This window comes from Streptomyces sp. Tek67B01, assembly GCF_055231995.1.
Window position 1 is genome coordinate 1,187,581 of record NZ_JBUYUY010000001.1, and the last position, 56,162, is coordinate 1,243,742.

Below are 56,162 nucleotides of genomic sequence, written 5' to 3' on the forward strand. Positions count from 1 at the left end.
GCCGGGTGTTGAGGATCTTGCCGATCGCGTCGGACGCGGTCGTCGCCGCCCGCTTGGGGTCCTGGCCGGTGAGGACCGCCGTCATGAACGGCTTGATCGGGTTCTTGGCCTCGACGTCGGCCCAGTGCGCGGAGTTCGGGGTGGCCCGGCCCTGGGCGGCGCCGGTGGCCATGGCGGCGGCTCCCGCGTCACCCTCGACGACATGGGCGAGGGTGGTCTTGTTGGGCACGTAGCTCATGGTGGTGGCGAGTTCGGTCTGCCACTTCTCGCTGACCAGGGCGGTGATCACGTCGACGGCCTGGGGGCGCCGCCCGGTCTTCTGCGGGATGATCAGGTCGGAGCCGCCAGTGAAGACGGCTCCGGGCTTCTCGGTGGTCTTGCCGGGGATGGGGAAGAAGCCGAGCTTCCCCTTGAGCGCCGGGTTGGCCGCCTCGATCTCCCGGGCCTGACCGGGCGGCGCGATGATCTGGGCGACCTGGCCCCGGGCGAAGACCTGGGACTGCGGGGGCGTTTCCTCGTCCGCGTCCTTGGGGCCGTCGCCGAGGCCTTGGAGCTGCTTGTAGAAGTCCATGGCGGACAGGGCCTTGTCCTCGTCGAGGGCGCCGGACCATTCGCCGCTGTTCTCCACGGCGAGGTCGCCGCCCTCGTCCCAGATGAACCCCGCGAGGACGTACCAGTTCTGGCCGGGCAGGTAGATGCCCTGCCGGCCGCCGTTGTCGGCCGTGTCCCCCTTGTCGAGCCTCTGGGTGGTCGCGAGCCATTCCTGACGGCTCTTGGGCGCGCTCTTGATGCCGGCGGCCGCGAAGAGGTCCTTGTTGTAGATGACCACGCGGTTGGCCGCGTACCAGGGGACCCCGTACTGGGCTCCGTCGACGCTGCCGGGGTCGGACAGGCCCCGCAGCCAGTCGTTGCTGCCCCAGGCGCGCAGCCCTTCCAGGGTCAGTTCGCTCAGGCCCCCGGTCTCCACGTACTGGGCGACCTGGGTGTTGCCGACCTCGATGACGTCGGCGCTCTCCTTGCTCTTGCCCTGGAGGACGGCGTTGACCTTGTCGACGACGCCCGTCCATTCCTGGATCTTGACGACGAGGTCGATGTCGGGGTGTTCCTTCTCGAAGTCGGCGGTGAACTTGCCGATGAACGTGTCCGAGGCGCTTCCCTTCATCAGCCACAGCGTCACCTTTTCGGGTCCGGCCCCCGATCCGGCCGATCCGGCGCAACCGGAGAGGGCGGTCGTGGCCGCGAGGGCGGTGCACAGGGCGAGGAAGCGCATCTTCACGGAAAGTCACCTTCTGGGGACGGATCTCAGATGGCTTGAAAATTGGCATGGACCAATGGGCTGGTCAAGACCTTCCGCCTCGGGACTCTTCCCGCAAAGTTCGCGGGAGTGGACTTACTGGGGCACCGTGGAACCAGGCAACAGCGACCACTGTCGGGAGACGCCCATGTCCCACCACACGTACCGGGTGACCGAAATCGTCGGCACCTCCCACGAGGGCATCGATCAGGCCATCCGCAACGGGATCTCGCGAGCGGGCGCGAAGCTGCGCAACCTGGACTGGTTCGAGGTGACGCAGGTGCGCGGGCACATCGAGAACGGCGAGGTCGCCCACTATCAGGTGGGCTTGAAGGTGGGTTTCCGGCTCGACGACGAGGACTGACGGGCCGGGTGCACGCCGTCCGTGGCTTGCCGGGCGCCCACGGACGGCGGTACACCCGGCCGGCGGTACGTCAGGGGCGCTCGCCGCGCCACGTCGGCGCGGCCGTGTCCGACGGTACGTCAGGTGCGGCCTTCGGTCTCCTGGGCGGTGGTGAGTTCCGGCGCGTCCGCCGCCCAGTCGGCGAGCACCACGCGGAAGCCGGCCTCCCGGGCGGCCTGGCAGACGAGTTCGTCGTCGTCCACGAGCATCCGCACCTCCCTGCCCCGGGCGATCCGGCCGAGCACCTCCAGCTTGGTCGCCCGGGCGGGGCGCCGGTCCCGATCGCCGCGCATCCACAACCGGCCCTCCGGCAGCCCGTGCCGCGCCAGCCACTCCACGGTGTCCGCCCGGCAACGCTCCGGCCGCCCGGTCAGGTAGACCACCTCGCAGTCGGCCGCGCTCTCCACCGCCAGGGCCACCCCGCGCGCGAGCGGCGGATCGGCCGGGGCGGCGCCGAAGAAACCGTCCCAGTCGCGCGGACGGCGCTCCAGGAAGTGCTGGCGGTGGTCGGTGTCGGACAGGGTGTTGTCGATGTCGAAGACGGCCAGGGGCCGGCGACCGGCGCTCTCACGGGACATGGGGGAAGCGTAGAGGGCCCCTCGCGGCTTCGGGAATCCCGACGGCCCCCCGGCGTTGAAGAGGTGTGTGATCCCGAGAATCTCGATACTCGACCGGTCCCGCACGCGCCTGGGGCACCCCGCCCCGCAGGCCCTGCGGGACACCGTGGAACTCGCCCGCGAGGCCGAGCGGCTCGGCTACCACCGCTTCTGGGTGTCCGAGCACCACAGCGTGCCGGGCGTGGCGGGCTCCGCGCCCACCGTGCTGGCCGCCGCCGTGGCCGCCGCCACCCGGCGGATACGCGTCGGCACCGGTGGGGTCATGCTGCCCAACCACCGGCCGATCGTCGTCGCGGAACAGTTCGGGGTGCTCGAGGCCCTGTTCCCCGGGCGCATCGACATGGGCCTGGGGCGTTCGGTCGGCTTCACCGACGGGATCCGCCGGGCCCTGGGCCGTGACACCGAGGACGCAGACCGGTTCGAGGAACAGCTCGCCGAGCTGCTGGGCTGGTTCGACGGCACCCAGCGGGCCCACCCCGAGGTGCACGCCCGCCCGGCGGAGGGGTCGCGGGTCCCGGCGTACGTACTGGCCACCGGCGAGGGCGCGCGGATCGCGGCCCGGGCCGGGCTGCCGGTGGTCGTGGGCGACCTGCGGGCCCGCGACCGGGTCGCGCGGGCCGTGGCGACGTACCGAGAGGAGTTCCGGCCCTCCCCTTGGGGCGCGCGGCCGTACGTGGTGGTCTCCGGGACGGTGGCGGTCGCGGCCACCGAGGAGGCCGCCCGGCGGATCCTGCTTCCGGAGGCGTGGTCCCTGGCGTACTCCCGCACCCGGGGGTCCTTCCCGCCTCTGCGCCCGGCCGAGGAGATCGAGGCCCTGGAGATGACCCCGAAGGAGCGCGAGCTGTACGAGGGCGCGCTCCAAGGCCACGTCCACGGCACCGAGGAGCAGGTCGCGGCGGAGCTGACCGAGGTCACCGGCGCGTTGGGCGCCGACGAGCTGATGGTGACGACGTCCACCTACGACCGCGCGGCCCTGCTGGACTCGCTCGCCGGGCTGGCCCGCGCCGCCGGCCTCGAAGGGGCGGAGGCGGGAACGGCGGGACCGGGCGCTCGCGACGACACCGCTTAAACTGGGGTGAATGCACCCGCACACCGCAGCCGAGACCGAAGCCCACGACCCGTACGTACGGGTGCGGGGGGCCCGGGAGCACAACCTGCGCGGCGTCGACGTGGACATCCCGCGCGACGCGCTCACCGTCTTCACCGGCGTCTCGGGCTCCGGCAAGAGTTCCCTCGCCTTCGGCACGCTCTACGCCGAGGCGCAGCGCCGGTACTTCGAGTCCGTGGCCCCGTACGCCCGGCGGCTGATCCACCAGATCGGCGCCCCGAAGGTGGACTCCGTCACGGGACTGCCGCCCGCGGTCTCCCTGGAACAGCGGCGTTCCTCGCCCGGTTCCCGGTCCTCGGTCGGGACGGTGACGATGCTGTCCAACTCGCTTCGGATGCTGTACTCCCGGGCCGGCGCCCATCCCCCCGGCGCCGAGCGGCTCGACTCCGACTCCTTCTCCCCCAACACCGCAGCCGGAGCCTGCCCCTCCTGTCACGGAATCGGCCGTGTCCACCGCACCAGCGAGGAACTCCTCGTGCCGGACCCGGACCTGTCGATCCGCCAGGGAGCCATCGCGGCCTGGCCCGGCGCCTGGCAGGGCAAGAACCTGCGCGACATCCTGGAGGCGCTCGGCCACGACGTGGACGCGCCCTGGCGGGACCTGCCGGCGAAGGACCGCGAATGGATGCTCTTCACCGAGGAACAGCCGGTGGTCACCGTGCATCCGGTGAGGGACGCCGACCGCATCCAACGCCCCTATCAGGGCACGTACATGAGCGCCCATCGTTATGTGATGCGGACCTTCGCCGACAGCAAGAGCGCCACGCTGCGCGCCCGCGCCGAGAAGTTCCTCACCGACTCGCCGTGCCCGCGCTGCGAGGGCCGCAGACTGCGGCCCGAGGCACTCGCGGTGACCTTCGCCGGGCGGACGATCGCCGAGCTGGCGTCGCTGGCGCTGACCGCCCTGGACGACGTACTGGCCTCCACGCCCGTGGAAGGTGAGGCGGCGCGGGTGCTCATCGAGGACCTGCGGGCGCGGATCGGACCGATCACCGAGCTGGGGCTCGGCTATCTGAGCCTGGACCGCCCCGCGCCGACCCTGTCGGCGGGCGAGTTGCAGCGGCTCCGGCTGGCGACGCAGCTGCGGTCGGGCCTCTTCGGGGTGGTGTACGTACTGGACGAACCGTCGGCTGGGCTGCACCCGGCCGACACCGAGGCGCTGCTCGGCGTACTGGACCGGCTCAAGGCGGCCGGGAACACGGTGTTCGTGGTGGAGCACGACTTGGAAGTGGTGCGGCACGCGGACTGGCTGGTGGACGTGGGGCCGCTGGCCGGGGAGCACGGCGGGCGGGTGCTGCACAGCGGGCCGCCGGCGGCGCTGGCCGCCGTGGCCCGGTCGGCGACCGCCCGCCACCTGTTCCGGATGGACGGGCCGGACCCGGCCCGCGCGGCGCGAACCGCGACGGGGGCGGTGCGGCTGAGCGGGGTCGAACGGCACAACCTGCGGGGCGTGGACGCGGAGTTCCCGCTGGGCGTGTTCACGGCCGTCACGGGTGTGTCCGGGTCCGGGAAGTCGACGTTGGTGGGTCAGGCGCTGGCCGGGGAGGTCCGGGAGCGGCTCGCGGACGATCGGTTCCCGGTGCGGCGGCTGGTGGAGGTGGACCAGAAGCCGATCGGTCGCACCCCGCGCTCCAACCTGGCCACCTACACGGGGTTGTTCGACGTGGTGCGCAGGCTCTTCACCGCGTCGCCGCAGGCGCGGGAGCGCGGCTGGAAGGCGGGACGGTTCTCCTTCAACGTGCCGGGCGGCCGCTGCGAGACCTGTCAGGGCGAGGGCTTCGTGTCGGTGGAGCTGCTGTTCCTGCCCAGCACGTACGCCCCCTGCCCGGAGTGCGGGGGCGCGCGGTACAACGCCGAGACCCTGGAGGTGCGGTACGAGGGGCTGACCATCGCGGAGGTGCTGGACCTGACCGTGGGCTCGGCGTCGGCCTTCTTCGCACGGGTACCGGCGGCGGCGCGCAGCCTGCGCGCACTGGAGGAGATCGGGCTGGGCTACCTGCGGTTGGGCCAGCCGGCGACGCAGTTGTCGGGTGGTGAGGCGCAGCGGATCAAGCTGGCGACGGAACTGCAGAGGCTGCGCCGCGACCACACGCTGTACCTGCTGGACGAGCCGACGACGGGCTTGCATCCGGCCGATGTACGGGTGCTGCTGCGGCAGTTGCACGGCCTGGTGGACGCCGGACATTCGGTGGTGGTCGTGGAGCACGACATGGAGGTCGTCGCGGGGGCGGACTGGGTGATCGACCTGGGGCCGGGCGGTGGGGCGGACGGCGGCCTCGTGGTCGCGGCCGGCACCCCCGCGGAGGTGGCCCGCACACCGGCCGGCGTCACGGCGCGCCATCTGGCGCGGGCCCTGGGACGCGCCGGCGAGTAGCCGGCGGGAGTGGCCGTCCCGACGAGGCTGCGGGCGCCGCTCACGGGGAGCCGTACACCTCGAACTCGTAGAGCGAGTAGCCGTACGTCGTACCGCGCCGGGTGCCGTACACGCGGACGTAGCGGCCCGAGCCGGTCAGGCCGGTCAGGTCCTGGACGGCGCCCGCGCCGGCGGTCGTGGAGTAGACGGTGCGCCAGGTGGTGGCGTCGTCGGAGAGCTGGACGCGGAAGGACTTCCCGTACGCCGCCTCCCAGCGCAGGACCACGCGGTCGACGCGACGGACGGCACCGAGGTCGACCTGGAGCCACTGGGGGTCGGCGTACGCGCTGGACCAGCGGGTGGCGCGATCGCCGTCGGTCGCGGAGGCCGCGGGGAAGTTCGCCGTCTCGGTACTGGAGGCGGTCGTCGGGCGGCCCAGGGCCAGGTTGCCCGGCTGGGCGGGGCCCGGCCAGGCGGGGTTGTGACCCACGGCGGCCACGATAGGGGTGAAGGCGGCGTACGTCGCCACCGGCTTCGGTGATCCCCAGGTCTGCTGGGCCAGTGCGCGCAGCGGGTACATGATGCCCGCCGCGATCTGGTCCTCGCTCTCGGCGGTGGGGTTGTCGCACCAGACGTGCAGCAGCGAGCCGGGGTTCCTCGCGGGGTCGGAGAGGCTGCCGCCGCCCTCGAAGCGGTCCGCGGTCCAGGTCTCGTACATCCACTTGGTGTCCGGTTTGGCGCCGCCGAGCACGTAATAGGTGGGCGTCCAGGACTCGTTGGCCACGGTGTGCCCGGCGGCGGCCAACTGCTGCGGGGTGAGGCCGTAGGTGTACCAGTACTCGACGACGATGGCTGCGTTCGGGCTGAGCGTTCCGTCGCCGGACTTGATTCCGTCGTTCCACATGCGGGTGGTCTTGCCGCCCGCGCGGACCTGGGCGTCGGCCCAGTTGACGAACCCGTAGTAGGTGTCCTTGGCGGTGGCGTTCGCGCCGTAATGGGCGTGGGCGTAATCGAGGAGTTGGGGGTACTTGGTGTAGTCGGTGACGTACTCGTCCGCGCCGATGTGCCAGTACGGCCCGGGGAACAGGGGCAGGTACTCGTCGAGCAGGTCCTTGAGCAGCGTGTACGAGGCGGGCAGGGAGAGGTCGATGAAGTCGGGGCTGAGGGTGCCGGAGCTGCTCTTGAGGCGGAGTTCGGGGTGCGCGGCCAACACCGCGTTCATGTGTCCGGGCGTGTCCATCTCCGGGACGATGGTGACGTGGTACCTGCGGCCGAGGGCGACCAGGTCGGCGATGTCCTGCTTGGTGTAGTGGTCGGTGGAGACGATCTCCGGGTGCGTGGCGCTTTCCAGCCGGAAGCCGAAGGTGTCGGAGAGGTGGAAGTGGAAGGTGTTGAGCTTGAGGTAGGCCAGTTCCTTGATGTGTTGCTTCAGCCAGTCGACGGTGAAGAACTTCCGTCCCTGGTCGACCATGAGCCCGCGCTCCGCCTTGGTGGGCCAGTCGACCGCGGTTCCGGCCGGCACCGACGCGGACCGGTGGAGGAGTTGCAGGATGCTGCGGGTGCCGTTGAAGACGCCGGTGGCGGTGGCGGCGGAGACGGTGAGGGAGGCCGCGACGGTCAGCCGGTAGCCCTCGGCGGGCAGTGCGGGGTCGCCGAGGGTGAACCCGATGTCGCCGGGGGCCGGTACCGCGGTGACCACGGCCACGCCGCGGCCGGCCGCCGCGCCCAGGTCTTCCGCGAAGGTGGCCGCCTCGTCGGAGAGCCGGTCCGCGTAGGCGGGGTCGACCGCGATGCGGGTGGCGGCGGTGAAGGTGTACGCGCCGGCGCCGGCCGTCCACTGCCGCAGGGCCGGCACCGTCTGCGGCGCCGCGGCGGCCGCTCTGGCGGCATGGGCGGCGTGGGCGGGGGCGCTGGGAACGGTCAGCGCGAAGACCGCGCAGGCGGCGGCGATCAGGAACCTGAGCAGACGCATGGCTGCCTCCAGCGGGCGGTGGCCGCAGAGCGGAAGGGTGCACCAGTGCAGCCCAATGCCGCGTACATGTCAATACGTGCTCGAAACCCGGCCGGATCGAGCACTCTCGCGCAATACGCGGGGCCCACGGGTGCCACGGGGGCGGGCCGACTCAGGCATCGCCCGGCAGCAGGTGCTGCGGTAGTTCGCGGAAGCTCCAACGGCCCCGGTCGCGGGTGAACATCCAAACCAGGTCGTGGCGGTCGGGCCAGGCGGCGGGGACCCCGAGGACCTGGTGGGCGCCGAGGGCGCGGATCAGGCGGGGGATGCCGGCGGGCTCCCAGCAGATGAGGACGGGCATCCGCGCGGCCAGTACCGCCCGCGCCAGGGCCGGTTCCGCTCCGACGGCGAATTCGGCGCGGACGGGCAGGCGCAGGGCCGTCGCCAGCGGCTCGACGGTCTGCTTGCAACGGGCGGCCGCCGACGGGCCGCCGGTCGCGAAGACCGCCGCGGGGCGGGGCAGTGGGGCCCGGGCCGCCGGGGGGAACAGCCGTGGGAGCTCCTCGGCTCGGCGCTCGCCCCGGCCGGCCAGCGAGCCGGGGTGTTCGTTGCCGTCGTCGTCCTCGCCTGTGTCCCCGGGGGGTGGCTGCTCCCCGTGTCGGACGATCATGACGAGGGCGTCCTCGGGAAGGGCCTTCGGGCCGGGGGCCGGGCGCGGGTGCCGCGTGGCGCAGCCCGCCACCGCGAGCGGTGCGAGGGCGGCGGCCAGCACGGCTCGGCGGCGCGGTCCGGACCCGGCGGGGGCTTGTGCCATGGGGTCACTGTCTCCCACGGCCCCGATCCGGTCCGGTCGCGGCGCGACGTACGGCCGCCACGAGCGCCCGGTCGGCGCATCGGGTCCCCTCGTTCGGCTCCCCCGCGCCCGCCCCCGTACGGGTGCGTTTTGATCGTCCGCTCCCGGCCTCCGGGTGGGGGCTACCCCTTGCGGACCGCCCGGAGCCACTCCTTGTTCATCGCGGCGATCGACGGCAGCGGGATGCCCTTGGGACAGGCCGTGGCGCATTCGCCGGTGAGGGTGCAGCCGCCGAAGCCTTCGTCGTCCATCCGGGCCACCATGTCCAGCACCCGCGTCTCCCGCTCGGGCGAACCCTGCGGCAGCACGTTCAGGTGGTTGACCTTGGCGGAGGTGAACAGCATCGCGGAGCCGTTGGGGCAGGCCGCCACGCAGGCGCCGCAGCCTATGCACTCGGCGTGCTCGAAGGCGTAGTCGGCGTCGGCCTTGGGCACGGCGTTGGCGTGCGCCTCCGGCGCGGAGCCGGTGGGTGCGGTGATGTAGCCGCCGGCCTGGATGATCCGGTCGAAGGCGCTCCGGTCGACGACGAGGTCCTTGACCACCGGGAAGGCCGAGGCCCGCCACGGTTCGATGTCGATGGTGTCGCCGTCGGCGAAGGCCCGCATGTGGAGCTGGCAGGTGGTGGTCCGCTCGGGGCCGTGGGCGTGGCCGTTGATGACGAGGCTGCAGGCGCCGCAGATGCCTTCGCGGCAGTCGTGGTCGAAGGCGACGGGGTCCTCACCGCGCAGGATGAGGTCCTCGTTGAGGGTGTCGAGCATCTCCAGGAAGGACATGTCCTTCGAGATGCCGTCGACCTCGTAGGAGGCCATGGCGCCGGGGGCGTCGGCGTTTCGCTGGCGCCAGACGCGCAGGGTGAGCTTCATGCGTAGCTCCGCTGGGTGGGGTGGACGTACTCGAAGACGAGGTCTTCCTTGTGCAGGACGGGCGCGATGCCCGTGCCCTGGTACTGCCAGGCCGCCGCGTAGCCGAACTCCTCGTCGCGGCGGGCCGCTTCGCCGTCCGGGGTCTGGGACTCCTCGCGGAAGTGTCCGCCGCAGGATTCGGCACGGTGCAGGGCGTCGAGGCACATCAGCTCCGCGAGCTCCAGGTAGTCGACGACGCGGTTGGCCTTCTCCAACGACTGGTTGAACTCCTGGCCGCTGCCGGGGACCTTGATCCGCCTCCAGAACTCGTCGCGGATCTCCGGGATGCGGGCGAGGGCCTTGCGCAGGCCGGCGTCGGAGCGCGCCATTCCGCAGTACTCCCACATGAGTTCACCGATCTCGCGGTGGAAGGAGTCGGGGGTGCGGTCGCCGTCCACGGCGAGCAGCTTCGCGAGGGTGTCGCGGGTCTCGCGGACGGCTGCCGCCGCCTCGGGGTGCGCGTCGTCCACGGTGTCGCGGTGGGGGTTGCGGGCGAGGTAGTCGTTGATGGTGGAGGGCAGTACGAAGTAGCCGTCGGCGAGGCCCTGCATGAGCGCGGAGGCACCGAGACGGTTGGCACCGTGGTCGGAGAAGTTCGCCTCGCCGATCGCGAACAGGCCCGGGACGGTGGTCTGGAGGTCGTAGTCGACCCAGAGTCCCCCCATCGTGTAGTGGACGGCCGGGTAGATCCGCATGGGGACCTCGTACGGGTTCTCGGCGGTGATCCGCTCGTACATGTCGAAGAGGTTGCCGTACTTCTCGGCGACCTTGTCCTTGCCCATGCGGCGGATGGCGTCCGCGAAGTCCAGGTAGACGCCCTGGCCGCCGGGGCCGACGCCGCGGCCCTCGTCGCAGACGTTCTTCGCGGCGCGCGAGGCGATGTCGCGGGGCACGAGGTTGCCGAAGGAGGGGTAGATCCGCTCCAGGTAGTAGTCCCGCTCCGCTTCGGGGATCTCGGCCGCGGGGCGGGTGTCGCCCTTGGCCTTGGGCACCCAGATACGGCCGTCGTTGCGCAGGGACTCGCTCATCAGCGTCAGCTTCGACTGGTGGTCGCCGGTGCGCGGGATGCAGGTGGGGTGGATCTGGGTGAAGCACGGGTTCGCGAAGTAGGCGCCGCGCCGGTGCGCCCGCCAGATGGCGGTCGCGTTGGAGTTCATGGCGTTGGTGGAGAGGTAGAAGACGTTGCCGTAGCCACCGCTCGCCAGCACGACGGCGTCGGCGTAGTACGTGCTGATCTTCCCGGTGATCAGGTCGCGGGCGACGATGCCTCGCGCCACTCCGTCGACCGTGATCAGGTCGAGCATCTCGGTGCGGGCGTGCATCTCGACGTTGCCGGCGGCGATCTGCCGGGACAACGCCTGGTAGGCGCCGAGGAGCAGTTGCTGACCCGTCTGGCCGCGGGCGTAGAAGGTGCGCGAGACCTGGACGCCGCCGAAGGAGCGGGTGTCGAGGAGACCGCCGTACTCGCGGGCGAAGGGGACGCCTTGGGCCACGCACTGGTCGATGATCTCGACGGAGATCTGGGCGAGGCGGTGGACGTTGGACTCGCGGGCGCGGAAGTCGCCGCCCTTGACGGTGTCGTAGAAGAGGCGGTGTACGGAGTCGCCGTCGTTGCGGTAGTTCTTGGCGGCGTTGATGCCGCCTTGGGCGGCGATGGAGTGGGCCCGGCGCGGGGAGTCGGAGTAGCAGAACTGGATGACGTGGTAGCCCTGTTCGGCGAGGGTGGCACCGGCCGCGCCGCCGGCCAGGCCGGTGCCGACGACGATGACGGTGTGCCTGCGGCGGTTGGCGGGGTTGACCAGCTTGGCCTCGAAGCGGCGGCGGTCCCAACGGTCGGCGATGGGGCCGGCGGGGGCCTTGGCGTCGGCGAGGGGCTCGCCGGTGGTGTAGGCGGCGTAGTCGCTGTTGTCGGTGCTGCTCATCTCAGCTCACCACTCCGGTCATGACGGCGACGGGCACGGACACGAAGCCCGCGAAGAGGACGAGGGCCAGGGCATTGGCCAGGAACCTGAGGGACCGCTCGCGCCGGGCGTTGCCGGCGCCGAGGGTCTGGGCGGCGCTGCAGAAGCCGTGACGTACGTGCAGGCCGAGAGCGGCCATGGCCACGATGTAGATCGTGTTGCCGTACCAGGTGGAGAAGGTGGCGAGGACGTTCTCGTAGGGGTGGCCGGCCCACGCCCGCTGGTTGACGGTGAGCGTGGTGAGGTCGAGCAGGTGCCAGACGATGAACAGGGCGAGGATGACGCCGCCCCAGCGCATCGTGCGGGTGGCGTAGCTCGCGCGGCGCCGCTTGTGGGCGTACGCGACGGGACGTGCCTTGATGTCGCGGCGGCTGAGCTGGTAGGCGCAGGCCCCGTGCGCGACGACGGCGGCGACGAGCACGACGCGGACGATCCACAGGGCCCACTCGTGGTGGAGGAAGGGGGCTCCGAGGGTGCGCAGCCAGTGCGCGTAGCCGTTGAACTCCTCCGACCCGAAGAAGATCTTCAGGTTGCCGAGCATGTGGACGACGAGGTAGCCGAGCATGATCAGGCCGGAGACGGCCATCACGGACTTCTTGCCGACGGTGGAGTCCCAGAGCGTGCGCGTGGTGGACGGCCGTCGATCCGTCCGCGGTGCCAATGCCATGGGACGACGGTAGGGACGAAGGTCCCGAAAGGTCCAAGACATGATGGAGCTGCACTCGATAGGCCGTGTCTATGAATGGCCGTATCCTGGGGTGATGCAGTTCCAGCAGCTCCTCTATTTCGTGGCGGTCGCCGAGACCCGGCACTTCACCCGGGCGGCGGAGCGGGTCCATGTCGCCCAGCCGTCGCTCTCCCAGCAGATCAAGGCCCTGGAGCGGGAGCTGGGGGCGGAACTGTTCAGCCGGGCGCGGGGCAACATCGCCCTCACGGACGCGGGAGAGGCGCTGCTGCCGCTGGCCCGGCGCATCCTGGCGGACGCGGACACGGCGCGGCTGGAGGTACAGGAGCTGGCGCAGCTGCGGCGCGGGCGAATCCGGCTGGGGGCCACGCCGAGCGTGTGCACGGGGTTGCTGCCGGACGTCCTGCGCGCCTTTCACGCCGCGCACCCGGGGATCGAGCTCCTGATCGAGGAGAGCGGTTCGCTGGACCTCGTACGGGAACTCGCGCGCGGTGTCCTGGACTTGGCCCTGATCGCACTGCCGCTTCCGCCGTCGGCGCCGGCGCTGACGACGGTGGAGCTGCTGACCGAGGACCTGGTGGTGGTCTCGGCCGCGGACCGGCCGGCGCCCGGTGGGGGCGGGCCGCTGACCATCGCGGCGTTGCGTGACGAGCCGATGGTGATGTTCCGGCACGGCTACGACCTGCGGGACCTGACGGTGGCGGCCTGCCGGTCGGCGGGCTTCGAGCCGGTGTTCACGGTGGAGGGCGGCGAGATGGACGCCGTCCTCGGCTTCGTCCGGGCGGGGCTCGGGATCGCGGTGGTCCCGGCGATGGTCGTCGGCCACGGCGGACCGGGCCTGCGCGCCACCCCGCTCACGGGCTCCCCCCTGCGCCGCACGATCGCCTTGGCCCACCGCACGGACGTCGCTCCCCCGCGCGCGGCCCGCGAACTCAAGCGCATGCTGCTGTCCTGACCTGGTGGGCACCACCGACCGACTCCCGGTTCGGGGCCGCAGGTCCGGGGCGCGGGTCCGGGGCCGCAGGTCCGGGGCCGCAGGTCCGGGGCCGCAGGTCCGGGGCCGCAGGTCCGGGGCGCGGGTCCGGTCAGGACCGGCGTATGGGGAGGCTGCGGTCGAGACCGTCCGCCAGCATCGCGAAGGCCTGTTCGGCCTCGGCGAGGGCGGTGGGGTAAGCCTCGTCGGCGCTCTGCCCGGCGGCGAGGCGGTGGTAGTTCTCCCGGCCCAGCTCACGGCGGGCGGTCACGAGGTGCTGCGCCGCCAGGCGAGCGGCGAGGGGGGCGACCCGCTCCTCCTGCAACACCGCCGCGAGCAGCTCCACCTCGCGGGCGGTGTAGTGCCCGATCCGGGACTCCAGGCTCCGGGTGGCGTACAGCAGGCCCTGGAAGGCGAGCACGTTCGGGTGGTCACACAGGCCCGTGATGGGGTCACGGTCGGCGAGCGCCGCCAGGAAGTGCGCCCGCAGGGCCCCGACCGGACCCGCTCCCGCCTCACGGTCGCGCACGATGCGGGCGGCCTCGTCCTGGTGGTCGGCGAACCGGTCGAGCACCAGGTCTTCCTTGGTGGGGAAGTAGCGGAACAGCGTGGGCTTGGAGACCTCCGCCGCGGCGGCGACATCGGCCACCGACACGGCGTCGAAGCCGTGCTCCAGGAACAGTTCCAGCGCCGTGGCCGCCAGGTGGTGGCGCGTGCGCAGCTTCTTGCTCTCGCGCAGACCCGAGGTGCGCGGTTCCGTCGTGTTGTTCATGCTCGGAGCCTACCACGAAATCCATGACCGAGTTATTTTCTTAACCGGGTTGCTTTTTCTGTCGAGAGGGGCTTTCCTTGGATCAACGACGAGGAGAGGACCTCCCGATGACCGACGTATTGATCGCGGGCTCCGGCCCCACCGGACTGACCCTGGCCTGCGCCCTGGCGCTGCGCGGCGCCGACGTGCGGGTCCTGGAGCAACGCCCCGCGCCGCACCGCGAGTCCCGGGGCAAGGGGCTCCGGCCGAGCAGCCTGGAAGTCTTCGAGACGCTCGGGGTGGCCGGGACCGTACGGGCCATGGGCAGCCAGGGCGTGACCCTGCGCAAGTACTTCGACGGGAAGCAGGTCGCGGACACCACCGTCGACGACGGCGGAGTACTGATCGGGCAGTGGCAGATCGAGCAGGTCCTGCGCGACCGGCTCGCCGAGCTGGGCGTCCGCGTCGAATACGACTCCCGGCTAGTCGCCGTCACCCAGGACTCCACCGGCGTACGGGCGGAGTTGGCGGACGGCGGCGAGGTGACCGCCGGCTACCTGGCCGGATGCGACGGCGGGCGCAGCACCACCCGCGGCCTCCTCGGCATCCCCTTCGAGGGCAATACGCGGGACGAGCCCGCGATGGTCCTCGGGGATGTGCGGGCGCCGGGGCTCAGCCGGGACTACTGGCACCAGTGGTTCACCTCGGAGGGAGGCGGGATACTCCTGTGCCCCATGCCCGGCACGGACAGCTTCCAGCTCCAGGCCGCGCCGGAGGCGGACGAGCGGGGCGGGCATGTGCCGCCCTCGCTGGAGAGCTTCCAGCGGATCTTCGACCGGTGCGCCCGGATGCCGGACATCCGGCTCGCCGACGCCACTTGGCTCTCCAGCTGGCGGATCAACGTGCGCGTTGCCGCCCGTATGCGTGAGGGGCGTGCGTTCCTCGCCGGGGACGCCGCGCACGTCCACCCGATAGCCGGCGGCCTGGGCATGAACACCGGCGTCCAGGACGCGGTCGCCCTCGCCATGACGCTCGCCGCCGCCCTCGGGGACCCGGCCCGCGAGGAGGAGGTGCTCGACGGGTACGAGGCGGAGCGGCTGCCGGTGGCCCTGGATGTCGTGGCCGACACGGCGCGGCGGTACGACCGGGTCGTGGACGGCGTCCGCACGCCCGGCCGGGGGACGGAGGTGGGCCTGGTCCGAGAGTGATCGCGGTCCTGCGCGAGAGTGCGGCCCGGCCGCCGACTCGGCACCGGACGGCACCGAACGCGAACCGGACCGGGACCGGGCCAGAACCGGACCGGGCCGGGACCGGGCGTCAGGAAGGCGTGGGGACGGCGTCGCAGAGGGACAGCGCGTGGATCCGGTCCGGGGAGCCGGGGCGGGCGTAGTACCAGCCCTGGGCGGTGTCGCAGCCGAGCTCGCGGAGCTGGGCCGCCTGGACACCGGTCTCCACGCCCTCGACGGTGACGGCGAGTTCGAGGCTGTGGGCCAGCGCGACGATGCCCTGCACGATCTTGACGTCGACGGGGTTGGCCGGCTGCTGCTGCATTCCCTGTGTGAAGGAGCGGTCCAGTTTGAGCACGCTGACCGGCAGGCGACGCAGGTTGGCGAGATTGGAGTAGCCCGTGCCGAAGTCGTCCAGGGCGATGTCCACACCCAGGGCCGCGAGCCGGCGCAGCGGTTCGAGCAGTTCGTCGTCGGCGCCGATCAGCGCCGACTCGGTGACCTCCAGGCACAGCGCGCCCGGGGCGAGCCCGGAGGTCTCCAGCACGCGGACGGTGTCGGCGACCAGCCCGGGGTGGTGCAGTTGCGTCGGCGAGAGGTTGACGTTGACGCGCAGCGCGGAGCCGCCGTGCCGTCGCTGCCAGGTGCAGGCCTGGCGCACGGACTCCTCGAGGACCCAGCGGCCGAGCGGGACGATCAGTCCCGTGCGCTCGGCGAGCGGGATGAAGCGGTCCGGGCCCAGCACCCCGTACTGCGGGTGCGACCAACGCACCAGCGCCTCCGCACCGTGCACGCTGCCGTCGTGCATGTGCACCAGAGGTTGGTACTCGATGAAGAACTCGCCTCGTTCCAGGGCCGCGGGCAGCGCGTTGGTCAGGCCGTGGCGGGTGATGGCGCGGGCGTCGGCCTCCTCGTCGGCGAACTCGAACCGGTTGCCGCCCGCCGCCTTGGCCCGGTACATCGTGATGTCGGCGCTGCGCAGCACCTCCGCCGGGGTCCGTTCGCCCGCCGGACCCTCGACGATGCCGATGCTGCCGCGGACCGTCAGCTCCCGGCCCTCCAGCCGGATCGGCGTGGACAGCGCGGAAAGGACCCGGACCGCCATCTCGGTGGCCTTCTCCTCGGTGTCGGAGCCGGTGGTCAGTGCCACGAACTCGTCACCGCCGAGCCGTGCGACGACCTCGCCCGGTCCCGTCGCGCAGCTCTGGAGCCGGTCGGCCACCTCGACCAGCAGCCGGTCGCCCGCGGAGTGGCCCAGGCTGTCGTTGACCGCCTTGAACCCGTCCAGGTCCAGGTAGCAGAGGCCGAAGCGGGGGCCGCCGGCCCCGCTCAGGGCCTTCTCCAGCCGTTCGAAGAACAGCGTGCGGTTGGGCAGGCCGGTCAGGGCGTCGTGGGTGGCCTCGTAGCGCAGCCGCAGGTTGAGCAGCCGGCGTTCGGTGGTGTCCTCCATCAGGGCCAGCTGGTACTGCGGGCGCCCTTCGGGGTCCCGCAGCAGCGACACCGTCAGGTTGGTCCACAGGACGGTCCCGTCGTTGCGGTAGTAGGGCTTCTCCACCCGGTAGTGCTCGCGTTCCCCGCGGACCAGTTCGCCGTACATCCGCCAGACGTGCGGTGTGTCGTCGGGGTGGCCCCACTCGCTGACGTTGCGGCTGCGGACGTGACCTTCGAGGCCGCCGAACATCTTGAGCAACGTGTCGTTGACCTCCAGGACGTTGCCTTCCAGGTCGGCGATGCCGATGCCGATGGCGGCACCCTCGAAGACGGCCCGGAAGCGTTCCTCGCTCGCGTGCAGGGCCTGTTGCGCGTCGGCGCGGGCGGTCAGCGCGGAGCGGGCGATGGCTTCCTGCTCCTTGAGCGTGCGCTCCCGCAGCGCGCGGGCGAAACCGGCCGCGATGCCGTGCTGGAGCCGCGCGCAGCGGGACCGGTACTCCTCCGTGCTCTCCGCCCCGACCCCGTCGGGACCGCAGTACAGCACCAGGTACGACTCGACGACCCCCAGGGTTCCCGCGAGGGCCTCGGGGTCGGTGCAGTGCACGGCGACGAGTTCGGCGCCCACCCGCTGGGCGGGCGAGGCGTCGAAGGGTCGGGCGTGCAGGGCCTCGGTGAGCGTGCGGGTCAGGGGGACCAGGTGCCGTTCGAACTCGGGACGGGTCAGCGAGGTCGCCGTGACGGGGAAGATGGCCCGGCCCCAGATGGTCGCGAAACGCGCGATCCGGTCCTCCAGCCCGCTGTGGTGCTCCCGCAGGTCCGCCCGGCCCGCGTGCGGGCCGGGCGGCGCGGCGCAGATCGAAGGGTCCTTCGGCGACGTCACCGCCCCGGCCTCCGGTGGACGGGCCGGGCTCGGGCTGACGGGCTGTGGGGTCGGGGCCGGGAGTCTCACGCCTTGCGTCCCACTCCGGCGAAGCCCGAGAAGGCGAACGGGTCCTCCGGCGTGTCCCCGTCCGTCGGGGAATCGGTGAGCTCCGGGCGCCAGTCGGGCATCGACACCAGGCCCGGTTCCAGCAGGTCGAACCCGTCGAAGAAGCGCGTGACCTCCTCGCGCGTACGCATCACGAGGGGGTTGTGGATGTCCCGGTAGACGCCGACGGCCCCGACCGCGACCTCCTCCGCGAGCGGGATGCCTTCGTAGGAGGCGTGGGTGAGGATCAGCATGCTGCCGGGGGCGAGCGCGTCGCGCAGTGTGGCGACGGACGCGTACGGGTCGTCGCTGTCCTCCAGGAAGTGCAGAACCGCGACGAGCAGCAGGGCGACCGGACGGCTCAGGTCCAGCAGTCGGGTGACCTCGGGGGCGGCCAGGATGTCCTGCGGTTTGCGCAGGTCGGCGGAGACGACATCGGTGCGGTCGTCGCCGGCGAGCACGGCCTGGCTGTGCGCGACGGCCACCGGATCGTGGTCGACGTAGACCACGCGCGCCTCGGGGGTGGCCTGGCGGGCGACCTCGTGGACGTTGCCGAAGGTCGGGATGCCGGAGCCGATGTCGAGGAACTGGGTGACGCCCTCGGAGACGGCGTGGCGCACGGCACGGCGCATGAAAGCCCGGTTGGCCTGCATGATCTTGGGCATGCCCGGCAGGAATTCCATGGCCCTGCGGGCCGCCTGGCGGTCGACTTCGAAGTTGTGCGAGCCGCCCAGGTAGTAATCGTAGATGCGGGACACGCTCGGCACCGATATGTCGATGCCTGGCGGGGCCCAGGCGGGGCGCTCCATCGGGGTCTCCAAGCCGTCGTCGTGTCGTGGTCCGGTGAGGTCGTTCGGGAAACCGGACTCCTGTCCGAGCCGAATGTACTGATCATTGGCCAACGGGGCGAGTAAAAGCGGAAATTGGCGATCCGTTCTTGGTCACATCACCTAACGCGAGCACGGGTGCCACCGCACCCCGTGACAGAAACCGACAAATACCTTTTGGGAATTGAGCGAACCGACCTGGAAGTCGGTCATAAGGTGGCTCAAACCACTACGGTCCGAACTCCGCCCGTTCAGGCGAACCAGGGCCGATCTTCGCGTGTCGGGATGCGAGCGGGCCCATGCTCCCCGGGTGAACAGAGCATGTGCCCGGCGCCTGCTGGCGGTACCGGTCCTGGTGTGGGCGGCGATGTCCGCCACGCCGGCCGTGGCCGATAGCCGCGCCTCCACGTCGATCTCCCCGGCCGACGGCACGGGCCCCTTCGGGGTGTCCACGGCCGCCCACGGCGTCCGGGCGGTGGCCGGCGGGGGTGGCGGACATCACGACGACGCCCACGAAGACGGTCATGGGAACGGCCGCGGAAACGGTCAAGCGGGCGGATGGGGCGACGGCCCCGGTCACGGCTGGGGCCATCACCACGGGCACCACTGCCCGCCACCGCCACCGCCCCCCTGTCCCCCGAAGCCCACCCCCACACCGACGCCGACGCCCACACCGACCCCCGCACCACCTCCCCCCTCCCCCAAGCCCCCTCCGCCCCCTCCGCCCAAGCCCACTCCACCCCCCGCACCCCCCAAGCCGGCAGCGCCGAGGCCCGCGCCACCGCCACCCGTGGCCACCCGGGCACCCGCACCGCCCCCGCCGGAACCCGCCCCGGCGCCGGAACCCACCCCCACCCCCACCCCGGTGACTCCCCCGCCCGCCCCCAAGCCGGTGGCCCGCCCCACCTACCACTCACCGTCCCGCAAGCCGGCCGAGCACCACATCTCGCCGGTCACCTTCACGCTCATGACCGCGGCGCCCGCGGTGCTCGCGATCGTCGCGCTGCGCCCCCGCTAGGTCCGGCCCCCGTCCCTTGTTAGGAGTCATCGTGTCGGAATGGCTCGTCCTGTCCCTGGCGATGGCCGCGGCCTGCGCCGTGGTACTGGGCATCGCCTTCTTCAACCAGCGCCGGATCGGCGAGGACGACGATCCCAACCAGACCCCCGACGTCATCGAGTACATGACGATGATGATCGGGGTGATCTACGCGATCGTCCTGGGCCTCGCGATCGCGGGCGTCTGGGAGGGCCGCGGGGCCGCCCAGGAGTACGTGCGCCAGGAGTCCCAGGCCCTGCACGAGATCAGCGTCCGCTCCGAGGTCTATCCGCCCGAGGTCCGCAAGACCATCCGCTCCGACGTCGACGCGTACGTGACGTACGTGGTGGACACGGAGTGGAAGGAGATGACCGACCACGGCAAGATCACCGACCGCGGCGGACAACTGCTGGAACGCGTCCGCCGGGACGTCACGGACTACGAACCGAAGACCGACCACGAGGGGCAGGCGTACCAGCCGCTGGTCGACCAGGTCGCGGCGGTGGACGACGCCCGCAGCGCCCGCGGCCAGAGCGCCCAGGCCACGATGCCCGGGGTGGTGTGGTTCGGCCTCGTCGTGGGGGCGCTGGTGACGGTCGGTCTGATCTTCACGCTCCAGATCCGGCGCTCGTTCCGCGAACTGCTGCTGGCCGGGCTGTTCAGCGCGCTGATCGCCTTCCTGCTGTTCCTGATCTGGGACTTCGACGCGCCCTTCGGAAGGGGCATCGCGGCCACCGCCGAGCCCTTCTTCGCCCAGTTCCCCCACCTCGGGCTCGGGGACTGAGGGCGGTCGGCCCGCCAACCCCCCGACAAACCGGGGACGGGGCTCCCGTCCCCGGTTCGGCCCATCGATATGACCCGTTCGCCCGTTCCTGATCGCGGGCCCCCGGGCCCGCGCCTAGCGTGACGGACATCGAGGCGCACGTCCCCCCACGTGCGGAAACCATTCCGCGGCTGCTCCTCGGGGATCCGGAGAGACACTCATGGGTGCGATACGCAGCTCCGCCACAGCCCTGCTGAGCGCCGGCGCCACGGGCGTCGTTCTCGCGCTCGGTCCGGCGGGCACCAGTGCCGCCGTCGCGGCCGAAGCCCAGCCCGCCACCTCGTTCGCCTTCGCCATCACCCCGTCGACGGTCGCCCCCGGCGGACAGGTGGTGCTCTCCGTCAGCGGGTGCAACGCCGCGTTCGCCACCTCGTCCTCCGGCGTCTTCGACACCGTGAGCATCGCGCGCGGCCAGACCGCCCGGGTCACCGTCGACCGCGACGCCCGGCCCGGGGCGCTGTACTCCGTCACCTTCACCTGCAACGGAGAGACCGGTTCGGCCGACCTGACCATCGCCGGCGCCACGAGCAGGCCCACCACGAGTTCCACGGTCGGCCCACCGCGCCGGCTCCCGTTGCCGCCCACCGCGCCCGCCCTGCCGGCCGTGCCCACCGCGCCCACCTCGCGCGGCGCCACCCTCGGCGTACGGGGCGGCCTGGGCGGCAGCGTCGCCGGGGCGGACCTCCTGGAACTGGGCATCGGCGCCGGTTTCGTACTGACCGCCGTGGGCGCCACGGGATACGTGCTGCGCCGCCGCTACACCCGCGGCCACTGACGGCGGCGGACACCTTGACGCGGCGGCAGCCGCCCCGCCCGGGTCCTGGCGGGAACCGCACGCGCCCCGAGCCCTCGTCAGGACTCGGGGCGACCGCGGTGCCGGGCGCACCGGGGAGGTCGGCCGGTCAGGCCCGGCTACCGATCGGGCGGCGACGGCGCATCACGTGGATGCCCGCGCCGAGTGCCGCCGTGGCGACGAGACCGGAACCGATGGCGGTCTCGGTGGTGGACGGGCCGAAGGAGCCACCGAGACCGCCCTGGGCGCCGTTGCCGTCCAGGATCGTGAAGCGGTGGGTGGCGACGAGACTGCTGTCGTTGCACCTGACGGACAGTGTCTGGTGGCCGGGAGAGGCGTGGTTGAAGATGCGGACGGTCGCGAATCCGATGGAGCCGGCCGACAGTCTCGTCTCGGGAAAGTTGCCGTGCGACCAGACCGTGCCGCCGTGGGTGCATCCGGCCGCGCTGACCTGCATCGTGGAGCCCTGGTGCACGGAGTACGGGTTGACCGTGACGTTGCTGGGCCCGGTGCCGCCGCCCAACGGCGGGCCGCCCGCCGGGTTCGCCGAGGCGAGGGGTGCGCCGAGGGCCACGGCGGCGCAGGCGGCCGCGGTCACGGTGAGTGCGCGCAAAACACGCATGGTGGAACCTCCAGCGGGAAGCGCCCCGGAGCGGTCGCCCGGGATGATCGACGAGAACGCCTCCCATCACGAACCCTCCGGGCGGCTCGCAACCAGCGCATTTCCGACTTTGGGCCGCCCGGTTGACCGACACGCCGAAGATCGCGGAACGTTTCTGACGGATCCGCAGGTCACGACCCGTCAGGCATTTATGTGACGATTACCTGGATGGGCGCACCCCTTCCGGCCGCACCACCCGTTCGCCCGCCCCCGATCGCCGTCCCGGCCGCGCACCCTTAGCGTGCGTGGAGAAGGGCGTACCGGGGAGGGACTGGAACGCGGGTCGGGACCCCCGCGTCGGGAAGGGAGAGCCATGACCGAGGACGAGGGTGAGCAGCGGCCGAGGAGGCGCTCCCCGTGGGGACCACTCGCACTGGTCCTGCTCACCGGCCTCGCCATGATGCGCAACGGTGTGAACCTGAACGACGGTCCGCCGCAGCCCGCCGCCGCCGCGGCCGTCGCCGTACGGCCCGACCAGGCGGCGGTGGCGCCACCGGCTCCGCCGCCGGACCTGGAGGTGCTGGAGCACTCGTCGGTGCAGCGCATCCGGATCCCCGCGATCAAGGTGGACGCGCCGGTGATGACGGTCGGGCTGGACGCGCAGGGCTTCATCGACGCGCCGCCGCCGCAGGACCCGAACCTGGCCGGGTGGTACCTCAACGGGATCTCCCCCGGCCAGCAGGGGTCGGCGGTCATCGTGGGCCACGTGGACAACGCGCAGGGCCCGGCGGTCTTCTACGGCCTGGGCTCCCTGGGCAAGGGCCAGCACATCGAGGTGGAGCGGTACGACGGGCGCACGGCGGTGTTCGAGGTGTACGGCGTGGAGGTGTTCTCCAAGGAGACCTTCCCCGGAGCCCGGGTGTACGGGGACACCGGTCACCCGGAACTCCGTGTGATCACCTGCGGCGGCGGCTACTCCAAGGGCCGGGGCTACGACGGCAACGTGGTCGTCTTCGCCCGGATGGTGGAGACCCGCTGACGCCCGACGAGGGCCGTGGCGGCACGTCGGGGCACGCCGACCGGAGCGCGGGCGCCACCGCGGCTGGGGCGGGGCCTCAGTGCGCCCGGGCGGTCGGCAGGGTGGGGAGCGTCATCCGGTAGCCCCTGGAGAGCAGTCGGGGCAGGTACGTACCGAGCGCCTCGACGCTCTGGGAACGGTTGCCGCCCGCGTCGTGGGACAGCACGATCACCCCTGGCGCGGCGCCTCCCAACACGCGGGAGACGATGGTGGAGGTCCCCGGTTCCGTCCAGTCGAGGCTGTCGACCGTCCAGGCGAGGGGCTCCATCCCCAGTTCGGCGCCGATCTCGAAGGCGGCCCGGTTCCAGGCTCCGTAGGGCGCCCGGAACCACTGGGGCGCGGTGCCGACCGCCGCCTCCACGACGTCGCTGGTGCGCCCGATCTCGCCGGCCAGGTCGGGGCGCGTGAGGGTGGGGATGAGCGGGTGGGTCCAGGTGTGGTTGCCGATGACATGGCCCTCGGCGGCCATCCGGCGCAGCAGGTCGCGGTTGTCGGTGGCCATCTCGCCGCAGACGAAGAACACGGCGCGGACCCCGTGCCGGGCGAGGGTGTCGAGGATGCCGGGGGTGTAGCGGGGGTCGGGGCCGTCGTCGAAGGTGAGGACCATCTGGCCCGCCCGGCTCGCCTCGGCGGGCAGTTCCAGGATGGGCCGGGTGCGGACGGCGGGCTTGACGGCGGGTGGCCGAGCGGGGGCCTCGGCCGTCATCGGCGTCAGCCGGTAGCTGTTGGGCGGGAGTCCGTTGGCCCGCAGGGCGGGGGCTCCCGCCGCCCCCCGACCGGTGGCGCCCGCGCCGCCGGGCCCGGGCGCCGGGCCGGAACCGGCCGGGCGCCCGGAGGGCGGGCCGCCCGCGGCCGGAGTGTCGCTTTCGCCGCGGGTGATCAGCGAGGCGGCCGCCGCGACTCCGAGGAAGACGGCGGTGCGCAGGAGCACGCGTCGCCCTACTGTCGGTTCGTCATTTTTCATTCTTACTGGGTATCAACGACTGCCGCGAAGAGACCGGGAGGCGCGAAGGCGCCCGGTGCCCGTCACCCGCCCGGGCCAGCCGGAGGACCGGTCGGCCGCGCCGTGGGTCCGGTCGGCCGCGTCGCGGGTCCGGTCGGCCGCGCCGTGGGTCCGGTCAGCCACGCCGTGGGTCCGGTCAGCCGCGCCGTACGAGCGGGAACGGGAGCGTCTCGCGGATCGTCAGACCGGTGAGGAACATGACGAGCCGGTCGACACCGATGCCGAGCCCACCGGTCGGCGGCATCGCGTACTCCAGCGCGTCCAGGAAGTCGTTGTCGAGTTCCATCGCCTCGAGGTCGCCGCCCGCCGCCAGCAGTGACTGCTCGGTCAGCCGGCGGCGCTGCTCGACGGGGTCGGTGAGCTCCGAGTAGGCGGTCCCGAGCTCGGTGCCGAAGGCGACCAGGTCCCAGCGTTCGGCCAGCCGCGGGTCCTCGCGGTGCTGCCGGGTCAGCGGGGAGACGTCGGTGGGGAAGTCCTTGTAGAAGGTGGGCAGCTTGGTCTTCTCCTCCACCAGCCGCTCGTACATCTCCAGCGCCACGTCGCCCCGGGTGTCGTCGGGCGAGTGGGGGACCCCGGCCCGGTCGCACAGGCGGCGCAGCGCCCGCTCGTCGGTGTCGGCGTCGACCTCCTCGCCCAGCGCCTCGCTGATGGCCCCGTACATCGTCTTGACCGGCCAGTACCCGGAGATGTCGTGGACGGCGAGTTTGCCGTCGGCCTCGGCGTGGTGGGCGACGGGCGAACCGAAGGCCGCGGTGGCGGCGCCCTGGATGAGTTCCCGGGTCAGATCGAGCATCACGTCGTAGTCCGCGAAGGCCTGGTAGGCCTCCAACATCGTGAACTCGGGGTTGTGCTTGTAGGAGACGCCTTCGTTGCGGAAGGTGCGGCCCATCTCGAAGACCTTCTCCATACCGCCGACGCACAGCCGCTTCAGGTACAGCTCGGGGGCGATGCGCAGGTACAGGTCGAGGTCGTAGGCGTTGATGTGGGTGCGGAAGGGCCGGGCGTTGGCCCCGCCGTGGATCTGCTGGAGCATCGGGGTCTCGACCTCCAGGTAGCCGCGTTCCAGCAGCCCCTGCCGCAGGGCCTGTACGGCGGTGGAGCGGGCCCGTACGACGTCGCGCGCCTCGGGGCTGGCGACGAGGTCGAGGTAGCGGCGCCGGACGCGGGCCTCGGGATCGGCCAGGCCCTTGCGCTTGTCGGGCAGGGGGCGCAGGCACTTGCCGGTGAGCTGCCAGGAGTGGACGACGACGGACAGCCGGCCGGACTTGCTGGTGGCGACCTCGCCGGTGGCCACGACGTGGTCGCCGAAGTCGACTTGTGACGTGAAGGACTCCAGTACGCCCGGGCCCGTCTCGTCGCGGGTGAGCATCAGCTGGGTGTCGCCGGTCCAGTCCCGCAGCACGGCGAAGACGACGCCCCCGAGGTCGCGTACGACCATCACCCGGCCGGCGAGGGTCACCTGTTGACCGGTACGGGCGCCGGGCGGGTGGCCGCGATGGGCCTCCTCCAGGCGGGCGACGGTGTGGGTGCGCTGTGGGATGCCGACCGGGTAGGGGTCGGTGCCGGACGCCCGGATGCGGTCCAGTTTGGCGTGCCGCACCCGGACCTGCTCGGGCAGCCGCTCGGTCGCCGCGCGCCCGCCGACCTCCCCGACGAGGTCCAGGCCGAGGGAGTCGATGGAGGGCAGGCCCTCGGTGGTGGCGGGCGCGGTCAGGCCCTTGGGGTGGGCGTTGCCCCACAGTTTGCGCATGCTCGGTACGGAGACGAAGCCCTCGGCGATTCCGGAGGCGAGGCTGACCCGGGCGAGGGAGCCGGCGTCCTGGTAGCAGAGGAACCGCGGGTACCACTCGGGGCCGTACTTGACGTTCGAGCGGTACAGCGCCTCCAGCTGCCACCAGCGGGAGAAGAACAGCAGCAACCTGCGCCACAGCCGCAGGACCGGCCCGGCGCCGATCCGGCCGCCCTCCTCGAAGGCGGAACGGAACACCGCGAAGTTGAGGGAGATCCGGCGCACCCCCAGCCCGGGCGCGGCGGCGCAGAGCTGGGCGACCATGAACTCCATGACGCCGTTGGGGGCGGCGCGGTCTCGCCGCATCAGGTCGAGGGAGATTCCGTCCTTGCCCCAGGGGACGAAGGACAGCAGGGCGATCAGCCGGCGCTCGGCGTCGAAGGCCTCGACGAGGAGGCAGTCACCGTCGGCGGGGTCGCCGAGCCGGTCCAGGGCCATGGAGAAGCCGCGTTCGGTCTCGGTGTCGCGCCAGGTGTCGGCCCGCTCGACGATGGTGTGCATCTCCTCCTCCGAGAGGGAGGAGTGGCGGCGGATGACCGTGGTGGCGCCGGTGCGCCGGACCCGGTTGACGGCCTGCCGGGTGACGCGCATGTCGCGGCCGTCGAGGTCGAACTGGGCGACGTGCAAGATCGCCTCGTCACCGAGCTGGAGGGCGCCGAGCCCGGAGCGGGCGTACGCGGTCGCGCCGTCCTCGGAGGCGCCCATGACGGCGGGCTGCCAGCCGTAGCGGCGGGCCACGGCCAGCCAGGCGTTGATGGCGGGGGTCCAGGCCGCGGGGTCGCCGACCGGGTCGCCGCTGGCCAGGCAGACGCCCGCCTCGACGCGGTAGGTGACGGCGGCCTTGCCGTTGGGGGCGAAGACGACGGCCTTGTCCCGCCGGGTCGCGAAGTAACCGAGCGAGTCGGAGCGCCCGTAGGCGCCGAGGAGTGCGCGGATGCGGGGTTCCTCGTCCCCGTGCAGGGCGGCGGTCAGCCGCTGGGACCGGAACAGGGCCGCGGCGGCGTTCAGCAGGGCGATCGCGCCGAAGAGGCCGAGTACGAAGGACAGCGGGCGGGGTGGACGGCCGTCGAACCGGCGGTCGGAGAAGAGGCCGCCGAAGACCTCTTTGGCGGCCCAGTCGAGCCACTGGCCCTTGGGCAGGGTCCCGGGGAACAGGGCGACCAGGCCCCACCCGGCGAGGACGGCGAGGAGCAGGCCCAGACCGAGGACGAGCAAGGCCCGCCAGAAGGCGCCGGGCCGGGAGGCGGCGTAGAACTCCCGGCGGCCGGCGATCAAGAGTGCGAGGGCGGCGGCCGCGATGGCCAGGGAGACGCCGCCGATCCAGTACTCGTCGTCCGCGATGAACAGCACGTCGACGAGGATCAGCAAGGCCAGATAGGTGACGACGATCCACCAGGCGACCTTCTTGCGGGCGCCGAGGGCGGCGGCGAGGAGGAAGAGGAAGACGGCGTAGGCGAGGTTCGCGCTGACGGGGATGACGAAGTCGTCGAGGAAGCGCACGATGTGGCGCAGCAGGCGGCGCAGCCCCGGGGAGAACGACAGGAGGGCGCACAGCAGTCCGAGCGCTGCGAAGAACGCTCCGAACGCGTCGGGGACCCGGTGCAGGAAACGGCTACGGGTCCCGCGGGTCTGCTCCGCGGTGGCACTCATGGTTCGCACTGTAGGGAGGGCCGGGCCGGTCCGCGCGCCGACGGGATACCGTCGGGGGGTGACGGAGCACGTGGGTACGGGATTCGAACGCGGTACGGACGGTCCGAAGGTGATCCTGGCCGGGGTCGACGGTTCGGATTCCTCGTTGCGGGCCGCGGCGTACGCGGCGGGGTTGGCGAGGCGGCAGAACGCGCTGCTGGCGCTGGTGTACGTACAGCCGTTGATGACGGCCGGGGCTTCGCTGGGGGCGCCGGTGGCGGACACGACGGGAGAGATCGCGGAGGGTCTCGTCGCGGAGATCCGTGCGGCCGCCGAGCGGCTGAAGGGCATCTTCGAGGTCCGCTGGCAGTTCCACACCTTCCGCGGCGACCCTTACGCGGGTCTGGTGAGCGCTGCGCAGGAGCTGAAGGCGGACGCGGTGGTGGTCGGGACGTCCGAGCGGGCCGGGCACCGCATCGTCGGCTCGGTGGCGGTCAGGCTGGTCAAGGCGGGCCGGTGGCCCGTCACGGTGGTGCCGTAACGGGCCGGAGGCCACAGCGGGCCGGGGCCGTAACGGGCCGGCGGGGCGGGCCGGGCGGGCGCTACCTGCCCATCGTGAGGCCGTCCTTCGCGGCGCCGCGGCTGAGGACGGCTTCGGCGATGGCGTCCCTCGCGGTTTCCCAGTCGTCGTGGTCGGGGTGCTTGGCGAGAGCGTCGGGGAGGTTGACGACCCTCCAAGGCGACTCGTCCGTCATCTGCGGGACGAATTCGGCCTTGGTGACGCGCCAGCGCTGTCCCGCGGCGGCCGGCGGGGCGAAGGTGAAGCGGCCGATGGACCCGTAGTTGCCGCGCGCGTCCCGCTCGCCGCTGTCGTTGAACATCTCGCCCGCCACCTGGTCGCCCATGCCGTACACGACCCAGGTCCCGTTGACCTTCTCGTAGGCCTGGGGGATGTGGGCGTGGGTACCGAGGACGAGATCGATGTCGGGGCGCCCGGCGGTCTGCGAGGCGGTCAGGGCCTTGCCCAACGACAGCTGGGTCTCGTCCGGCTCCGTCTGCCACTCGGTGCCCCAGTGCACGCTGACGAGGACCACGTCCGCGCCCGCTTTCCGGGCGGCCCGGGCGTCCGCGACGATCTTCTCCCGCTTCATCAGGTTGACGGCCCAGGGCTGTCCCTCGGGCATCGGGTAGCCGTTCGTGTCGTACGTGTACGCGAGGTGCGCGACCTTGGCGGAGCCGGCCCGGTAGGAGGTGACGGTGGCCGCCTCGGCCGCCGTGCGGGCGGAACCGGCGTGCTTGAGGCCGGCCTTGTCGAAGGCGTCGAGGGTGCGCCGCACCCCGTCGGCGCCGTCGTCCAGGGTGTGGTTGGAGGCGGTGGAGCAGCCGTCGTAGCCGGTCGCCTTCAGTGCGTCGGCGATCTCGGGCGGGGATTTGAAGGCCGGGTAGCCGGTGAAGGGGCCGCCCTCCTCGCCGTAGACGGTCTCCATGTGGCACAGGGCGAGGTCCGCCGCGGACACCACCGCTTTGACCCCGGCGAACATGGGCCGGAAGTCGTGGCCGTCACCCCCGGCGTCGGTGGCGCCCTGCCGGATGATCGAGGTGTGCGGCAGTACGTCGCCGCTCGCGACCAGCGTGAAGCCCTTGGCGCCCCCCGGGGCGGCGGGTGAGCCGCCGGTGGAGGTCCCGGTGCCGTGGCCGCCCGCCATACGCGCGGGAGCGGACTTCCCGGTGGCGGAGCAGGCGGCGGCCGTGGCGGACAGGAGGAGGGTCGACACGAGGGCGAGGGCCTGGCGGGTGCGCTGGGTCATCTGTACCGGCTCCGCTCGGAGGGACACCTGGGACACCCGGGACGTGCGGGCACCCAGACAGGGGGTGATTTGTACGACGATCCGATGAGCTGAATTCACAGAAGACGGCGCCGCGAGTCAAGGAACAGCGCCGCCCGGACCGCCTCGGTTCACCCCCATGGCCGTTCGCCGCGCCGTTCGACCGTTCACCGTGCGGCGCGGCCGCCCACCGGAAGACCGGGGTGCTTGGGCGCAACGGGGGCACCGGACGGTTCCCGGGCGGCCCCGTGCAGGTCAGGGTGAGTCCGTCGGACCGTACGGTCCGCGGCAGACCCCGGCGAACAGCGGAAGGAGCCACTCGTGCCGCCCTCCCCCACCCTCCTGCGAACGGACCCCGAGGTACTGGCCGAACTGCAGCGCGAGCACGGGCGGGCGCTGTTCGGTTTCCTGGTCGGCCTGACGGCGGGGGACGCGCAGCGGGCCGAAGACCTCGTGCAGGAGACCCTCGTACGGGTCTGGCAGCACCCGGAGGTGCTCGACAGCGGGCACGAATCCATGCGGCCGTGGCTGTTCACCGTCGCCCGCCGCCTCGCGATCGACGCCCGGCGGGCCCGCCTCTCACGACCCCAGGAGGTGGACCCGGACGGCCTGGAACAAGCGCCCTCGCCCGAGGACGCGGTGGCCGGCTCGGTGACCGCGATCGACGTCAGACGGGCCGTGGGCAGTCTGGGCCAAGAGCACCGCGAGGTGCTGATGCAGGTCTACTTCCGGGACCGCTCGGTGGCCGAGGCCGCCGCGGAACTCGGCATTCCGGCCGGAACCGTCAAGTCCCGTACGCACTACGCCCTGCGCGCCCTGCGCAAGGGCCTCCAGGGATACGGGCTCGGCGCCTGAGGTACCGTCACGGCGGAGCGAGGAGGGGCCGGGCGGGCCGCCGCGACCCGGCCCCAAAAAACGCCCCGAAGGGATACGGACCGGACACGAGCCGCGTCAAATCCGGTATCGGAACGGTCAAGTTGAGTAAACATCCTCCGCTCCGCGAGGCCCTCGGTGAAGGCTCGGTGCTGACGACGGCATGCTCGACACGCGGGAGAAGGTGGAACGGTGCGGCCCGAGGGTACGAACGGCACCAGTGACGGTGGCGGCGGTGGGCTGGCGGTGCCCATGGCGTGGCTCTACGCGGAGTACATCGCCGACGAACTGCTGCGCACGGGCCGGCTGATCCCCGTCAGCACGCTGGAGTTCCGGGCCGGCCGGGACACGCTCGCGTTGACCATCTACCTCTCGGACGCGGCCGGTGAGCTCTCCGGGATCCGGGTGGTCTCCCAGCTCGACGAGTGGCTGTCGCTGACGGCCTACGGACACCCCTGGCGCGACTGGGTGGAGACACGTTTCCTCCAGCTCGGCGAAGAGGCCCGGGAGGGCGGGCGCGACGAGGACCCGGACCTGGAGCTGGCGCGGGCCGCCTGGCGCTGGCTGGACCGCACGGAGCTGTTCGCGACGAACCTCGACCCGGGACGGCACGGGCACGCGGACACGCCGACAGGCCTGGACGAGAACGTCCGCGTCTGGACCCCGGCCTGGCAACTCGGGCTGCCGCTGGGGCACTTGGCGATGCATCTGTTCTGACAGGAGGGCCTCAGGCGTCCGCGACGCGGGACCCGGGCGCCTCGGCGGGGTCAGTGACCAGACCGGTGAAGTCCGCCTCGTTGCGCTCGGCCCGGGTCACGTACCAGCGGGCGATGAGCCACATCACCGGGTACACGAGCAGGCCCAGCGCCACCCACACCAGCGGGTCGGACACGACCCGGGGCAGCAGGAACGCCAACGGCAGCGCGCCGACCAACAGGCCGAGCACGGCCAGCGCCCACAGCGCCGCCCGGAGTTGACTGCGCATCAGGGCCCGTACGTAGGTGGCGCCGACACTGGTCTGCTCGGAGATCTCCGACCGCGCGGGGGTGTGCGCGGGCGCCCTGCGCCGCGACCCCCGGGGCACACCGGTGACGACCTCCCGCCGCGACACCCGCTGCTCCTCGGCCATGCCGACGAAGTCTACGCGCCCACCCCCGCTCCGAGCACGGCCACGACCGCCGCGGACCCCGGCCCGGGACGCCCACCCCTGTAGATTTGGGGCCCATGGACACGGGGCCACGAGGGATTCCGCCCGCACACGGCAAGCGCGACCGCGAGGTGACCGAAGGGTGCGGCCCGTGGTTCCGCTGCCATTGGGACGAGGAAGACACCTGGTTCTACTTCGAGGTCGACTCCGACGGATGGGTGGTCCGGCAGGTCGAACTCCAGGGCCCCCGGCTCCGGCCCGTCGCCGCCGCGCGGGTCACCGACGACGACGCGCGGTACGGGTTCACCGCCGAGTCGCCGGTCTCGCAGTGGCAGGGCCACGTGCCGCGACCGCTGGCGGCGGAGGAGTTCGAGACGGTCTGGGACAGGGCCCGGCGGGAGCTCGCGCCCGCCCGGCCGAGGCCTACTTGAGGAGGCGGGAGAGCCGGCGGTCCGCGAGCGGTTCGCCGCCGGTCTGGCAGGTGGGGCAGTACTGCAGGGAGGAGTCGGCGAAGGACACCGAGCGGATGGCGTCCCCGCAGACCGGGCACGGCTCCCCCGCCCGGCCGTGGACCCGCAGCCCGCTCATCTTCTCCGCCTTGAGGTGCCCCGCCGCCACCCCGTGGGCCCGCTCCACGGCCGAGCGCAGGGTGTCCCGGACGGCGTCGTAGAGGTGCGTCACCTGGTCGTCGTCGAAGGAGGCGGCCAGCTTGAACGGCGACACCTTCGCGGCGTGCAGGATCTCGTCGCTGTAGGCGTTCCCGATGCCGGCGATGACGCTCTGGTCGCGCAGCACGCCCTTGATCTGCCGCCGCTCCCCCGCCAGCAGGGCGGCGAAGGCCGCACGGTCGAAGCCGTCGGCGAGCGGGTCGGGCCCGAGCCGGGCGATGCCGGGGACCTCCTGGGGGTCGCGGACGACGTACACCGCGAGCCGCTTCTGGGTGCCCGCCTCGGTGAGGTCGAAGCCTCCGCCGCCCTCCAGTACGACGCGCAGCGCCAGCGGCCCCTTGCCTGGGCGCGGCGGCCCTGCCGGCAGGGTGTCCTGCCAGCGCAGCCAGCCGGCCCGGGCCAGGTGGGTGACGAGGTGGAGTTCGCCGATCCGCAGGGCGAGGAACTTCCCGTACCGGGTGGTGGGCCCCGCGGGCTGCCCTTCGAGGGCGGTGAGCGGCGGCTCGTACGTCTTGAGCACGCTGACCGCGAGCGGGAGGACGCGCTCGACCACCCGCCCGGTCAGGTGCTCGTCGAGGAACTCCCTGAGGGCCTCGACTTCGGGCAGCTCCGGCATGCTCCAAGCGTGCCGCCGCCCCGGGCGGAACGCGAGCCGTGGGACGGCCGGGCCTGTCCTGCCGGGCGTGTCCCGCCGGGCCGCCGCCCCCCGTCGTCACGGACTCAGGTCAGCGCGAACTCGCACCACACGCACTTGCCGCCGCCCCGGGGGTCCACGCCCCAGACGTCCGCCAGCCGGTCCACCAGCATCAGGCCGCGGCCCGAGACGCCCGACTCCCCCGCCTCGCGGCGGCGGGGCAGGGCGCTGGATCGGTCCTCGACCTCCACTCGGAGCCGGCCCCGGGGGCCGGGCAGGACCCGGAGCGTCACGATGGCCGGTCCGTCCGTGTGCATGAGGGCGTTGACGATCAGCTCGTCGGCGACCAGCTCGATCTCGTCGGCCCGCTCCCGCGCTCCCCACGCGCGCACCGCCGCGCCGATCATGTGCCGGGCCGCGACCAGGGCTTCCGGGTCCGCCGGCGCGACGTGCAGTTGGAGCCGGCCGCCGCCCTGTGGCGCGTCGGGCACCTGGCGGCGCAGCAACAACAGCGCCATGTCGTCGTCGCCGCCGCGCTCGTCGATGACCCCGCACAGCTGGTCCGCGAGCTTCTGGAGGTCCGCCGGGCCGCCTCGGATCAATTCCGTCAGATGTCCGATCCCCTGGTCGAGGTCGGTGCCGGGCTGCTCGACGAGTCCGTCCGTGCAGAGCAGAAGCGTTTCCCCGGGGCCCAGTTCCATCGTGGTGACCGCGTACTCCAGCCGGCCGAACTCCGCCGAGAGCCCCAGCGGCATCCCGCCCTCCGTGGTGACCCGGCGGCAGTCCCCGTCGCGGGTGCGCACCAAGGGGTCGATGTGCCCTGCCCGTACCAACTGCAGCACGCCGGTCGCGAGGTCGGCCTCCACATAGGTGCAGGTCGCGAAGCGGTCGGTGTCGAGCTCGTGCAGGAACACCGACGCCCGCGCCATCACGGTGGCGGGCGAGTGGCCTTCGGTGGCGTAAGCGCGCAGCACGATGCGCAGCTGGCCCATCACGGCCGCCGCGTGGGTGTCGTGGCCCTGGACGTCGCCGATGACCGCCCCGACGCGACCGCCCGGCAGCGGGATGACGTCGTACCAGTCGCCCCCGATGTCCTGGCCCATGCGCGCCGACCGGTAGCGGACGGCTATGTCCGCGCCGGGAACGGACGGGATGCGGCGCGGCAGCATCGCCTGCTGGAGGCCTTCGGCGAGGTCGTGTTCCTGCTCGAGCAGCATGGCCCGTTGCAGGCTCTGCGCGATGCTGCTGCCGAGGGCGACCAGCAGGTTGCGTTCCTCCTGCGTGAAGCCGTCCTTGTCCTGGTAGAGCAGACCGATGGCGCCGATCGGGCGGGCCTGGGCGATCAGGGGCAGGTAGGCGGCCGCCGATATGTCCATCCCGGAGATCCTCGCCCAGAGGTCGGGGTAACCCTCGGCGAACTCCTTGGCGGAGTCGAGGAAGCGGGGCTGGAGCGAGCGGACGACCTCGCTCATCGGGTACTGCTCGTCGACGCGGGTGTAGCGGGTGCCGGGGACGAAACTGCCTTCCGGCCCTTCGGCCACCAGGTGGATGCGACCGGCCTCGACCAGTCCCATGACCATGCCCATCGAGCCGAGCCGCTCCAGGCCGTGCGCGTCCCCGAGCGCGTCGATGACGTCCTTGACGGTACGGGCGTGCGCGAGGGCGGCGGTGGTGCTTTCGACCACGGAGGTCTGGCGGCGGCGTTCCTCGTCCAGCCCGAGGCGTTCCGCCGAGTGGCCGAGCTCCTCGGTCGCGTCCCGGACTATCCCGATGATCCGGTACGGGCGTCCGTGCGGGTCTCGCATGACGCGGCCCTGGGTGTGGGTCCAGCGGAGCGTGCCGTCCTGGCAGCGGATGCGGAAGTAGGCGCCGTAGCTGTCCACGCCGCTCTTGAGGGCGCTGGAGACGAGCGCGTCGAGCCGGGTCGCCTCGGCGGGCGGCACGCGGGGGGCGAGGCACTCGGGGTGGCCGTCGTACTCGGTGGCGCTCGTGTCGAACACTTCGAGGGCCGCCACGTCCATGTGCATGAGACCGGTGAGCAGGTCCCAGTCAAAACTGCCCATCCGGTTCAGCGAGAGCGACCGGCCCGGGTGCGCGGGCCAGTCGTCCGGCAGCGATACGGCGGTCGGCACCGGTCCACCATGACACACCGGCGGGTCAGGCGCTCTCCATGGAGGGGGCGGGACCGAAGGGCTGTGGGGCGTCCGGCGGGGGGTACGGGTCGTAGGGCGCGGAGGGGTCGTATCCGTACGGGTCCGCCTGCTCCGGCGCCACACCGTCGGGTCCCGTCGGCAGTCCGGGGTCCCCGGGCGGCGGGGCGGTGGGGTACCGGTCCGGCGCGAGGTCGAAGGCGCCGTCCGGCGGCAGGTCCTGCGGGATGTCCTGGGGGACGTCCTGCGCGGGGCCGTTGGGGAGGTCCGGGGGGAGCGGGGCGGGCGCGTCGGAGGGCGGAGCCGACGGTCGCTTGGGCTGGGGCCGGGCGGGCTGGGCCGGTTCGACCGGCCGGTTCTGGCCGGACGGTGGCCTCGGCCCGGGCGGCTCGAGGGGATCGCCCGGGTCGGTCGGGGCGGCCGGTCCGTCGGAGGTGAGGGGCCCGCTCGGGATGGTTTCGGCCGGGTCGTAGGGCGGCATCCCCTTCGGCGTCGTGTCCTGGGCGCCGTCGTCGCCGGTCTTGCGCTCCAGCCAGGTGTTGTCGGCGAGGTTGACGAGCACGAGGTGGTCCAGTTGCTGGACGGTGGGCTCAATGACGATGACCTGGTTGGCCTGGTAGCCGTTCCAGGGATCGCCCTTGATCACCGGGTTCCCCTTGGGGGCTCGTGGCGGGGAGAGGGGGTGGCCGGAGCCGCAGCGCACGCGTGGCATGCCGTGCCCGTCGACGAGGACGGCCGTCCCCGCTTGGAGCACGGACTGGAAGGCGCCGGCCCGGCCGTCCTGGAAGCCGTGGCCGGTGACCCGTGTGTCGGCGCGCAGGACGACCGGTGTGAGGTCGCGCAGGAAGTCCCCGATCTTGTCCTGGGCGACGCCGGAGGCCTCGGCGAAGGCGCTCGCCTTGGCGTTGTCGGCGGTCAGGAGGCTCGACTGGTGTTCCACGTCGCAGCTTCCGAGCCGCTGGATGCCGCCGTACAGGCCGGGCGTCGCGGCGTTGACGGTACGGATGCCCTGGCCGCTCCGGTTGGGAAGCGGGGGCTGGGCGGGGGCCGATTCACCGGTGGCGGTGGAGGTGGTGAAGGGGTCGGGTCCCGCCGAGCCGACGGGCTGGAGGTGGATCTCCGGGGCCTCCGGGCCGGGGGCGCTCACGGGCTTCTCGGAACCGCCGCAGGCGGTGGCGAGCAGCCCGAGCAGGCCGATGGCCGTGAAGAGCGGCGTCCGGACCGGTGCGTGACGGCGCGGCGCCTGACGGGATGTCGGTGCGTGCTCGTCGCTCAAGAGATTCTCCCTTTTCGCCCCGGTTGCTTGCTCCTTGTCTGCCGCATCCGCGCCCGGCCCGCAACCGGAAGCCCCCGACCGGAGCACCTGCCGGCTTCTTGAACATGTTCAAGGAACCGCGTAGGGTCGCGACCACGACTTGAACGCGTTCAAGGACGTTCGACGCATCAACCGCGGGAGTGGCGATGACGGTACTCGTGAACCTGATCGTCACGATGGGCATGCTCTACGTCGTCCCCACCGGCCTGCGCCTGATCGACCCGACCGGGTTCCGCCGCACCGCACGCCTCTGGCCCCTGTTCGCCGCCCCCGGGGCGCTGTGCCTGTGGCTGCCCCGCGGCGCCCCGGCCACGGCGCTCGCGGCGCTCTACGCGACCGCCACCCTGGCCCTGGCGGCCAGGGCCGTGGTCCGGCTGCCGCGGAGCCTCCGGCGGACCGGCGGCCCCCCGCGCGCGGCCGAGGTCGCCGTGCTCACCGCTCTCGTGTCCCCGGCCGTCGCGGGTACCGCCCTCGTCGCGGAGCGCGCCGGGTACCGGCTCTTCGGCTTCGACCTCGACGTCCTCGCCCTGACCGTCCCGCACTTCCACTTCGCCGGCTTCACCGCCGCCCTGGTCGCCGGCCTGGTGTGCCGGGCGTCCGGAACCGACCGCCCGACCGGGACGGAAAGCGGATCCGGGACGGGCGCGGCAGCCGGGCCCGACGCCGCCTTGGCCCGCTGGGCCGCGTACAGCGTCCCCACCGGGACGCTGCTCGTCCTCATCGGCTACTTCATCGGCGATCGGGCCGAGCTGGTGGGGGCGGTGGTACTGACCACCGGGATGTGGGCGGTGGCCCTGACCACCTGGCGCGCGATCCGGCCGGGCGCCCGCGACCGCGCCACCCGCGCGCTCCTCGCCACCTCGGCGGGCGTCCTGGTGGCCACGATGTTGCTCGCCCTGTGGTGGGCGACCGGTGAGGCCACCGGGACCATCCATCCCACCCTGACCTGGATGGCCGCGACGCACGGCCTCGGGAACGCGCTCGGCTTCGCCCTCTGCTCGCTCTGCGCATGGCGCCGGCTCACCATGGACCGACAGGAGATGAACCGATGACCCGACTCCTCAGCACCGGCCGCGACACCCTCAGCTACCCCGAGAGGGGCGCCACGGAGCACCGCCCGCTCCCCGCCGGATACAACCACCTCCACCACCGGACCCGGATCGGACACGGCCAGGGCGTCTTCGAGGCCGCCGGGACGGCGCTGACCACCTTCGGCGCCCACCGCGCCTCGGGCATGGGCGTCCGGGCGCGGACGGGCGCCGTCCGGCCCGGCGAGCGGGTGACGGTCGGGATCGGCTTCGGCCCCCTGCGCATCGACGCCCGCTGCCTGATCCTGCGGACCGCCTACGAGACCACCCGCATCGGCTTCGCGTACGGAACCCTGGTGGGCCACCCGGAGTGCGGCGAGGAGTCCTTCATGGTGCTCATGGAGCCCGACGGCACCGTGTGGTTCGAGGTGACCGCCTTCAGCCGCCCCGCACGCTGGTACACCCGCCTGGGCGGCCCCGTGATCCCCTTCCTCCAGCTCACTTACGCCCGCCTGCTCGGTCGCACCCTTCGCAGGCTGGCAGCCGCGGCACCCGGCGCCTGATACTGGAGGGGATGGACTGGTTCACGACGCCCGGCTACTGGTTGGGCCGGCTGGTCTTCCAGCGGGCCTTGGCCGGCGTGTACCTCTGCGCCTTCACCGCCGCGGCCCTCCAGTTCCGCGCCCTGATCGGGGAGCACGGCATGCTCCCCGTGCCGCGTTACGTACGCCACGTCCCGTTCCGCCGCGCCCCGAGCCTGTTCCAATGGCGCTACCACGACCGGCTCTTCGCCTGTTGCGCCTGGGCCGGCGCGGCGCTGGCCGTGGCGCTCGTGGCGGGGGCCGGGGACGCCGTGCCGCTGGGCGCGGCCATGGCGATGTGGGCCGTGCTGTGGCTGCTCTACCTGTCGATCGTGAACGTGGGGCAGACCTGGTACTCCTTCGGTTGGGAGTCGCTGCTGCTGGAGGTCGGGTTCCTCGCCGTCTTCCTCGGCAACGCGCGGATCGGGCCGCCGGTACTGGTGCTGTGGCTGCTGCGGTGGGTGGTGTTCCGCGTCGAGTTCGGCGCCGGGTTGATCAAGATGCGTGGCGACGCCTGCTGGCGCGAGCTGACCTGTCTCTACCACCACCACGAGACGCAGCCGATGCCGGGGCCGCTGAGCTGGTTCTTCCACCACCTGCCGAAGCCGCTGCACCGGGTGGAGTGCGCGGCGAACCACGTGACCCAACTGGTCGTGCCCGTCCTGCTCTTCACCCCTCAGCCGGTGGCGTCGTACGCCGCCGGGATCATCGTCGCGACGCAGCTGTGGCTGGTGCTGTCGGGGAACTTCGCCTGGCTGAACTGGATCACCATCGCGCCCGCGTTCGCCGCCGTCGACTTCACGGGACTCGCGGGGCCGCCCCCGGCCGCGGCCTTCCGTCAGGCGCCCCTGTGGTACGTGGTCCTGGTGTGCGCGGTGACCGCGTTGGTGCTCGTCCTCAGCCGTCATCCGGTGACGAACATGCTCTCGCGGCGCCAGGTGATGAACCGCTCCTTCGACTCCCTGCACCTGGTCAACACCTACGGGGCGTTCGGCACCGTGGGCCGGATACGCGACGAGGTGGTGGTGGAGGGCACCGCCGAGCGGGTACCGCGGTCGGACGGCGACTGGCACGAGTACGGCTTCAAGGGCAAACCGGGTGATCCGCGCCGGCTCCCCCGCCAGTTCGCCCCCTACCATCTGCGGCTGGACTGGCTGATGTGGTTCGCGGCGCTCTCCCCCGCCTACGCGCGGGACTGGTTCGGCCCGTTCGTGGAGCGGCTGCTGGCGAACGACCGGGACACGCTGCGGCTGCTGCGCCACAACCCCTTCCCGGACACACCGCCGGTGTACGTGCGGGCGAGGCTGTACCGCTACCGGTTCACGACCTGGCGCGAGCTGCGGGAGACCGGCGCCTGGTGGCACCGCAGGCTGCTGCGCGAGTACCTGCCGCCCACGCGTCTGGCTGAAGCGGCCTGGTCAGAGCCCGAGTAGCGCCGCCTCCTGTTCCGGGGAGACGCCCTTGAGCGGCCGGTCGCGGCGCTGCGGAGCGACACCACCCAGCGCGCGTAGCCAGGCCCAGGTGTCCGCCACGGTCTCCTCGACGGGCCGGCACTCCAGGCCCGCGGCCAAGGCCTTGGTGACGTCGGCCCTGAACATGTGGTCGTGGAGTTCGCCGGGCGGGAGCCAGACGGGCAATTCGGTCCACGGCTGGACGCCGGCCGCCTCTATCGCCGCGGGGTCGGTCCAGCGGAGCTCCGCCCCGCCTCCGGTGACGGCCGCGCAAGCCTCCAGGAAAGCGGCCATCGTGGCGTGCCCGGACGGCGAGACCAGGTCGAACGCGCCGCCGTGCCCGGCGCGGGCGGCCGTCAGGGTCCACCGGGCGAGGTCCCGGACGTCGATGTACTGGATCGGGAGGTCACGCGGGCCCGGGGCCACCATCGGGCCGCCCCTGGCCGCACGGTTCAGCCACCAGGGCAGCCGGCCGACGTTCTCGTACGGGCCGAGGATCAGCCCGGCGCGCACCAGCAGGGCCCGCTCGCCGAACGCGTCGACGGCGGCGAGCTCACCGCCCCGCTTGTCCTCGGCGTAGGCGGTGGCCTCCGCGTCGGGCGAGCCGCCGACGAGGGGGCCGTCTTCGCCCACGCCCACCGGGCCCGGGTAGGCGTACACCGAGCGGCTGGAGACGTACGCGTACCGTCCGGCCCGGTCAGCGAGCAGTCGGGCGCTGTCGCGTACGGCGGTGGGGGCCCCGCCCCAGGTGTCGACGACGAGGTCCCACTCCCCCTCGGCGAGCGCGGCCAGGCCGTCCGGGGCGGTGCGGTCTCCGTGGAGGGCGCGGGCGCCGGGCGGGGGCGGGTGGTGTCCCCGGTGGAAGACGGTGACGTCCCAGCCCAGGTCCACGGCTTCTTCGGTGATGGCGCGTCCGACGAATTCGGTGCCGCCCAGCATCAGCAGTCTCATGCCGGTCAGCCTGCCCGCCGGGACCGGTGCCCGGAACCCTTGATCGCCCTCAGCGATGACGCCCAGGGCGTACACGATGTGGGAACCCCGCCAGGACGTGCGGCGCCCCCGCCGCCGGTTCGGCGCGGGGGCGCTGTGTCGCCGGTACCGCCCGCGCCCTGTCCGGGCGGGCGGTACCAGGGCCTGTCAGGGCGATCTTCCGGGACCCGCGTGGTCGAAGACCGCCAGGGGGGTCTACCGGCCGTAACTAGTCGATGCCGGGCAGGATGTGGGGCTCCGCCAGGTCGTCTTCGTAGCCCGCCAGCCGGATCGGCGCGGAGCGGGCCCACACTTCGAGGCTGCCGAGCGCGTCGGAGCGGCTCTTGGCCTGCCACCCCGACCGTTCCAGCAGGACCTGGTCGGACTTCGTCGGTTCTGTCACCGCGCACTCCTTTGTGTCGCGCAACCCGGCGGGCGAACCCCGCGTCGGGCAGGAATGAAAGGGATACCGGACGCGGTGGCGCCGTGATGAAACGAGGGAGGGCCGTGGTGGGGCCCTTCGTGCGGTCCAGAGTACACATATGAGCGGGGCCCCGCTCGATGGAAAGGCAAAATTCACTCTTGCCCTCTTGTCTTCGCCCCGAGTTGAGCCGATCTTGGCCCGCCACGCCTTCGGCGCATGCTCTGCTCGGCGCACACGTGCCGTGGCGAGTGGAGGAACGGTGACGAGGTCCGAGGTGCCGGGACTGGACAGTGTCGAGGGACTGATGGATCTGCTGCACGCCTGCCGCGGGGCGTGGGACGCGCCGGACCGCGGCGGCGATCCGGTGGACCTGCACGACCACGGGCTCCAGACGGCGGCGCTGTTGCGCCGGTCGCACCGCGCCGACAAGGAACCCCAGGTGGCCGGCCTGGTGCACAACCTCGGCCATCTGCTGGTCCCGGGGGACGACGTCGAACACGCCGGTCACGCGGCGGACGCGGTCCGACCGCTGCTCGGCGACCGGGTGGCCTGACTGGTACGGCCGCACGTGCCGGCGAAGCGATACCTGGCCGCGGTCGAGCCCGGGCGGGCGCTGTCGCCACAGAGCGCCCTGACCTTGCGCGAGCAGGGGGGTCCGGTGGACGCGGCGGAGCTGCGGGCCTTCTTGGCGGACCCCGACGCGGCGGCGGCGGTGGTCCTGCGCCAGGCCGACGACGCCGGCAAGGTGGTCGGACTCGACGCCGGCGTGATGGAGGACTGGCGACCGGTCCTGGAGCTGGTGGCGGCCGGGGCGCTCGCGTTCGACCACCTGCCGGACCGGCTGAGACCCGGCGGGGACGGCGGCGCCCCGGCCTCCTCGCGGGAGGGCCGGGGCGATGGGGGGACGGGGCGACGGGCGGGGCGGACGGGCCAAGGGCACCGGCCGCGGGAGACGGCCTACCAGTTGGCGGGCGCGTAGTCCTTGAGGAAGACGCCGTACAGGTCCTCGCCGGCCTCACCGCGGACGATCGGGTCGTAGACCCGGGCCGCGCCGTCCACCAGGTCGAGCGGGGCGTGGAAGCCCTCCTCGGCGAGCCGGACCTTGTCCGGGTGCGGGCGCTCGTCGGTGATCCAGCCGGTGTCCACGGCGGTCATCAGGATCTGGTCCTTCTGGAACATCTCCTGGGCGCTGGTGCGCGTCAGCATGTTCAGCGCGGCCTTCGCCATGTTGGTGTGCGGGTGTCCGGCGCCCTTGTAGCCGCGGCTGAACACGCCTTCCATGGCGGACACGTTGACGACGTAGCGGCGGCCGGCCTCGGCGGCGGCCATCGCCGGACGCAGCTTGCTGATCAGGATGAACGGCGCGGTGGAGTTGCACAGCTGCACTTCGAGCAGCTCGATCGGGTCCACCTCCGACACCGTCTGGATCCAGCTGTTGGTGTCGTGCAGGTCCGGGACCAGGCCGCCCGCGTCGATGGCGGTACCGGCCGCGATCCGCTCCAGCGAGGCGGAGCCGGAGACCAGCGCGAGCTCCGTGATGTCCTGGGCGCTGAGCTTCTCGCCCTTGCCGGTGGGCAGGGCCGCGACCCGGTCGACGGTGCCGCTGCCGAAGGTGCCGATCACCTCGGAGCAGGGCAGCTCCCCGGCCGGGAGCGGGGCGCTCTCGGCGGCGACCAACTCGCTGTAGGCGCCCGGGGACCGGCGTACGGTCTGGGCGGCGTTGTTGATCAGGATGTCGAGCGGCCCCTCGGCGGCGACCGAGTCGGCGAGCGCGACGACCTGCGCCGGGTCCCGGAGGTCGATGCCGACGATCTTCAGGCGGTGCAGCCACTCGGAGCTGTCGGGCATCGCCTTGAAGCGGCGGACCGCGTCATTGGGGAAGCGGGTGGTGATGGTCGTGTGGGCGCCGTCGCGCAGCAGCCGCAGCGCGATGTACATGCCGATCTTGGCGCGGCCCCCGGTGAGCAGGGCGCGGCGGCCGGTCAGGTCGGTGCGGGCGTCACGGCGGGCGCGGTTGAAGGCGGCGCAGTCCTGGCACAGCTGGTGGTAGAACGCGTCGACCTCGACGTAGCGCGTCTTGCAGACGTAGCAGGAGCGCGGGCGCTGGAGTATCCCGGCGATGGGGCCCCTGGTGGCGGCGGTCAGGGCGTTGCCCTGGGTCTCGTCGTCGATGCGCTCGGCGGAGCCGGTCGCGGTCGCCTCGGTGACGGCCTTGTCGTTGGCGGTCTTCGCGGCGCGGCGCTCCTGGCGGCGGCGCTGCTTGACCGTGCGGTAGAGGCCGGCGGTGGCGCGGCGCACGGTGACGGCGTCCGGGTGGTCGACGTCGAGCTTGTCCAGCTCGTCGAGGACGCTGAGGCAGAGGGCGAGCCTGTCGGGATCGATGCCCGGGCCGTACGCCGGGTCGCCCCCGGTCACGTGGTTGTCTTCGGTCACCGTCATGGCCGCTGCGTTCCTTGCTCACTCGTCCGCATCCGCCTGCTGCGGAAGTCCCAAAACCGCAACTGTACGGAGGCCACGCGCCCGGTACCAAACCCGTGCCCGCGCCGCTCACGCAGCGCGAGGGCGCGTCACCCTGCGGAAGGCCGGAAAGGGCTGCCGGGGCCGGCGGGCAAGGGTCCGGCGGTGGCGGGGCGGGGGGCAGGAATGGGCCGGCCTCGGGGGCAGGAATAGGCCGGCCGGGTGGGGCATTGTGGACTTCATGAGTGCACTGGCGCTGTCGGTCCTGCTCTGCCTCGTGTCGGCAGTCGCGTACGCCGGGGGCGCGATCGTCCAGGAGCGGGTCGCGGCCGGCTCGCCGGACCGCCCGTACGCACCGCTCCACCGGCCGGCCTGGTGGGCGGCGGTGGCCCTCAACGGCCTAGGTGCGGCGCTCCACGTGCTCGCGCTCAAGTACGGGCCGTTGAGCCTGGTGCAGCCGCTCGGGGCGCTGACCATCGTCTTCGCGCTCCCGATGGCGGCCGTGTTCGTACGCCGCCGGGCAGGGGCGGCGGCTTGGCGCGGGGCGGTACTGGCCACGGTCGGCCTGGCCGGGCTGCTTGCGCTGACCGGAGGCGACCGGGACGCCGGGCGGACGTTGGCGGCCGGTGAGCGGGGCCTGCTGTTGATCGTGACCGGGGCCTTGGTGGCGGCACTTTTCCTGGCGGCGCACCGGATGCGCCGGGAGGTGCTGCGCGGTGTGCTGCTGGCCGCGGCCGCGGGGACGGCGTTCGGCATGGCCTCGGTGTTCACCAAGTCGGTGGCCGACGGTTTCTCCCTGAACGCGCCGGCCGCCCGGTGGCCCGATCTGCTGGCCATCGCCGTCCTGGCGTCCGGCGGGCTGCTGCTGTCGCAGGCCGCCTACCGGGGCGCCGGGCTGACGGCGCCCCTCGCCACGGTGACGGTGGTGAACCCGGTGGTGGCCGCGGCGGTCGGCCTCTCGCTGTTCGACGAGGGGTTCCGGTACGGGTACGCGGGGGCGGCTGCGGCGCTGGTGAGCGCCGTGGCGGCGGCGGCCGGCCTGGTCCTGCTCACGACCGCGCCGCCGCACGTGGGCGGGTCAGATGTCGACGCCGCGCCCGCGGAGGTACTTCAGGGGGTCGATGTCGGTGCCGTACCCGGGCCCGGTGCGCATCTCGAAGTGGAGGTGCGGTCCGGTGGTGTTGCCGGTGGAGCCGGAGCGGCCGATGCGCTGACCGCCGGAGACCTGCTGCCCGGCCTTCACGCCGAGGGCGGAGAGGTGGGCGTACTGGGAGTACCGGCCGTCGGCGTGCCGGATGACGACCTGGTAGCCGTACGCCCCGGCCCAGCCGGCCGAGAGGACCGTGCCGGGGCCGACGGCCTTGATGCTGGTACCGGTCGGCACCGGGAAGTCGACGCCGGTGTGGTATCCGCTGGACCAAGAGGAACCCGCGACGTGGTAGGCCGTGCCCATGGCGGCGTCGACGGGGGCGGTGAAGCCGGACGACGCCGACTCCTGCTTCGCTGACGCCGACTCCGACTTCGCCGGTTCGGTCCGCTCGGGCTTGGGTGCCGGTTTGGTCTGCTCGGGCTTGGTCTGCTCGGGCTTGGGGGCGGACGGCTGTACGGGCTTGACCGGCTCGGCGACGCGAGGTGGTTTCTCGGGATTCTGCGCGGGCGGCGCGACGGGGGCGGTGGTGACGCGCAGGGTGAGCCGCTGGCCCGGGAAGATCAGGTTCGGATTGCCGCCGATGGTGTCGTGGTTGGTCTCGTACAGCGCCTGCCAGCCGCCTTCGACGCGCTGGTCGGTGGCGATCGCCGAGAGCGAGTCCCCCGGGGCGACGACGTACGGGTTCGGCAACACCGAGGTACCGGTCGGGCGGGGCGCGCTCTGGGCCCGGACGGGGGCTTGGGCTTGGACGGGGGCTTGGGCTCGGACGGCCGCGGGAGTCGCCTGCTGTTGGCGCGGGATCAGGGCCGGTGCGGGACCGCTGCGGCTGAGGCCGGCCTCCGGCCCGCAGGCGGGCCAGGCACGGGGGCCCTGTCCCTTGAGCACCTTCTCGGCGACCGCGATCTGCTGGTCCTTGGTGGCCAGGTCGGCGCGGGCCGCGAAGGCGGTGCCGCCGAAGGCGCGCCAGGTGCTCTGGCTGAACTGGAGGCCGCCGTAGTAACCGTTGCCGGTGTTGATGTGCCAGCTGCCGGTCGACTCGCAGGTGGCGACCTTGTCCCAGGTGCTCACGGAGGCCGCGTGGGCGACCCCGGCACCGATGAGCGGTAGCGCGATGCCCGCGCCACCGGCGGTGACGGCGAGCGAGGCGCGGTTGATGCTGCTCGGCTGATACCGGCGGTGCCGGCCCCGTGCACCCATGGGAGCCCCCTTGAAGACGTGCCGGAACCGCACAGGTCAACGGCGCCGGTGGAGGCCGACAATAGCGGCAACCGGCTGTCTTCGAGGGGGAATTGACGCTTTACCCGCGACCCAGCGGCCCGGGCTGCGGGATCGGGGCCGGTCCGGGGGGCGGCGGCACCGGATCGGGCTCCGGGACGGGCCCCGGAACCGGTGGCACGGGCCGCGGCACGGGGTCGGGCTCCGGGAAGGGTCCGGGCCCGGGCGGGGGCGCGGGCACCGGATCGGGCTCCGGGGCGGGTGGCTGCGTCTGGTCTTCGTCGAGCACCACGAGGTTGAGCACCATGTACCCCACCTTCCCCGGAACCGGGCGGGTACGCCCGTCGGCGTCCTACTACGCCTCCTGCGGGCGCAGCGCCGAGGCCAGCCCGGTCGACGGGCTGACCAGGACGGGCACCGCCGTCCTGACCAGCTCCGCCGCGTCGGCCATCGAGGCCTGGGCGAGGACGATGGCGTCCGCGTCGACGACCGCGTCCGCCGCGCGGGCCACCCGGTTCAGGTACCCGGCGGTGTCCCCGGCCTCGAAGCGCTCCCACGCCCCCGCGACCAGGCACGTACGGATGGAAACGGCCCGGCCGGCGGCCTCCTGCTCCAGCAGCTCCACCGTCGGCGCGAGCGTCGACTCGACGGCGGCGAGCACGACGATCCGGGGGCCGTGGCGCACGGCCGCCGCCGCCATGGGCCGGTCGACACGGAGCACGCGCCGACCGAGGGCGGCCGCGAGGGACTCGGCGACGGCCCCGATCGTGGAGCAGGTGACCAGCACCGGCCCCTCCGCTGCGGCGAGCGCCTCCCTCAGGTCCGGGGCCACCGCCGACGGGCCGCGCTCGCGGGCCCGTTCCAGCAGCTCCGGCACGACGAGGTGCCGCAGCACGGCCCCGGGGTGGTACCGGTCCCGCAGCGCGTCGAAGACGGGAACGTGGACCGGTGAGGTGTGCAGCAGGGTCAAGGGGCGGTCGGTCACCAGAGGTCGGCGTCGACGTCCAACTGCGCCTTCGCCGCCTCGACCACCTCGGCGGGGGCCGCCGGGGCCTCGTCGGGGTGTTTGGCCGCCCAGCTCGCCGCGTAGGGGCACAACGGGACCACGGGAACGCCCTCGGCGGCGGCGATCCCGTAGAACGTCCTCACGAGCCGCCCGCCGATCCCTCGGCCCTCGTGGCCCGGCTCGACGATGGTGTGTACGGCGACCAGCGCGCGGGGCTCTCGGTCGAGCACGAAGTACGCGATGAGCCCGACCACCGCCCCGCCCTCGACGGCCAGCAGCCGCCCGGCCTTACGGTCGTCCTCGAACTCGATCGCCTGGTTCTCGGCCATGCTCCCCCGCTCTCCTCAGACAGCCACCGCGTGGGGGCTGCGCTCCTGGTCCGTCCCGGGAACCGGGGCGGAGGGGTCCGCCCCGAGCTCGATGATCCGGTTGTCCGCGTCGACGTGCACGACGTGGGGCTTCAGCGCCCTGGCCTCGGCGTCCTCGACCTGCGCGTAGCTGATGAGGATGACCAGGTCGCCGGGGTGCACGAGGTGCGCGGCGGCCCCGTTGATCCCAATGACCCCGGACCCCCGCTCGCCCTCGATGACGTACGTCTCCAGCCGCGCCCCGTTGGTGATGTCCACGATGTGGACGAGCTCCCCGGGCAACAGATCCGCGGCGTCCAACAGATCGGCGTCGACGGTCACGGACCCGACGTAGTGCAGGTCGGCCTGCGTGACGGTGGCCCGATGGATCTTGGACTTGAACATGGTGCGCAGCACTTGCACTCCCTTAAAAGACGGCTCCCTGCCTGCTTGTTGCAGGTCAAGGGCGTCCTTCACTCTACAACGGCATCCTTTGGACTCGAAGGTCCCCGAGAACATCTGTTACCGGGGTGGACCCTGCTTTCGACGCGGGTCGGGCGGCGGGTGGCCCGCGGCCGGGGCGGTGGTGCGGGGGAGGAAGGCCGCGGCGGTCAGGCCGCCGAGCCCGACGACGGCGAGGACGGCCATCGCGGCGGCGTAGGCGTTCTTCGACAGGCTGGCGACGAGGATGGTGCCGGCGATGGCGGTGCCGAAGGACGAGCCGAGGTTGGACACGCTGCGGGACAGGCCGGAGATCTCCCCCTGACGCTGCTCGGGAAAGGCGGACTGGACGATGTTGACCGAGGGGGTCAGCATCACGCCCAGGCCGAGGCCGATCAGCAGCAGACCCGGCGCGAACGCCCAGGGACCGGAGGAGCCGGCGACGAGGGCGATCAGGACGCCGATCCCGACGACGGCCAGTGCGAACCCGACCATGATCAACGAACGCTGCGGCCACCGTTTCGCGAGGCGTTCGGCGGCGAGGGAGGAGGCGAGCAGGCCGAGGGTGGCCGCGGTGAAGATCACCCCGGTCTGGACGGCGTCGTAGCCGCGGACGACCTGCAAGAACGCGGCGACGGTGAAGGAAGTGCCCATGAGCAGCAGCCACTGGGCGTTCTGGGTGATCAGGCCGAGGTTGGACGTGCGGTCGCGGAACAGGCCGGTCGACAGCAAAGGCTCCCGCCCGGCCCGCTCCTCGCCGCGCACCCACCGCAGGAACCAGAGCAGGACGAGTGCCCCGGCCGCCAGCAGCGCGGCCATCAGCCACAGGTTGTTGTCGGCGGCGAGGATGCCCGTGACGATCAGCACCAGGCCGGCCGCGGAGAGCACGGCGCCGCGGACGTCGAAGTGCCGGCCCGGGTCGGGTGGCAGGGGATCGACGAGCGAGCGGCTCAGGATGACGATCAGCAGGATCACCAGGGCCTGGAAGATGAAAGCGGCGCGCCAGCTGATCGCCGAGGTGATCAGCCCTCCGATGAGCGGGCCCGCCGCCGCGCCGATGCCGCCGGCGGCCATGACGACGCCGAAGGCGCGGGCGCGTGAAGTGAGGTCGGTGAAGAGCAGGGTGGTGAGGATGTAGACCGGTGGGATCAGCAAGGCGGTTCCGACCCCTTCGAGGATCGAGTTGCCGAGGATCAGCACGCCGAGGCCGGGCGAGACCGCGCTGAGCACCGCCCCGGCCCCGTACACGACGAGGCCGGCCAGGAAGCAGCGCTTGCGGCCGTGGATGTCGCTCAGCTTGCCGCCGGGGATCATCAGCGCGGCCATGACCAGCAGGAAGATCGTGATGGCGACCTGGACGCCCTGCACGGTCGTGTCGAGGTCGTGACTGATGTCGTTGATCATCACGTTCATGTTGGATCCGGCGAAGCTGCAGATGAACTGGGCCAGGGCGAGCGGGGCCAGGAGCCGTCGGCCGGAACCGGCCCGCGGCGCGGTGGTGGGCCCGGTCGGGGGTGTCTGCTCGGTCATGATCCCTGCGCACCTCGCGTTCTGCTCGGGCCGTCGGCGATCAGCGGTCAGCGGGCCCGGGCTTCCGCCCGGTCGAGCCGCTCGTCGAGGGCGATCGCGGCGTCGATGAGGGCCAGGTGGGTGAACGCCTGCGGGAAGTTGCCGAGTTGTTCCCCGGACGGCCCGATCTCCTCGGCGAAGAGACCGACGTGGTTGGCGTAGGTCAGCATCTTGTCGAAGGCGTAGCGGGCCTGGTGGATGCGGCCGGCCTTCGCGAGGGCCTGGACGTAGAGGAAGCTGCACAGGTTGAACGTGCCCTCGGAGCCGCGCAGTCCGTCGGGGGAGGCGGCCGGGTCGTAGCGGTAGACGAGGCTGTCGCTGACCAGTTCCTCGTCCATGGCGTCGAGGGTGGTCAGCCAGTCGGGGTCGTCAGGGGCGAGGAACCCGACGCGGGGCATGAGCAGCAAGGAGGCGTCTAGGACGTCCGTGTCGTAGTGCTGGACGAAGGCGCGGCGCTTCTCGCTCCAGCCGCGGTCCACGATCTGGCGGAAGACGGCGTCGCGGGCGGCGGCCCAGCGGCCGAGGTCGGCGGGGCGGGAGTGGGTGGTGGCCAGCCGGACGCCGCGGTCGAAGGCCACCCAGGTCATGAGACGGCTGTAGGTGAAGTCGTGGCGGCCGCCGCGGGTCTCCCAGATGCCCTCGTCGGGACGGTCCCAGTTGTCGACGAGCCAGTCCAGGAGACCGGCGAAAGCCCTCCAGCCGCGGATACCGCCGATGTCCTCGGCCTGGGCGATGGCGTAGGCGGCCTCGCCGTAGATGTCGAGCTGGATCTGCCCGGCGGCCTCGTTTCCCGCCCTGACCGGCGCGGAACGGCGGTATCCCTCCAGGTGGTCGAGGACTTCCTCGCTCAGGTGGGGTTCGCCGTCGACGCGGTACATGATCTGGAGCGGTTCGCCGGAGGCGGTGGCGCCGACGTCGAGGCGTTCGCGCATCCAGTGACGGAAGGCGTTGGCCTCGTCGGTGAAGCCGAGGTCGATCAGTGCGCGGACGGACAGCGAGGCGTCGCGGACCCAGGTGTAGCGGTAGTCCCAGTTGCGTTCGCCGCCGACCTGCTCGGGCAGGCCCATCGTGGCGGCGGCGATCGGGGCGCCCGTGGGGGCGTAGGTGAGGAGTTTGAGGGTGATCGCGGAGCGCACAACCATCTCGTGCCAGCGGCCGCGGTAGCGACAGGCACGCAGCCAGGTCAGCCAGAACATGCGGCAGCCGTCGAAGGCGGCGATGATCGACTCGACCTCGGGAGCCGGACCGCCGGGGCGTCCGCCGCGGGCGGCGGGGTCGCCGCTCTCGCTGGTCAGGACGATCGCCGTCTGTTCGCCGGCGTGCCGTGAAGCGGGCGGTGACGTCGTTCCCGTCCGGGTGGAGGGCGACGGGGGCGGTGGCCTGGAGATGCAGGTCCGTGTCGGGGCCGCGGAAGACCACGGACCCGTCGTCGAGGCGGTCGAGGGAGTGCGTGGCCCGGCCGTAGTCGAAGCGGGGCCGGCAGGTGAGCTCGAACGGGAGGCTGCCGCGTACCACGCGGGCCACCCGGACCAGACGGTGCGAGGCGGACGGGGTCCTCGACGGGTCTGGCTCCATGAAGTCGAGGACCTCACCCACACCGTCCGGGGCCATGTAGCGGGTCACCAGGACGGCGGTGTCGGCCAGGTAGAGCTGCCGGACGGTGACCCCGTCCCCGGCGTCGACGGCCAGCCGACAGTGGCCGCCACGGTCGCTGTCGAGCAGGGAGGCGAACACACTGGGCGAGTCGAATCTCGGGACGCACCACCAGTCGACCGTGCCGTCGGCAGCGGTCAGCGCCGCGGTCTGCAGGTCGCCCACGAGCCCGTGATCGGCGATCGGTGGGTAGTCGTCCATGGCGTCTCCTCGCGTGCGGGCACGAGCGTCTCGCGCCGCAGGCCGGGAAGCCCGGCTCCCCCGCACATCAGGGGAACCCGACGGAGCCCGGCCGGGCGGACGGTGCCATTCCATCCTGCGGCCCACGCACCGGCGCCGCACGCCCGGTGGCGGCCGTCGGCCGAGGGCCCGGTCCGCCTACGGGGAAACGCCCGGCGGGTCAGCCTTCTTCGAGCCGCACCCTGGTCCGGAGCACTGCGGCGTGGGTCAGGGGTGGTCGTGCCAGGAGAGGGCCGTTATGCGCCAGCCGGCGGGGGTGCGGACGAACTGGAGGGTCTTGGTGCCGGCGCCCTCGAAGGGGGCGCCGTCCAGGGTTCCGGACTTGCGGTAGTCGCCGAAGCGAGACGCGATGTCACCCTGGATCTCCGTGCGTTCGGAGGTCTCCCACTCCGAGAATTCGACCAGGCGGCCCTCGTCCAGCAGCCGTTGTCGGGGTTCGATGAACTCCTCGACGGTGTAGACCGCGAACTCCGGGCCGGTCTTGACGATCACACCGCCGGGCAGGAACAGTCGGCGGAGCCTGCCGACATCGGCGGTCTTGCCGCCTCGGTTGTCGAAGGCGCCGAAGAACTCGGCCGTCAGGGCGTCGAGTTCGGACTTGGACCGCGTACCTGACACGGCGTGCTCCCCCGCTTCGGTTTCCCGGCCGCCCTCTCCGGGCCGGCCACGCGCCCGTGGTCGCCGACGACCCGGGCGCGTCTCAAAAGTAGCGGCAGAGGGCCGACAGGCCCAGGAACAGGGTCGGAAGCACCGGGATCGCCGCCACCGCACCGGCCGTCAGGCGTCGGCGCGCCAGCCGGTAGCGGTGTTCGTACGCCGCCGCGAGTTCCTCACCGCGTGCCACGACGGCGGCCAGCATCTGCCGCTTGATGCGCAGGTGGTGCTCGGCGAAGAGGCCCGCGACCTCCTGTCGCTCGCCCGGGCCGAGCCAGGTCAGGCGCCTGGCGAACGCCTGCGCCTCGATGTGGGCCTCGCGGAGGGCCGCCTGGCTGATCAGGTAGCCCTCCAGGCGCGCCAGGCCCGCGGCGGTCTCCGCCTCACCCGGTTCGTCCATCGTCGCTCGCCGCCGTCCCGCTATCCGGCGGCCGTGGGTCCGGCGGAGTCGTCGCGGGGCGGGGAGAGGGCCTTGTCCTGGTCGATCATGTCGCGTTGGCCCTCGTTCTCGCGGCGTTCCAGTTCGGAGATCTCGAAGTGGTGCAGGTCGAAGGCGGGGGATTCGGAGCGCACGCGGGGCAGGGTGACGAAGTTGTGGCGCGGCGGGGGGCAGGAGGTGGCCCATTCCAGGGAGCGGCCGTAGCCCCAGGGGTCGTCGACGGTGACGCGCGGAGCGTACTTGGCGGTCTTCCACAGGTTGTAGAAGAAGGGGAGGGTCGAGCCGCCGAGCAGGAACGCCCCGAGGGAGGAGACGGTGTTCAAGGTGGTGAAGCCGTCGGCGGCGAGGTAGTCGGCGTAGCGGCGCGGCATGCCTTCGGCGCCCAGCCAGTGCTGGACGAGGAAGGTGAGGTGGAAGCCGATGAACAGGGTCCAGAAGTGGATCTTCCCGAGGCGTTCGTCGAGCATGGTTCCGGTCATCTTCGGCCACCAGAAGTAGAAGCCGGCGAACGTCGCGAACACGACGGTTCCGAAGACCACGTAGTGGAAGTGGGCGACGACGAAGTACGAGTCGGTGACGTGGAAGTCCATCGGCGGCGAGGCCAGGATGATGCCGGTCAGACCGCCGAAGAGGAACGTCACCAGGAATCCGATGGACCACAGCATCGGCGTCTCGAAAGACAGTGAGCCCTTCCACATGGTGCCGATCCAGTTGAAGAACTTCACCCCGGTCGGCACCGCGATCAGGAACGTCATGAAGGAGAAGAAGGGCAGCAGCACCGCTTGGGTGGCGAACATGTGGTGCGCCCACACCGTGACCGACAGTCCCGCGATCGCGATCGTCGCCCCGACGAGGCCGAGGTAGCCGAACACCGGTTTGCGGGAGAAGACGGGGAGGATCTCGGTGATGATGCCGAAGAACGGCAGCGCGATGATGTAGACCTCGGGATGCCCGAAGAACCAGAACAGGTGCTGCCACAGGATCGGCCCGCCGTTGGACGGGTCGAAGACGTGGGCGCCGAACTTGCGGTCCGCCTCCAGCACCAGCAGCGCGGCCGCCAGGACCGGGAACGCGAAGAGCACCAGGACCGAGGTCAGCAGGATGTTCCAGGTGAAGATCGGCATCCGGAACATCGTCATGCCGGGCGAACGCATGCAGATGATCGTGGTGACGAAGTTGACGGCGCCGAGGATCGTCCCGAAGCCCGACATCGCCAACCCCATGATCCACATGTCGGCGCCGATGAAGGGGCTGCGGGTCACGCTGCTGAGCGGGGTGTAGGCCGTCCAGCCGAAATCGGCCGTTCCCTGCGGGGTGAGCAGGCTCGCCACGACGATGGTTCCGCCGAAGAAGAACAGCCAGAACGAAAGCATGTTCAGCCGGGGGAACGCCACGTCCGGTGCCCCGATCTGCAGGGGCATGATCGCGTTGGCGAACCCGGCGAACGTCGGCGTCGCGAAGAACAGCAGCATGATCGTGCCGTGCAGGGTGAAGATCTGGTTGTACTGCTCGTTCGTGACGATCTGCATGCCCGGCCGGGCCAGCTCCGCCCTCAGTACGAGGGCGAGAACGCCACCGATCACGAAGAAGACGAACGAGGCGATCAGGTACAGGTGCCCGATCTTCTTGTGGTCCGTCGTCGACAGCCAGGACACCACGATCTTCCCGACGGATCGCCTCTGTGCGGGAACGGGCGTGATCGGCTCGGTGACAGCGGCCATACGGTATCCCCAGGATGTCGGACGGTGGCGGTTCGGGCACGCCGGGACGACCGGCTCCGGCCGCCCACACGTTCTACCTGTCTACTGCCCGGGCGGACACCACGCCCGGCGGCCGGGCGACGCGTACGGGTGAAGGTGGGGGCCCCGCCCTGCCCTCCACCGCCTCAGAGCGACTTCCCGCCGCCCAGCACGTGGCGGCGCATCAGGCGGTTGATGTCCTTCGCCGTGACGATGCCCACCAGACGGCCTGCGTCGACCACGAGGAGACGGGGACCGGTGGCCATGCCGAGCCGGTCGAGGGCCTCGGTCAGGGGGTCTTCGGGCGAGGCGACCGCGCACCGCGACAGCGGGGTGGCCACCTCGCGCACCTGGGTGGTGTCACGCAGGGGGCCCTGGACCGCGGCCAGGCCGCGCAGTTCGACGACACCACTGGGACGGCCCTCGAAGTCGAGCAGCGGCACGGCGGAGTGATGGGACGGGAGGGCCACCTCGTCGATGAAGCGGCGTACGGTCAACCAGTCGGCGCCGGTGGTGACCGGGCTGGTCATGGCGTCGGCGACGCGGACGCCGCGCAGCGCCGTGGCCATGACGGCGCGTTGTCGTTCCGCGCCGGCCACGACCATCACGAAGAGGCCGGTGAACACCAGCCACAGACCGCCCGAGGAGCCGCGCAGCAGCGAGACCCAGCCGGCGCCCATGAGCAGGACGCCCAGCACCTGGCCGCTGCGGGACGCGGCGCGCTCGGCGCGCTCGCGGTCCCCGGTGCGCCACCACAGCACCGCCTGGACCACCCGGCCGCCGTCCAGCGGGGCGGCGGGCAACAGGTTGAACACACCGAGGGCCAGGTTCACCCAGCCGAGCCAGCCGAGGACCGCGCCGGGCACGGCCCACCCGGGGAGTCGGTCCAGGCCGATGCCGGCGCCGAGGGCGGCGCCGCCGATGACGAGGCTGGTGAGCGGACCGCTGACGGCGACCGCGAAGGCCGCCGACGCGCTCTGGGGGCGGCCCATGCGGGTCATCCCGCCCAGGGCCCACAGAGTCACGTCCTGGACGGAGATCTTCTTGCGTCGGGCCATCGCGGCGTGCGCCGCCTCGTGGCACAGCAGGCTGGCCATCAGGAGCACGGCCCCGACGGCACTGGCGAGGGTGTACACGGCGTTCGAGTGCCCCGGCGTCCAGAGGGGGAGGGTCTGGCGGCCGAGGCCGTACGCGAGGAAGACCGCCAGCAGCGGCACGCTCCAGTGCATGCGCAGCGGTACGCCGACCACGTGTCCTACGGGGACCGAGCCGTTCATGGGTCTCTCCCGCCGGCCCGGCGGCCGGTCCGCCCGGGCCGCACCGCGCGACCCGTACCCCGCGGACCGGACGGCCGGGGCCTCACCTCCAGTGTCCCTCTCGGCTCCGCCCTATCCCGGCGACGATTGCGAGGACGGACCGGAGGGCGGACCCGAGGGCGGGGCGTGCCCGGGGTCGTGCGAGGGGTCCATCGGGGAGGCGCCCCCGTGCCCGGGGTCGCCGTGCCCGGCGTCCCCGTGCCCCGGGCCGTGGTCGTCACCGGACTCCACCGTGCCGCCCAGACGCTCCCGTAGCGGCGCCAGGGCCTCTGCGGAGGCGGCGGTGACCACCCACCGGTCGCCGACCAGGTAGGTGCCGCCGTACGCGCGGGACTCCTTCAGCCACTCGCGCTGCCCCTCGTCGGCGGTGAAGGTGGCGATGCGGTACCCGGTGGCCCCCGCCCCGCACGCCCCTTCCCTCAGTTCCTCGGCGTCGACGGTGATCTCGGCGGTGCAACCGAGGGCCCCCGCCAGGTCCTGGACGGTGACGTGGCTCGCCGCACGGGTGGCGGCGGCCGGCCGGGCCTTCGCGTGCCCGGTCGCGCACCCGCCGCACAGCAGGGAGGCGAGCAGCACGGTCACACAGGGCGCCACGTGGCGGGCGGTGACACGGGGTGGTTGCGGCATGTCTCCCTCACAGGGTCGGGCTCACAGGGGCGGGCTCACAGGGGCGGGCGGGGGCCACGACCTAGCGGTCGGCGGGGATCTTCTTGCCGGCGTCGTCGACGGCGAACCAGAGCCCCTGCTTGTTGTGTCCGTTCGTCTGGCCGGGCTGGGTGTCACCGGTGAACAGGTAGACCGGCCAGCAGTCGATCGTCAATTGCTGCGATCCGTCGGGGCGCTTCACCGAGCCGACGAGCTTTTCCGCGATTCCGGACACCTTCGTCTTGTCCACCGGAGCGGCGGGCTTCCAGGTGTCCAGGCAGGCGTCGAGACAACCGAATTTCATCGGCCAGGCGCTGTCCTTGTTGAATCGGTACAGAGTGCGCCCCTGGCCGTCCACGATGATCTTCCCGAGTTTCGCGTCGGTTGCGACGGAGAGTTCCGTACCGGCCTTGGCATTCATGTCCCCCATGCCGCTTCCCATTCCGCTCCCCGTTCCCGCCCCCATGCCGGCGGTGGCGGGCGTCCCGGGTTTTTGGGCGTCCTTCTGGTCGACGGCCTTCTTCCCGTCGGCGGCCAGCGCGTGCCAGGTCCCGCCGACGCCCTCACCCTTGGCCTCCCCGGCCTGGGTGTCCTTGGCGTAGCGGTACACGGGCCAGCCGCCGAGGGTGAGTTGCTTGCTGCCGTCGGCGCGGGTGACCTCGCCGAGTTGGGCGGCGTCGATGCCCGCGGCGGCCGAGACGTCCGCCGCGGGGACCGCCGGCCAAGCGGTGGCGCAGTCACCCGAGCAGTTCGAGGTGGGGGGCTTGGCGGTGTCCTTGTCGAACCGGTAGAGGGTGAGGCCGGCGCTGTCGGTGACCACGCTGCCCACGTTCGCGACGTCCCGTACCGCGAGTTGGCCCGCCCTGGCGGAGGTGGCGGCCGCCGCGTCGCCGCCGGAGCCGTACCCCGCGCCGGCCGCCGGGTCCGCTCCGGAGCCGCCGGAGCCGTATCCCGTGCCGTATCCGTTTCCGATGGCTTTGCTGTCCCCGACCGGCTGTACCGAATTCCCCGCGCGGCTCGCGTTCGACCCGCCGCTCCCGCATCCGACCGCCAGTACCAGTACCGCCATCACCGATCCGGCGGCGGCCGCCCCACGACGCTTGTTGTTCACGGTTGCTCACTCCCTGTGTTTCCATTCGGCGTTTTCTCTTCCTGGGTCATTCATAAGGCT

48 protein-coding genes and 3 pseudogenes (1 of these 51 running past the window's edge) are annotated in these 56,162 nt (G+C 72.3%); 18 read left to right on the forward strand and 33 right to left on the reverse strand.

The annotated features are described in order from the left end of the window. Window positions 1-1,276: the 5' portion of an extracellular solute-binding protein gene (locus ACV7NM_RS05485; protein ID WP_463409190.1), read on the reverse strand. 5 nt of this gene lie to the left of the window's left edge; only the first 1,276 of its 1,281 coding nucleotides appear in the window; the start codon lies at window positions 1,274-1,276; its stop codon lies beyond the left edge, outside the window. Between the two features lie 166 nt (window positions 1,277-1,442). On the opposite strand from ACV7NM_RS05485, the gene ACV7NM_RS05490 reads away from it, so the two are divergent. After that, complete coding sequence (locus ACV7NM_RS05490) at window positions 1,443-1,658, forward strand: dodecin (protein WP_463409191.1); 216 nt, start codon at window positions 1,443-1,445, stop codon at window positions 1,656-1,658. A gap of 119 nt (window positions 1,659-1,777) precedes the next feature. Here ACV7NM_RS05490 and ACV7NM_RS05495 read toward each other — a convergent pair whose 3' ends face one another. Then, window positions 1,778-2,275, reverse strand: a complete 498-nt coding sequence (locus ACV7NM_RS05495; protein WP_463409192.1) for a phosphatase domain-containing protein — start codon at window positions 2,273-2,275, stop codon at window positions 1,778-1,780. A gap of 67 nt (window positions 2,276-2,342) precedes the next feature. On the opposite strand from ACV7NM_RS05495, the gene ACV7NM_RS05500 reads away from it, so the two are divergent. Both ACV7NM_RS05500 and ACV7NM_RS05505 read left to right on the forward strand, forming a co-directional pair. Then, window positions 2,343-3,383 (forward strand): MsnO8 family LLM class oxidoreductase, encoded by a 1,041-nt coding sequence (locus tag ACV7NM_RS05500; protein ID WP_463409193.1) that lies wholly within the window; start codon window positions 2,343-2,345, stop codon window positions 3,381-3,383. 10 nt (window positions 3,384-3,393) lie between these two features. Continuing rightward, window positions 3,394-5,796 carry an excinuclease ABC subunit UvrA gene (locus tag ACV7NM_RS05505; protein WP_463409194.1) on the forward strand — a complete coding sequence of 801 codons (2,403 nt, stop codon included), beginning with the start codon at window positions 3,394-3,396 and terminating at the stop codon, window positions 5,794-5,796. A gap of 40 nt (window positions 5,797-5,836) precedes the next feature. Here ACV7NM_RS05505 and ACV7NM_RS05510 read toward each other — a convergent pair whose 3' ends face one another. The 5 genes from ACV7NM_RS05510 to ACV7NM_RS05530 form a co-directional block, all read right to left on the reverse strand. After that, window positions 5,837-7,747: a family 20 glycosylhydrolase gene (locus ACV7NM_RS05510; protein ID WP_463409195.1), complete on the reverse strand. Its 1,911-nt coding sequence runs from the start codon at window positions 7,745-7,747 to the stop codon at window positions 5,837-5,839. Window positions 7,748-7,898: 151 nt separating this feature from the next. Further along, window positions 7,899-8,540: a hypothetical protein gene (locus tag ACV7NM_RS05515; protein ID WP_463409196.1), complete on the reverse strand. Its 642-nt coding sequence runs from the start codon at window positions 8,538-8,540 to the stop codon at window positions 7,899-7,901. A gap of 161 nt (window positions 8,541-8,701) precedes the next feature. After that, window positions 8,702-9,442, reverse strand: coding sequence for a succinate dehydrogenase/fumarate reductase iron-sulfur subunit (locus ACV7NM_RS05520; RefSeq protein WP_463409197.1), 741 nt, complete (start codon window positions 9,440-9,442; stop codon window positions 8,702-8,704). Continuing rightward, a complete protein-coding gene (locus ACV7NM_RS05525) occupies window positions 9,439-11,403 on the reverse strand; it encodes a fumarate reductase/succinate dehydrogenase flavoprotein subunit (RefSeq protein ID WP_463409198.1) in 1,965 nt (654 codons plus the stop codon). The genes ACV7NM_RS05520 and ACV7NM_RS05525 overlap by 4 nt, the downstream gene beginning before the upstream one ends. A gap of 1 nt (window position 11,404) precedes the next feature. Next, window positions 11,405-12,109: a succinate dehydrogenase cytochrome b subunit gene (locus tag ACV7NM_RS05530; RefSeq protein WP_463409199.1), complete on the reverse strand. Its 705-nt coding sequence runs from the start codon at window positions 12,107-12,109 to the stop codon at window positions 11,405-11,407. Window positions 12,110-12,203: 94 nt separating this feature from the next. Between ACV7NM_RS05530 and ACV7NM_RS05535 the strand changes: the two genes are divergently transcribed. Continuing rightward, window positions 12,204-13,082: a LysR family transcriptional regulator gene (locus ACV7NM_RS05535; RefSeq protein ID WP_463409200.1), complete on the forward strand. Its 879-nt coding sequence runs from the start codon at window positions 12,204-12,206 to the stop codon at window positions 13,080-13,082. Between the two features lie 130 nt (window positions 13,083-13,212). Here the strand turns inward: ACV7NM_RS05535 and ACV7NM_RS05540 are convergent, their stop codons facing one another. Then, window positions 13,213-13,872, reverse strand: a complete 660-nt coding sequence (locus ACV7NM_RS05540; RefSeq protein WP_463409201.1) for a TetR/AcrR family transcriptional regulator — start codon at window positions 13,870-13,872, stop codon at window positions 13,213-13,215. A 107-nt stretch (window positions 13,873-13,979) separates the two neighbouring features. On the opposite strand from ACV7NM_RS05540, the gene ACV7NM_RS05545 reads away from it, so the two are divergent. Beyond that, on the forward strand, window positions 13,980-15,059 hold the full coding sequence (locus ACV7NM_RS05545) for an FAD-dependent monooxygenase (protein ID WP_463409202.1): 1,080 nt from the start codon (window positions 13,980-13,982) through the stop codon (window positions 15,057-15,059). 109 nt (window positions 15,060-15,168) lie between these two features. On the opposite strand, the gene ACV7NM_RS05550 is transcribed toward ACV7NM_RS05545, so the two are convergent. After that, window positions 15,169-17,301, reverse strand: a complete 2,133-nt coding sequence (locus ACV7NM_RS05550) for a putative bifunctional diguanylate cyclase/phosphodiesterase (RefSeq protein WP_463413843.1) — start codon at window positions 17,299-17,301, stop codon at window positions 15,169-15,171. A gap of 152 nt (window positions 17,302-17,453) precedes the next feature. Next, the gene (locus tag ACV7NM_RS05555; protein ID WP_463413844.1) at window positions 17,454-18,284 is read right to left on the reverse strand and encodes an SAM-dependent methyltransferase; all 831 of its coding nucleotides are present in this window, start codon (window positions 18,282-18,284) and stop codon (window positions 17,454-17,456) included. Between the two features lie 883 nt (window positions 18,285-19,167). Here ACV7NM_RS05555 and ACV7NM_RS05560 point away from each other — a divergent pair. From ACV7NM_RS05560 to ACV7NM_RS05570, 3 genes are all read left to right on the forward strand, one after another. Further along, window positions 19,168-19,320, forward strand: a complete 153-nt coding sequence (locus ACV7NM_RS05560) for a hypothetical protein (protein ID WP_463409203.1) — start codon at window positions 19,168-19,170, stop codon at window positions 19,318-19,320. Between the two features lie 31 nt (window positions 19,321-19,351). Then, window positions 19,352-20,122, forward strand: a complete 771-nt coding sequence (locus ACV7NM_RS05565) for a bestrophin-like domain (protein WP_463409204.1) — start codon at window positions 19,352-19,354, stop codon at window positions 20,120-20,122. 199 nt (window positions 20,123-20,321) lie between these two features. Next, complete coding sequence (locus tag ACV7NM_RS05570; RefSeq protein WP_463409205.1) at window positions 20,322-20,936, forward strand: hypothetical protein; 615 nt, start codon at window positions 20,322-20,324, stop codon at window positions 20,934-20,936. A gap of 127 nt (window positions 20,937-21,063) precedes the next feature. Here ACV7NM_RS05570 and ACV7NM_RS05575 read toward each other — a convergent pair whose 3' ends face one another. Beyond that, entirely contained in the window at window positions 21,064-21,576 is a 513-nt protein-coding gene (locus ACV7NM_RS05575) for a hypothetical protein (protein WP_463409206.1), read from the reverse strand. Between the two features lie 352 nt (window positions 21,577-21,928). On the opposite strand from ACV7NM_RS05575, the gene ACV7NM_RS05580 reads away from it, so the two are divergent. Next, window positions 21,929-22,594, forward strand: coding sequence for a class F sortase (locus ACV7NM_RS05580; protein ID WP_463409207.1), 666 nt, complete (start codon window positions 21,929-21,931; stop codon window positions 22,592-22,594). 76 nt (window positions 22,595-22,670) lie between these two features. Here ACV7NM_RS05580 and ACV7NM_RS05585 read toward each other — a convergent pair whose 3' ends face one another. Beyond that, on the reverse strand, window positions 22,671-23,597 hold the full coding sequence (locus tag ACV7NM_RS05585; protein WP_463409208.1) for a polysaccharide deacetylase family protein: 927 nt from the start codon (window positions 23,595-23,597) through the stop codon (window positions 22,671-22,673). Between the two features lie 175 nt (window positions 23,598-23,772). Beyond that, on the reverse strand, window positions 23,773-27,075 hold the full coding sequence (lysX, locus tag ACV7NM_RS05590) for a bifunctional lysylphosphatidylglycerol synthetase/lysine--tRNA ligase LysX (protein WP_463409209.1): 3,303 nt from the start codon (window positions 27,073-27,075) through the stop codon (window positions 23,773-23,775). Window positions 27,076-27,133: 58 nt separating this feature from the next. Here lysX and ACV7NM_RS05595 point away from each other — a divergent pair, with 58 nt between their 5' ends. Beyond that, window positions 27,134-27,595, forward strand: coding sequence for a universal stress protein (locus tag ACV7NM_RS05595; protein ID WP_463409210.1), 462 nt, complete (start codon window positions 27,134-27,136; stop codon window positions 27,593-27,595). A 61-nt stretch (window positions 27,596-27,656) separates the two neighbouring features. Here the strand turns inward: ACV7NM_RS05595 and ACV7NM_RS05600 are convergent, their stop codons facing one another. Then, entirely contained in the window at window positions 27,657-28,862 is a 1,206-nt protein-coding gene (locus ACV7NM_RS05600; protein ID WP_463409211.1) for a CapA family protein, read from the reverse strand. A 339-nt stretch (window positions 28,863-29,201) separates the two neighbouring features. Between ACV7NM_RS05600 and ACV7NM_RS05605 the strand changes: the two genes are divergently transcribed. Further along, window positions 29,202-29,735, forward strand: coding sequence for a sigma-70 family RNA polymerase sigma factor (locus tag ACV7NM_RS05605; RefSeq protein WP_463409212.1), 534 nt, complete (start codon window positions 29,202-29,204; stop codon window positions 29,733-29,735). Window positions 29,736-29,945: 210 nt separating this feature from the next. Beyond that, the gene (locus ACV7NM_RS05610) at window positions 29,946-30,470 is read left to right on the forward strand and encodes a hypothetical protein (protein ID WP_463409213.1); all 525 of its coding nucleotides are present in this window, start codon (window positions 29,946-29,948) and stop codon (window positions 30,468-30,470) included. 10 nt (window positions 30,471-30,480) lie between these two features. On the opposite strand, the gene ACV7NM_RS05615 is transcribed toward ACV7NM_RS05610, so the two are convergent. Beyond that, the gene (locus tag ACV7NM_RS05615; protein WP_463409214.1) at window positions 30,481-30,882 is read right to left on the reverse strand and encodes a DUF485 domain-containing protein; all 402 of its coding nucleotides are present in this window, start codon (window positions 30,880-30,882) and stop codon (window positions 30,481-30,483) included. Between the two features lie 95 nt (window positions 30,883-30,977). Between ACV7NM_RS05615 and ACV7NM_RS05620 the strand changes: the two genes are divergently transcribed. Beyond that, a complete protein-coding gene (locus ACV7NM_RS05620; RefSeq protein ID WP_463409215.1) occupies window positions 30,978-31,331 on the forward strand; it encodes a hypothetical protein in 354 nt (117 codons plus the stop codon). Here ACV7NM_RS05620 and ACV7NM_RS05625 read toward each other — a convergent pair. From ACV7NM_RS05625 to ACV7NM_RS05635, 3 genes are all read right to left on the reverse strand, one after another. Further along, on the reverse strand, window positions 31,324-32,184 hold the full coding sequence (locus tag ACV7NM_RS05625) for an Fpg/Nei family DNA glycosylase (protein WP_463409216.1): 861 nt from the start codon (window positions 32,182-32,184) through the stop codon (window positions 31,324-31,326). The genes ACV7NM_RS05620 and ACV7NM_RS05625 overlap by 8 nt on opposite strands. 104 nt (window positions 32,185-32,288) lie before the next feature. Next, window positions 32,289-34,352, reverse strand: a complete 2,064-nt coding sequence (locus ACV7NM_RS05630; RefSeq protein WP_463409217.1) for a SpoIIE family protein phosphatase — start codon at window positions 34,350-34,352, stop codon at window positions 32,289-32,291. Between the two features lie 7 nt (window positions 34,353-34,359). Then, window positions 34,360-35,628, reverse strand: a complete 1,269-nt coding sequence (locus ACV7NM_RS05635) for a DUF6777 domain-containing protein (RefSeq protein WP_463409218.1) — start codon at window positions 35,626-35,628, stop codon at window positions 34,360-34,362. Window positions 35,629-35,813: 185 nt separating this feature from the next. Between ACV7NM_RS05635 and ACV7NM_RS05640 the strand changes: the two genes are divergently transcribed. The 3 genes from ACV7NM_RS05640 to ACV7NM_RS05650 are packed head-to-tail and all read left to right on the forward strand — an operon-like array spanning window position 35,814 to window position 38,709. Beyond that, on the forward strand, window positions 35,814-36,719 hold the full coding sequence (locus ACV7NM_RS05640) for a YndJ family protein (RefSeq protein ID WP_463409219.1): 906 nt from the start codon (window positions 35,814-35,816) through the stop codon (window positions 36,717-36,719). Beyond that, window positions 36,716-37,258 (forward strand): DUF1990 family protein, encoded by a 543-nt coding sequence (locus ACV7NM_RS05645; protein WP_463409220.1) that lies wholly within the window; start codon window positions 36,716-36,718, stop codon window positions 37,256-37,258. Before ACV7NM_RS05640 ends, ACV7NM_RS05645 begins: the two co-directional genes overlap by 4 nt. Before the next feature lie 11 nt (window positions 37,259-37,269). Further along, window positions 37,270-38,709: a lipase maturation factor family protein gene (locus tag ACV7NM_RS05650; RefSeq protein WP_463409221.1), complete on the forward strand. Its 1,440-nt coding sequence runs from the start codon at window positions 37,270-37,272 to the stop codon at window positions 38,707-38,709. Here ACV7NM_RS05650 and ACV7NM_RS05655 read toward each other — a convergent pair. Together ACV7NM_RS05655 and ACV7NM_RS05660 are read right to left on the reverse strand one after the other, a co-directional pair. Continuing rightward, window positions 38,695-39,678, reverse strand: a complete 984-nt coding sequence (locus tag ACV7NM_RS05655; RefSeq protein ID WP_463409222.1) for an NAD-dependent epimerase/dehydratase family protein — start codon at window positions 39,676-39,678, stop codon at window positions 38,695-38,697. The two genes, ACV7NM_RS05650 and ACV7NM_RS05655, sit on opposite strands and share 15 nt — an antisense overlap. A gap of 247 nt (window positions 39,679-39,925) precedes the next feature. Then, complete coding sequence (locus ACV7NM_RS05660) at window positions 39,926-40,099, reverse strand: hypothetical protein (RefSeq protein ID WP_168713994.1); 174 nt, start codon at window positions 40,097-40,099, stop codon at window positions 39,926-39,928. Between the two features lie 325 nt (window positions 40,100-40,424). Here ACV7NM_RS05660 and ACV7NM_RS05665 point away from each other — a divergent pair. Next, window positions 40,425-40,940: pseudogene (locus tag ACV7NM_RS05665) on the forward strand (HD domain-containing protein); the annotation flags it as partial. 137 nt (window positions 40,941-41,077) lie between these two features. Here ACV7NM_RS05665 and ACV7NM_RS05670 read toward each other — a convergent pair. Then, complete coding sequence (locus ACV7NM_RS05670; protein WP_463409223.1) at window positions 41,078-42,559, reverse strand: SDR family NAD(P)-dependent oxidoreductase; 1,482 nt, start codon at window positions 42,557-42,559, stop codon at window positions 41,078-41,080. Window positions 42,560-42,818: 259 nt separating this feature from the next. On the opposite strand from ACV7NM_RS05670, the pseudogene ACV7NM_RS05675 reads away from it, so the two are divergent. Then, window positions 42,819-43,544, forward strand: a pseudogene (locus tag ACV7NM_RS05675) (DMT family transporter); the annotation flags it as partial. Window positions 43,545-43,655: 111 nt separating this feature from the next. On the opposite strand, the gene ACV7NM_RS05680 reads toward ACV7NM_RS05675, so the two are convergent. The 12 genes and pseudogenes from ACV7NM_RS05680 to ACV7NM_RS05735 form a co-directional block, all read right to left on the reverse strand. Beyond that, the gene (locus ACV7NM_RS05680; RefSeq protein ID WP_463409224.1) at window positions 43,656-44,924 is read right to left on the reverse strand and encodes a transglycosylase family protein; all 1,269 of its coding nucleotides are present in this window, start codon (window positions 44,922-44,924) and stop codon (window positions 43,656-43,658) included. Window positions 44,925-45,297: 373 nt separating this feature from the next. Then, window positions 45,298-45,927, reverse strand: coding sequence for an arylsulfatase (locus tag ACV7NM_RS05685; RefSeq protein ID WP_463409225.1), 630 nt, complete (start codon window positions 45,925-45,927; stop codon window positions 45,298-45,300). After that, the gene (locus tag ACV7NM_RS05690) at window positions 45,924-46,277 is read right to left on the reverse strand and encodes a GNAT family N-acetyltransferase (RefSeq protein WP_463409226.1); all 354 of its coding nucleotides are present in this window, start codon (window positions 46,275-46,277) and stop codon (window positions 45,924-45,926) included. The genes ACV7NM_RS05685 and ACV7NM_RS05690 overlap by 4 nt, the downstream gene beginning before the upstream one ends. Window positions 46,278-46,292: 15 nt before the next feature. Beyond that, complete coding sequence (gene panD / locus ACV7NM_RS05695) at window positions 46,293-46,712, reverse strand: aspartate 1-decarboxylase (protein ID WP_463409227.1); 420 nt, start codon at window positions 46,710-46,712, stop codon at window positions 46,293-46,295. A 105-nt stretch (window positions 46,713-46,817) separates the two neighbouring features. Then, window positions 46,818-48,266: an MFS transporter gene (locus ACV7NM_RS05700; RefSeq protein WP_463409228.1), complete on the reverse strand. Its 1,449-nt coding sequence runs from the start codon at window positions 48,264-48,266 to the stop codon at window positions 46,818-46,820. A gap of 47 nt (window positions 48,267-48,313) precedes the next feature. After that, window positions 48,314-50,159 (reverse strand): annotated as a pseudogene (locus ACV7NM_RS05705) (glycoside hydrolase family 15 protein). 246 nt (window positions 50,160-50,405) lie between these two features. Then, on the reverse strand, window positions 50,406-50,816 hold the full coding sequence (locus ACV7NM_RS05710; protein WP_463409229.1) for a nuclear transport factor 2 family protein: 411 nt from the start codon (window positions 50,814-50,816) through the stop codon (window positions 50,406-50,408). A gap of 82 nt (window positions 50,817-50,898) precedes the next feature. Then, complete coding sequence (locus ACV7NM_RS05715; protein WP_463409230.1) at window positions 50,899-51,252, reverse strand: hypothetical protein; 354 nt, start codon at window positions 51,250-51,252, stop codon at window positions 50,899-50,901. A gap of 20 nt (window positions 51,253-51,272) precedes the next feature. Then, window positions 51,273-53,012 carry an aa3-type cytochrome oxidase subunit I gene (gene ctaD, locus ACV7NM_RS05720; protein ID WP_463409231.1) on the reverse strand — a complete coding sequence of 580 codons (1,740 nt, stop codon included), beginning with the start codon at window positions 53,010-53,012 and terminating at the stop codon, window positions 51,273-51,275. A gap of 164 nt (window positions 53,013-53,176) precedes the next feature. After that, window positions 53,177-54,307, reverse strand: coding sequence for a site-2 protease family protein (locus ACV7NM_RS05725; protein WP_463409232.1), 1,131 nt, complete (start codon window positions 54,305-54,307; stop codon window positions 53,177-53,179). Window positions 54,308-54,418: 111 nt separating this feature from the next. Further along, window positions 54,419-54,973, reverse strand: a complete 555-nt coding sequence (locus tag ACV7NM_RS05730; RefSeq protein ID WP_463409233.1) for a hypothetical protein — start codon at window positions 54,971-54,973, stop codon at window positions 54,419-54,421. 61 nt (window positions 54,974-55,034) lie between these two features. Next, window positions 55,035-56,102, reverse strand: coding sequence for an SCO0930 family lipoprotein (locus ACV7NM_RS05735; RefSeq protein WP_463409234.1), 1,068 nt, complete (start codon window positions 56,100-56,102; stop codon window positions 55,035-55,037). Between the last annotated feature and the right edge of the window lie 60 nt (window positions 56,103-56,162).

Excerpts from the sequence above, each read along its gene's own strand:
- ACV7NM_RS05690 (WP_463409226.1), bottom strand. The coding sequence starts at position 46,277 with ATGGCCGAGAACCAGGCGATCGAGTTCGAGGACGACCGTAAGGCCGGG.
- ACV7NM_RS05680 (WP_463409224.1), bottom strand. The coding sequence starts at position 44,924 with ATGGGTGCACGGGGCCGGCACCGCCGGTATCAGCCGAGCAGCATCAAC.
- ACV7NM_RS05535 (WP_463409200.1), top strand. The coding sequence starts at position 12,204 with ATGCAGTTCCAGCAGCTCCTCTATTTCGTGGCGGTCGCCGAGACCCGG.
- ACV7NM_RS05700 (WP_463409228.1), bottom strand. The coding sequence starts at position 48,266 with ATGACCGAGCAGACACCCCCGACCGGGCCCACCACCGCGCCGCGGGCC.
- ACV7NM_RS05640 (WP_463409219.1), top strand. The coding sequence starts at position 35,814 with ATGACGGTACTCGTGAACCTGATCGTCACGATGGGCATGCTCTACGTC.
- ACV7NM_RS05620 (WP_463409215.1), top strand. The coding sequence starts at position 30,978 with ATGGACACGGGGCCACGAGGGATTCCGCCCGCACACGGCAAGCGCGAC.
- ACV7NM_RS05655 (WP_463409222.1), bottom strand. The coding sequence starts at position 39,678 with ATGAGACTGCTGATGCTGGGCGGCACCGAATTCGTCGGACGCGCCATC.
- ACV7NM_RS05670 (WP_463409223.1), bottom strand. The coding sequence starts at position 42,559 with ATGACGGTGACCGAAGACAACCACGTGACCGGGGGCGACCCGGCGTAC.
- ACV7NM_RS05575 (WP_463409206.1), bottom strand. The coding sequence starts at position 21,576 with ATGCGTGTTTTGCGCGCACTCACCGTGACCGCGGCCGCCTGCGCCGCC.
- ACV7NM_RS05520 (WP_463409197.1), bottom strand. The coding sequence starts at position 9,442 with ATGAAGCTCACCCTGCGCGTCTGGCGCCAGCGAAACGCCGACGCCCCC.
- ACV7NM_RS05510 (WP_463409195.1), bottom strand. The coding sequence starts at position 7,747 with ATGCGTCTGCTCAGGTTCCTGATCGCCGCCGCCTGCGCGGTCTTCGCG.
- ACV7NM_RS05715 (WP_463409230.1), bottom strand. The coding sequence starts at position 51,252 with ATGGACGAACCGGGTGAGGCGGAGACCGCCGCGGGCCTGGCGCGCCTG.
- ACV7NM_RS05515 (WP_463409196.1), bottom strand. The coding sequence starts at position 8,540 with ATGGCACAAGCCCCCGCCGGGTCCGGACCGCGCCGCCGAGCCGTGCTG.
- ACV7NM_RS05540 (WP_463409201.1), bottom strand. The coding sequence starts at position 13,872 with ATGAACAACACGACGGAACCGCGCACCTCGGGTCTGCGCGAGAGCAAG.
- ACV7NM_RS05580 (WP_463409207.1), top strand. The coding sequence starts at position 21,929 with ATGACCGAGGACGAGGGTGAGCAGCGGCCGAGGAGGCGCTCCCCGTGG.
- ACV7NM_RS05615 (WP_463409214.1), bottom strand. The coding sequence starts at position 30,882 with ATGGCCGAGGAGCAGCGGGTGTCGCGGCGGGAGGTCGTCACCGGTGTG.
- ACV7NM_RS05555 (WP_463413844.1), bottom strand. The coding sequence starts at position 18,284 with ATGGAGCGCCCCGCCTGGGCCCCGCCAGGCATCGACATATCGGTGCCG.
- ACV7NM_RS05600 (WP_463409211.1), bottom strand. The coding sequence starts at position 28,862 with ATGACCCAGCGCACCCGCCAGGCCCTCGCCCTCGTGTCGACCCTCCTC.
- ctaD (WP_463409231.1), bottom strand. The coding sequence starts at position 53,012 with ATGGCCGCTGTCACCGAGCCGATCACGCCCGTTCCCGCACAGAGGCGA.
- ACV7NM_RS05490 (WP_463409191.1), top strand. The coding sequence starts at position 1,443 with ATGTCCCACCACACGTACCGGGTGACCGAAATCGTCGGCACCTCCCAC.
- ACV7NM_RS05730 (WP_463409233.1), bottom strand. The coding sequence starts at position 54,973 with ATGCCGCAACCACCCCGTGTCACCGCCCGCCACGTGGCGCCCTGTGTG.
- ACV7NM_RS05525 (WP_463409198.1), bottom strand. The coding sequence starts at position 11,403 with ATGAGCAGCACCGACAACAGCGACTACGCCGCCTACACCACCGGCGAG.
- ACV7NM_RS05625 (WP_463409216.1), bottom strand. The coding sequence starts at position 32,184 with ATGCCGGAGCTGCCCGAAGTCGAGGCCCTCAGGGAGTTCCTCGACGAG.
- ACV7NM_RS05545 (WP_463409202.1), top strand. The coding sequence starts at position 13,980 with ATGACCGACGTATTGATCGCGGGCTCCGGCCCCACCGGACTGACCCTG.
- ACV7NM_RS05570 (WP_463409205.1), top strand. The coding sequence starts at position 20,322 with ATGGGTGCGATACGCAGCTCCGCCACAGCCCTGCTGAGCGCCGGCGCC.
- ACV7NM_RS05530 (WP_463409199.1), bottom strand. The coding sequence starts at position 12,109 with ATGGCATTGGCACCGCGGACGGATCGACGGCCGTCCACCACGCGCACG.
- ACV7NM_RS05505 (WP_463409194.1), top strand. The coding sequence starts at position 3,394 with ATGCACCCGCACACCGCAGCCGAGACCGAAGCCCACGACCCGTACGTA.
- lysX (WP_463409209.1), bottom strand. The coding sequence starts at position 27,075 with ATGAGTGCCACCGCGGAGCAGACCCGCGGGACCCGTAGCCGTTTCCTG.
- ACV7NM_RS05645 (WP_463409220.1), top strand. The coding sequence starts at position 36,716 with ATGACCCGACTCCTCAGCACCGGCCGCGACACCCTCAGCTACCCCGAG.
- ACV7NM_RS05725 (WP_463409232.1), bottom strand. The coding sequence starts at position 54,307 with ATGAACGGCTCGGTCCCCGTAGGACACGTGGTCGGCGTACCGCTGCGC.
- ACV7NM_RS05585 (WP_463409208.1), bottom strand. The coding sequence starts at position 23,597 with ATGAAAAATGACGAACCGACAGTAGGGCGACGCGTGCTCCTGCGCACC.
- ACV7NM_RS05650 (WP_463409221.1), top strand. The coding sequence starts at position 37,270 with ATGGACTGGTTCACGACGCCCGGCTACTGGTTGGGCCGGCTGGTCTTC.
- ACV7NM_RS05495 (WP_463409192.1), bottom strand. The coding sequence starts at position 2,275 with ATGTCCCGTGAGAGCGCCGGTCGCCGGCCCCTGGCCGTCTTCGACATC.